53 protein-coding genes and 1 pseudogene (1 of these 54 running past the window's edge) are annotated in these 57671 nt (G+C 51.8%); 27 read left to right on the forward strand and 27 right to left on the reverse strand.

The annotated features are described in order from the left end of the window. Positions 1–24: 24 nt before the first annotated feature. A complete protein-coding gene (locus tag AACS80_RS22660; RefSeq protein WP_130205627.1) occupies positions 25–1557 on the reverse strand; it encodes a SpoVR family protein in 1533 nt (510 codons plus the stop codon). A gap of 329 nt (positions 1558–1886) precedes the next feature. Here AACS80_RS22660 and dadA point away from each other — a divergent pair, with 329 nt between their 5' ends. The 3 genes from dadA to AACS80_RS24045 are packed head-to-tail and all read left to right on the forward strand — an operon-like array spanning position 1887 to position 4449. Continuing rightward, entirely contained in the window at positions 1887–3185 is a 1299-nt protein-coding gene (gene dadA / locus AACS80_RS22665) for a D-amino acid dehydrogenase (protein WP_135409847.1), read from the forward strand. A gap of 9 nt (positions 3186–3194) precedes the next feature. Next, entirely contained in the window at positions 3195–4265 is a 1071-nt protein-coding gene (dadX, locus tag AACS80_RS22670) for a catabolic alanine racemase DadX (protein ID WP_135409848.1), read from the forward strand. Positions 4266–4278: 13 nt separating this feature from the next. After that, positions 4279–4449, forward strand: a complete 171-nt coding sequence (locus tag AACS80_RS24045) for a hypothetical protein (RefSeq protein ID WP_445236454.1) — start codon at positions 4279–4281, stop codon at positions 4447–4449. Here the strand turns inward: AACS80_RS24045 and AACS80_RS22675 are convergent. Both AACS80_RS22675 and ldcA read right to left on the reverse strand, forming a co-directional pair. Then, a pseudogene (locus AACS80_RS22675) lies at positions 4387–6105 on the reverse strand (potassium/proton antiporter); the annotation flags it as partial. The gene AACS80_RS24045 and the pseudogene AACS80_RS22675 sit on opposite strands and share 63 nt — an antisense overlap. 47 nt (positions 6106–6152) lie before the next feature. Then, entirely contained in the window at positions 6153–7067 is a 915-nt protein-coding gene (gene ldcA / locus AACS80_RS22680; protein WP_135409850.1) for a muramoyltetrapeptide carboxypeptidase, read from the reverse strand. A gap of 99 nt (positions 7068–7166) precedes the next feature. On the opposite strand from ldcA, the gene emtA reads away from it, so the two are divergent. Continuing rightward, on the forward strand, positions 7167–7778 hold the full coding sequence (gene emtA, locus AACS80_RS22685) for a membrane-bound lytic murein transglycosylase EmtA (RefSeq protein ID WP_130205637.1): 612 nt from the start codon (positions 7167–7169) through the stop codon (positions 7776–7778). A 1-nt stretch (position 7779) separates the two neighbouring features. Here emtA and ycgR read toward each other — a convergent pair whose 3' ends face one another. Beyond that, positions 7780–8514 carry a flagellar brake protein YcgR gene (ycgR, locus tag AACS80_RS22690; protein ID WP_138184007.1) on the reverse strand — a complete coding sequence of 245 codons (735 nt, stop codon included), beginning with the start codon at positions 8512–8514 and terminating at the stop codon, positions 7780–7782. Positions 8515–8712: 198 nt separating this feature from the next. Here ycgR and AACS80_RS22695 point away from each other — a divergent pair, with 198 nt between their 5' ends. Beyond that, positions 8713–8967 carry a GlsB/YeaQ/YmgE family stress response membrane protein gene (locus AACS80_RS22695; protein WP_000511315.1) on the forward strand — a complete coding sequence of 85 codons (255 nt, stop codon included), beginning with the start codon at positions 8713–8715 and terminating at the stop codon, positions 8965–8967. 49 nt (positions 8968–9016) lie between these two features. Here the strand turns inward: AACS80_RS22695 and AACS80_RS22700 are convergent, their stop codons facing one another. The 10 genes from AACS80_RS22700 to dhaK all read right to left on the reverse strand — a co-directional run bounded on the left by AACS80_RS22700 (position 9017) and on the right by dhaK (position 20742). Next, positions 9017–10987, reverse strand: a complete 1971-nt coding sequence (locus tag AACS80_RS22700; protein ID WP_138184008.1) for a TonB-dependent receptor plug domain-containing protein — start codon at positions 10985–10987, stop codon at positions 9017–9019. Positions 10988–11012: 25 nt separating this feature from the next. Further along, the gene (gene modD, locus AACS80_RS22705) at positions 11013–11867 is read right to left on the reverse strand and encodes a ModD protein (RefSeq protein WP_135409852.1); all 855 of its coding nucleotides are present in this window, start codon (positions 11865–11867) and stop codon (positions 11013–11015) included. Beyond that, positions 11864–12676, reverse strand: a complete 813-nt coding sequence (locus AACS80_RS22710; RefSeq protein WP_138184009.1) for a class I SAM-dependent methyltransferase — start codon at positions 12674–12676, stop codon at positions 11864–11866. Before AACS80_RS22710 ends, modD begins: the two co-directional genes overlap by 4 nt. Positions 12677–12685: 9 nt before the next feature. Beyond that, on the reverse strand, positions 12686–13444 hold the full coding sequence (locus AACS80_RS22715; protein ID WP_135409854.1) for an ABC transporter ATP-binding protein: 759 nt from the start codon (positions 13442–13444) through the stop codon (positions 12686–12688). Then, the gene (locus AACS80_RS22720; RefSeq protein ID WP_130258893.1) at positions 13441–14421 is read right to left on the reverse strand and encodes a FecCD family ABC transporter permease; all 981 of its coding nucleotides are present in this window, start codon (positions 14419–14421) and stop codon (positions 13441–13443) included. The genes AACS80_RS22715 and AACS80_RS22720 overlap by 4 nt, the downstream gene beginning before the upstream one ends. Next, entirely contained in the window at positions 14421–15443 is a 1023-nt protein-coding gene (locus tag AACS80_RS22725) for an iron ABC transporter substrate-binding protein (RefSeq protein ID WP_135409855.1), read from the reverse strand. The genes AACS80_RS22720 and AACS80_RS22725 overlap by 1 nt, the downstream gene beginning before the upstream one ends. A gap of 337 nt (positions 15444–15780) precedes the next feature. Further along, a complete protein-coding gene (locus AACS80_RS22730) occupies positions 15781–17478 on the reverse strand; it encodes an alpha,alpha-trehalase (protein ID WP_135409856.1) in 1698 nt (565 codons plus the stop codon). 121 nt (positions 17479–17599) lie between these two features. Then, entirely contained in the window at positions 17600–19018 is a 1419-nt protein-coding gene (gene dhaM, locus AACS80_RS22735) for a dihydroxyacetone kinase phosphoryl donor subunit DhaM (RefSeq protein WP_130205655.1), read from the reverse strand. Between the two features lie 10 nt (positions 19019–19028). Then, on the reverse strand, positions 19029–19661 hold the full coding sequence (gene dhaL / locus AACS80_RS22740; protein ID WP_130205657.1) for a dihydroxyacetone kinase subunit DhaL: 633 nt from the start codon (positions 19659–19661) through the stop codon (positions 19029–19031). A gap of 10 nt (positions 19662–19671) precedes the next feature. Then, positions 19672–20742: a dihydroxyacetone kinase subunit DhaK gene (dhaK, locus tag AACS80_RS22745; RefSeq protein WP_138184010.1), complete on the reverse strand. Its 1071-nt coding sequence runs from the start codon at positions 20740–20742 to the stop codon at positions 19672–19674. A gap of 227 nt (positions 20743–20969) precedes the next feature. Between dhaK and dhaR the strand changes: the two genes are divergently transcribed. After that, complete coding sequence (dhaR, locus tag AACS80_RS22750; RefSeq protein ID WP_130205661.1) at positions 20970–22889, forward strand: dihydroxyacetone kinase operon transcriptional regulator DhaR; 1920 nt, start codon at positions 20970–20972, stop codon at positions 22887–22889. A 37-nt stretch (positions 22890–22926) separates the two neighbouring features. Here the strand turns inward: dhaR and AACS80_RS22755 are convergent, their stop codons facing one another. The 3 genes from AACS80_RS22755 to pth form a co-directional block, all read right to left on the reverse strand. Further along, positions 22927–23103: a hypothetical protein gene (locus tag AACS80_RS22755; RefSeq protein ID WP_165383448.1), complete on the reverse strand. Its 177-nt coding sequence runs from the start codon at positions 23101–23103 to the stop codon at positions 22927–22929. Positions 23104–23292: 189 nt separating this feature from the next. Further along, complete coding sequence (gene ychF / locus AACS80_RS22760; protein WP_135409858.1) at positions 23293–24384, reverse strand: redox-regulated ATPase YchF; 1092 nt, start codon at positions 24382–24384, stop codon at positions 23293–23295. Positions 24385–24500: 116 nt separating this feature from the next. Continuing rightward, a complete protein-coding gene (gene pth / locus AACS80_RS22765; protein WP_000152933.1) occupies positions 24501–25085 on the reverse strand; it encodes an aminoacyl-tRNA hydrolase in 585 nt (194 codons plus the stop codon). A gap of 277 nt (positions 25086–25362) precedes the next feature. Between pth and ychH the strand changes: the two genes are divergently transcribed. Then, positions 25363–25641 (forward strand): stress-induced protein YchH, encoded by a 279-nt coding sequence (ychH, locus tag AACS80_RS22770; RefSeq protein WP_064528711.1) that lies wholly within the window; start codon positions 25363–25365, stop codon positions 25639–25641. A 59-nt stretch (positions 25642–25700) separates the two neighbouring features. Here the strand turns inward: ychH and dauA are convergent, their stop codons facing one another. From dauA to lolB, 4 genes are all read right to left on the reverse strand, one after another. After that, positions 25701–27380, reverse strand: coding sequence for a C4-dicarboxylic acid transporter DauA (gene dauA / locus AACS80_RS22775; protein WP_130205665.1), 1680 nt, complete (start codon positions 27378–27380; stop codon positions 25701–25703). A gap of 124 nt (positions 27381–27504) precedes the next feature. Continuing rightward, the gene (gene prs, locus AACS80_RS22780) at positions 27505–28452 is read right to left on the reverse strand and encodes a ribose-phosphate diphosphokinase (protein WP_001298109.1); all 948 of its coding nucleotides are present in this window, start codon (positions 28450–28452) and stop codon (positions 27505–27507) included. A 150-nt stretch (positions 28453–28602) separates the two neighbouring features. Further along, positions 28603–29454 (reverse strand): 4-(cytidine 5'-diphospho)-2-C-methyl-D-erythritol kinase, encoded by an 852-nt coding sequence (ispE, locus tag AACS80_RS22785; RefSeq protein ID WP_135409859.1) that lies wholly within the window; start codon positions 29452–29454, stop codon positions 28603–28605. Next, positions 29454–30077, reverse strand: a complete 624-nt coding sequence (gene lolB / locus AACS80_RS22790; RefSeq protein WP_130205669.1) for a lipoprotein insertase outer membrane protein LolB — start codon at positions 30075–30077, stop codon at positions 29454–29456. The genes ispE and lolB overlap by 1 nt, the downstream gene beginning before the upstream one ends. Before the next feature lie 213 nt (positions 30078–30290). Between lolB and hemA the strand changes: the two genes are divergently transcribed. Genes hemA through kdsA form a run of 6 tightly spaced genes read left to right on the forward strand, consistent with a single transcriptional unit; the run spans position 30291 to position 35595 of the window. Beyond that, positions 30291–31547 carry a glutamyl-tRNA reductase gene (gene hemA, locus AACS80_RS22795; RefSeq protein WP_135409860.1) on the forward strand — a complete coding sequence of 419 codons (1257 nt, stop codon included), beginning with the start codon at positions 30291–30293 and terminating at the stop codon, positions 31545–31547. 40 nt (positions 31548–31587) lie between these two features. Further along, positions 31588–32670, forward strand: coding sequence for a peptide chain release factor 1 (gene prfA, locus AACS80_RS22800; protein ID WP_130205673.1), 1083 nt, complete (start codon positions 31588–31590; stop codon positions 32668–32670). Beyond that, the gene (gene prmC, locus AACS80_RS22805; RefSeq protein WP_135409861.1) at positions 32670–33503 is read left to right on the forward strand and encodes a peptide chain release factor N(5)-glutamine methyltransferase; all 834 of its coding nucleotides are present in this window, start codon (positions 32670–32672) and stop codon (positions 33501–33503) included. Before prfA ends, prmC begins: the two co-directional genes overlap by 1 nt. After that, positions 33500–33892 (forward strand): invasion regulator SirB2, encoded by a 393-nt coding sequence (sirB2, locus tag AACS80_RS22810; RefSeq protein ID WP_135409862.1) that lies wholly within the window; start codon positions 33500–33502, stop codon positions 33890–33892. The genes prmC and sirB2 overlap by 4 nt, the downstream gene beginning before the upstream one ends. Positions 33893–33895: 3 nt before the next feature. Continuing rightward, a complete protein-coding gene (sirB1, locus tag AACS80_RS22815) occupies positions 33896–34705 on the forward strand; it encodes an invasion regulator SirB1 (RefSeq protein ID WP_001764444.1) in 810 nt (269 codons plus the stop codon). A gap of 35 nt (positions 34706–34740) precedes the next feature. Then, positions 34741–35595, forward strand: coding sequence for a 3-deoxy-8-phosphooctulonate synthase (gene kdsA / locus AACS80_RS22820; RefSeq protein ID WP_000811058.1), 855 nt, complete (start codon positions 34741–34743; stop codon positions 35593–35595). Positions 35596–35744: 149 nt separating this feature from the next. Here kdsA and AACS80_RS22825 read toward each other — a convergent pair whose 3' ends face one another. From AACS80_RS22825 to chaA, 3 genes are all read right to left on the reverse strand, one after another. Continuing rightward, a complete protein-coding gene (locus tag AACS80_RS22825; protein WP_001441942.1) occupies positions 35745–35852 on the reverse strand; it encodes a type I toxin-antitoxin system toxin Ldr family protein in 108 nt (35 codons plus the stop codon). Positions 35853–36278: 426 nt separating this feature from the next. Next, a complete protein-coding gene (locus AACS80_RS22830; protein WP_064528728.1) occupies positions 36279–36386 on the reverse strand; it encodes a type I toxin-antitoxin system toxin Ldr family protein in 108 nt (35 codons plus the stop codon). 408 nt (positions 36387–36794) lie between these two features. Beyond that, entirely contained in the window at positions 36795–37895 is a 1101-nt protein-coding gene (gene chaA, locus AACS80_RS22835) for a sodium-potassium/proton antiporter ChaA (RefSeq protein ID WP_064528732.1), read from the reverse strand. A 268-nt stretch (positions 37896–38163) separates the two neighbouring features. Between chaA and chaB the strand changes: the two genes are divergently transcribed. Both chaB and chaC read left to right on the forward strand, forming a co-directional pair. Beyond that, positions 38164–38394 carry a putative cation transport regulator ChaB gene (gene chaB, locus AACS80_RS22840; protein ID WP_138184011.1) on the forward strand — a complete coding sequence of 77 codons (231 nt, stop codon included), beginning with the start codon at positions 38164–38166 and terminating at the stop codon, positions 38392–38394. Positions 38395–38551: 157 nt separating this feature from the next. Then, the gene (gene chaC / locus AACS80_RS22845; protein WP_135406441.1) at positions 38552–39250 is read left to right on the forward strand and encodes a glutathione-specific gamma-glutamylcyclotransferase; all 699 of its coding nucleotides are present in this window, start codon (positions 38552–38554) and stop codon (positions 39248–39250) included. A gap of 51 nt (positions 39251–39301) precedes the next feature. Here chaC and ychN read toward each other — a convergent pair whose 3' ends face one another. After that, positions 39302–39655, reverse strand: a complete 354-nt coding sequence (gene ychN, locus AACS80_RS22850) for a DsrE/F sulfur relay family protein YchN (protein ID WP_064528737.1) — start codon at positions 39653–39655, stop codon at positions 39302–39304. Between the two features lie 184 nt (positions 39656–39839). Between ychN and AACS80_RS22855 the strand changes: the two genes are divergently transcribed. Then, positions 39840–41234 carry a YchO/YchP family invasin gene (locus AACS80_RS22855; RefSeq protein WP_130222811.1) on the forward strand — a complete coding sequence of 465 codons (1395 nt, stop codon included), beginning with the start codon at positions 39840–39842 and terminating at the stop codon, positions 41232–41234. On the opposite strand, the gene narL is transcribed toward AACS80_RS22855, so the two are convergent. Further along, a complete protein-coding gene (gene narL, locus AACS80_RS22860) occupies positions 41235–41885 on the reverse strand; it encodes a two-component system response regulator NarL (protein ID WP_000070491.1) in 651 nt (216 codons plus the stop codon). Further along, on the reverse strand, positions 41878–43674 hold the full coding sequence (gene narX / locus AACS80_RS22865) for a nitrate/nitrite two-component system sensor histidine kinase NarX (protein WP_135409864.1): 1797 nt from the start codon (positions 43672–43674) through the stop codon (positions 41878–41880). Before narX ends, narL begins: the two co-directional genes overlap by 8 nt. Positions 43675–44012: 338 nt before the next feature. Between narX and narK the strand changes: the two genes are divergently transcribed. The 11 genes from narK to AACS80_RS22920 all read left to right on the forward strand — a co-directional run. Continuing rightward, positions 44013–45404 (forward strand): nitrate transporter NarK, encoded by a 1392-nt coding sequence (narK, locus tag AACS80_RS22870; RefSeq protein WP_135409865.1) that lies wholly within the window; start codon positions 44013–44015, stop codon positions 45402–45404. Positions 45405–45919: 515 nt separating this feature from the next. Next, positions 45920–49663 (forward strand): nitrate reductase subunit alpha, encoded by a 3744-nt coding sequence (locus tag AACS80_RS22875; RefSeq protein WP_135409866.1) that lies wholly within the window; start codon positions 45920–45922, stop codon positions 49661–49663. Further along, the gene (gene narH / locus AACS80_RS22880) at positions 49660–51198 is read left to right on the forward strand and encodes a nitrate reductase subunit beta (protein ID WP_046082940.1); all 1539 of its coding nucleotides are present in this window, start codon (positions 49660–49662) and stop codon (positions 51196–51198) included. Before AACS80_RS22875 ends, narH begins: the two co-directional genes overlap by 4 nt. Then, the gene (narJ, locus tag AACS80_RS22885) at positions 51195–51905 is read left to right on the forward strand and encodes a nitrate reductase molybdenum cofactor assembly chaperone (RefSeq protein ID WP_135406448.1); all 711 of its coding nucleotides are present in this window, start codon (positions 51195–51197) and stop codon (positions 51903–51905) included. Before narH ends, narJ begins: the two co-directional genes overlap by 4 nt. Then, positions 51905–52582: a respiratory nitrate reductase subunit gamma gene (narI, locus tag AACS80_RS22890; RefSeq protein WP_001160110.1), complete on the forward strand. Its 678-nt coding sequence runs from the start codon at positions 51905–51907 to the stop codon at positions 52580–52582. Before narJ ends, narI begins: the two co-directional genes overlap by 1 nt. Before the next feature lie 235 nt (positions 52583–52817). Further along, positions 52818–53825, forward strand: a complete 1008-nt coding sequence (locus tag AACS80_RS22895) for a 3-oxoacyl-[acyl-carrier-protein] synthase III C-terminal domain-containing protein (protein WP_135409867.1) — start codon at positions 52818–52820, stop codon at positions 53823–53825. Beyond that, positions 53822–54853: an NAD-dependent epimerase/dehydratase family protein gene (locus tag AACS80_RS22900; protein WP_135409868.1), complete on the forward strand. Its 1032-nt coding sequence runs from the start codon at positions 53822–53824 to the stop codon at positions 54851–54853. The genes AACS80_RS22895 and AACS80_RS22900 overlap by 4 nt, the downstream gene beginning before the upstream one ends. After that, positions 54831–55637, forward strand: a complete 807-nt coding sequence (locus AACS80_RS22905) for an MBL fold metallo-hydrolase (RefSeq protein ID WP_135409869.1) — start codon at positions 54831–54833, stop codon at positions 55635–55637. Before AACS80_RS22900 ends, AACS80_RS22905 begins: the two co-directional genes overlap by 23 nt. Further along, the gene (locus tag AACS80_RS22910; RefSeq protein ID WP_135409870.1) at positions 55634–56920 is read left to right on the forward strand and encodes a F390 synthetase-related protein; all 1287 of its coding nucleotides are present in this window, start codon (positions 55634–55636) and stop codon (positions 56918–56920) included. The genes AACS80_RS22905 and AACS80_RS22910 overlap by 4 nt, the downstream gene beginning before the upstream one ends. After that, positions 56917–57519 (forward strand): phosphatase PAP2 family protein, encoded by a 603-nt coding sequence (locus tag AACS80_RS22915; RefSeq protein ID WP_138184012.1) that lies wholly within the window; start codon positions 56917–56919, stop codon positions 57517–57519. The genes AACS80_RS22910 and AACS80_RS22915 overlap by 4 nt, the downstream gene beginning before the upstream one ends. Beyond that, positions 57512–57671, forward strand: partial view of a sterol desaturase family protein gene (locus AACS80_RS22920; protein ID WP_138184013.1) — the 5' portion only. It continues 965 nt past the right edge of the window; only the first 160 of its 1125 coding nucleotides appear in the window; its start codon is at positions 57512–57514; its stop codon lies beyond the right edge, outside the window. Before AACS80_RS22915 ends, AACS80_RS22920 begins: the two co-directional genes overlap by 8 nt.

The following is a 57671-nucleotide window of genomic DNA, read 5'->3' on the forward strand; positions in this document are numbered from 1 at the left end:
TCAGGAGGTGGTCTTTTACTGTTTTTACAGATTACCCATTCTTGGCGGGCAACGTTCCAGCAACTCGACGCTGCCGTCTTCGTTTTGCTGTTCGAGCATCACATCAAATCCCCACAGGCGATGCACATGCTTCAGCACCTCTTTACGCCCCCGGTCCAGCGGAGCGCGGTTATGCGGAATGTAGCGCAGCGTCAGTGAACGGTCGCCGCGTAAATCCACGTTCCAGATCTGAATATTCGGCTCCAGATTACTTAAGTTATATTGCGACGATAACCGGTTACGGATCTCCCGATAACCTTCCTCATTATGAATGGCAGAAATTTCCAGATAATTATGGCGATCGTCATCCAGCACGGTGAAGAAGCGGAAATCACGCATCACTTTCGGTGACAGGAACTGGCTAATAAAACTCTCATCTTTGAAATCACGCATCGCAAAATGCAATGTTTCCAGCCAGTCAGAACCGGCGATATCCGGGAACCAGTATTTGTCTTCTTCCGTCGGTGACTGACAAATCCGTTTAATATCCTGGAACATGGCGAAACCAAGCGCATACGGATTTATTCCGCTGTACCACGGGCTGTTATAGGGCGGCTGGAAGACCACATTGGTGTGGCTGTGCAAAAACTCCAGCATAAAACGTTCCGTTACTTTCCCTTCATCATACAGATGGTTAAGGATGGTATAGTGCCAGAAGGTCGCCCAGCCTTCATTCATCACCTGGGTCTGTTTTTGCGGATAAAAATACTGGCTCACCTTTCGCACGATGCGCAGGATTTCACGCTGCCATGATTCCAGCAGTGGGGCATTTTTCTCCATAAAATAAAGCAGGTTTTCTTGCGGCTCGGAAGGATAGCGGCGCGCTTCGGCGACTGTTTTCTCTTCTTCGCGCTTCGGCAGGGTACGCCACAGCATGTTGACCTGACTTTGCAGATACTCCTCGCGACTTTTCTGCCGGGCTTTTTCCTCCTGGAGAGAGATTTTTTGCGGACGTTTGTAACGGTCCACGCCGTAGTTCATCAGGGCATGACAGGAGTCCAGCAGCTTTTCTACTTCATCAACGCCATAACGCTCTTCGCACTCGGTAATATATTTACGGGCAAAAATCAGATAATCGACAATCGAACTGGCGTCGGTCCAGCTGCGAAACAGGTAATTGTTTTTGAAGAAAGAGTTGTGACCATAGCAGGCATGAGCCATCACCAGCGCTTGCATGGTAATGGTGTTCTCTTCCATCAGGTAAGCGATACACGGGTTAGAGTTAATGACGATTTCATAGGCCAGTCCTTGCTGACCGTGCTTATACAACCGTTCAGTCTCGATAAACTTTTTACCGAATGACCAGTGCGGATAGTTAATTGGCATGCCGACGCTGGAGTAGGCATCCATCATCTGTTCTGAGGTTATCACTTCAATCTGGTGCGGGTAGGTATCCAGCCGGTAGAGTTTCGCCACCCGGTCTATCTCTGCCAGATAAACATCCAGCAGGTCGAACGTCCAGTCGGGTCCATCGCTCAAACGTGTGGTGTCCTTATTCATAGAATCGATCGTCGCCATACGCGCACCTCATTGTTGTCGGCGCTCTCTGTGTGGAGCGCCTCATTTCAAGCATAGAACACCTGTTAAAAACCGCGTCGCCGGAGAATTTTTTTCTTTGCGATTTCTTATTATCGGAGTGCCAATAATTAGCTTCTCAACGGAATTTTCTGCTGGATAAAAAGCACGTTCAGCAGGAGATGCCAAAGACAGTATATTCCCGCTGTGTCAGGGAGATGTGAGCTGGCTCACCATAAAAAACCCATATGTTGAATAATATTTTCAACTGAGTTATCAAGATGTAATTAGATTATTATTCTTTTACTGTATCTACCGTTATCGGAGTGGCTATGCGAGTTGTCATACTGGGAAGTGGTGTGGTAGGCGTTGCCAGCGCCTGGTATCTGAATCAGGCAGGACATGAGGTCACCGTCATTGAGCGGGAACCGGGGGCGGCTCTTGAAACCAGCGCAGCGAATGCCGGGCAAATCTCCCCCGGCTATGCCGCGCCGTGGGCAGCACCAGGCGTGCCTTTAAAAGCGATTAAATGGATGTTTCAGCGCCATGCGCCGCTGGCCGTTCGTCTCGACGGTACGCAGTTCCAGTTGAAATGGATGTGGCAAATGTTACGTAACTGCGACACCAGCCACTATATGGAAAATAAAGGGCGGATGGTGCGCCTGGCGGAATACAGCCGTGATTGCCTGAAAGCATTACGCGCAGAGACAAATATCCAGTATGAAGGTCGGCAGGGCGGGACGCTGCAACTGTTCCGTACCGAACAACAATATGAAAACGCCACTCGCGATATCGCCGTGCTGGAAGATGCTGGTGTGCCGTACAAATTACTGGAATCCAGCCGCCTGGCAGAAGTGGAGCCCGCACTGGCAGAAGTGGCGCATAAACTGACCGGCGGTCTGCAATTGCCCAATGATGAAACCGGAGACTGCCAGCTCTTTACCCAGAATCTGGCGCGGATGGCGGAGCAGGCGGGGGTTAAATTCCGCTTTAATACGCCCGTTGATCAACTACTTTGCGACGGCGAGCAAATCTACGGCGTGAAGTGTGGTGATGAAGTGATTAAGGCCGATGCGTATGTGATGGCGTTTGGTTCTTACTCGACGGCGATGCTCAAAGGCATTGTTGATATTCCGGTGTATCCGCTGAAGGGGTATTCCCTGACCATTCCAATTGCGCAGGAAGATGGCGCGCCGGTATCCACCATTCTTGATGAAACCTACAAAATCGCCATTACCCGTTTCGATAACCGTATCCGCGTTGGCGGGATGGCGGAAATTGTTGGCTTTAACACTGAACTGTTACAGCCGCGTCGTGAAACGCTGGAAATGGTCGTTCGCGATCTCTATCCGCGCGGCGGTCATGTCGAGCAGGCGACTTTCTGGACGGGGCTGCGCCCGATGACGCCAGACGGCACGCCGATTGTTGGTCGTTCACGCTTTAAAAATCTGTGGCTGAATACCGGTCACGGTACGCTCGGCTGGACGATGGCTTGCGGTTCCGGTCAGTTGTTAAGCGATCTACTCTCGGGGCGCACGCCCGCTATCCCGTATGAGGATTTAAGCGTAGCGCGCTACAGCCGTGGATTTACGCCATCACGCCCGGGCCATTTACATGGCGCGCACAGCTAAGGAATCGAGATGACCAGACCGATACAGGCCAGCCTCGATCTACAGGCATTAAAACAGAATCTGACCATTGTTCGCCAGGCCGCGCCGCACGCGCGCGTCTGGTCGGTGGTAAAAGCGAACGCGTATGGGCACGGTATTGAGCGTATCTGGAGTGCGCTCGGGGCGACCGATGGCTTTGCCTTACTTAATCTGGAAGAGGCCATTACCCTACGTGAGCGCGGCTGGAAAGGGCCGATCCTCATGTTGGAAGGTTTTTTCCACGCCCAGGATCTGGAGATTTATGACCAGTATCGCCTGACTACCTGCGTTCACAGTAACTGGCAGCTCAAAGCGTTGCAAAACGCGCGACTAAAAGCACCACTGGATATTTATCTTAAAGTGAACAGTGGAATGAATCGGCTGGGCTTCCTGCCCGATCGCGTGTCCACCGTCTGGCAGCAACTGCGGGCGATGGCGAATGTTGGCGAAATGACCCTGATGTCGCATTTTGCCGAGGCCGAACATCCTGATGGGATTACTGAGGCGATGGCGCGTGTTGACCAGGCGGCGGAAGGGCTGGAGTGTCGACGCTCGTTATCTAACTCGGCGGCGACGCTGTGGCATCCGGAAGCGCATTTTGACTGGGTGCGTCCGGGGATTGTTTTGTATGGTGCATCACCGTCCGGTCAGTGGCGCGATATCGCCAATACCGGATTACGTCCAGTAATGACGTTAAGTAGCGAGATTATTGGTGTCCAGACGCTGAAAGCGGGAGAGCGCGTGGGCTATGGCGGTCGCTATACCGCGCGTGATGAACAGCGAATCGGCATTGTCGCCGCCGGATACGCTGACGGTTATCCGCGGCATGCGCCAACCGGTACCCCTGTTTTAGTCGACGGCGTACGCACCATGACGGTAGGGACTGTCTCGATGGATATGCTGGCGGTCGATTTAACGCCTTGCCCGCAGGCGGGTATTGGTACCCCGGTTGAGCTGTGGGGCAAAGAGATCAAAATTGATGATGTCGCCGCCGCTGCCGGAACTGTTGGCTATGAATTGATGTGCGCGCTGGCGTTACGTGTGCCTGTTGTGACGGTGTAACTTGTATCGCCGGATGCGACCAGCGTCGCATCCGGCGATACAAGACGGATCAAACTTAAGATTCGGTTTCTTCCTCCGCGACCCGAACGCCAATCTTCAGCACTTCATTATCTTCTTTCTCGGCCACCGTCCAGATCATCCCGGCAAACTCCACCTGATCACCGACAACAGGAGCCGCGCCTAACAATTGCTGGACAATTTCTCCCAGCGTTTGCTGTTTATCGCGATACTCCCGACCGTCTTCCAGACCATATATCAGCGCCACATCGGCATATTTGGCACTGGCTTCAAGAATGAAGTCACCAAAGAAGCGTTGATCCAGCGCGACTGGCGGTGACTGGCTGAACAGTTTACCGAGCGCCGGGAGATCGCGTTCCCGACCAATCACGCACAAGACGTCGCCTTCACGCAGTCGGGTGCTGCCGGTGGGATGAAGCAACTGGTTATCACGAAACAGTGCCGCAATACGCGTCTCTTTTGGCATATGCAGATCGCGCAGCGCCGCGCCCACGCACCATTTATCGGCACTTAACTGATAAACAAACTGTTCCCACGGGTTTTCCGGATGAATATCAAGGCCAACGCGTGATACCGGGCGTCCAACGGGCGGAACCACCACTTTGGCTTTTTTCGCCGCCCACGAGAGCGACGTTCCCTGCAATAGCAGTGAAACCAGAACCACGAAGAAGGCGACATTAAAGAACAGCCGTGCATTCTCCAGGCCCGCCATCATCGGGAATACCGCCAGGATAATCGGCACCGCGCCGCGCAGCCCGACCCAACTGATAAATACGCGCTCGCGCAAATTGAAGCCACGGAACGGCAGCAATCCGGCAAATACCGAAAGGGGACGAGCGAAGAAAATCATCCATGCGGACAAAATGAGCGCCGGAATGGCAATAGGCAGTAAGTCGCTTGGGTTAACCAACAGCCCAAGCACCAGGAACATGGCGATTTGCGCCAGCCAGGCGAGGCCGTCGAAATTCTGCAGAATGCCGTAGCGGTTGCGAATAGGGCGATTACCCAGCAGAAAACCGCACAGATACACCGCCAGAATACCGCTACCTTCCAGCGCAGTGGTTAATGAGAAAATCAGAATACCGCCGCTTAATGCCAGCAATGGATATAATCCGGCGGGCAGGGCGATGCGGTTGATCATTTGCAGCAGTAAATAACCGCCGCCAAGACCGATTACAATGCCCAGACCAAATTGTTGCAGAATATCGACAATGAACATCCAGCTAATATTGCTCTCATGATGCTGGATCATCGCAATCAGGGTAATGGTCAGAAACACGGCCATCGGATCATTACTGCCGGATTCTATTTCCAGCGTCGAGCCAACACGTTCGTTAAGCCCCTTGCCGCCAAGCAGAGAAAATACCGCAGCGGCATCCGTGGAACCGACAATGGCGCCGATTAATAAGCCTTCAATCAAATTGAGATTAAACAGCCACGCCGCCATCATGCCGGTTAAACCAGAAGTAATCAGCACGCCCACCGTCGCCAGTGACAGCGCCGGGCCTAACGCCACGCGAAATGAACTGGCCTGGGTACGCATCCCGCCGTCGAGCAAAATAATCGCCAGCGCGAGGTTACTTACCATGTAAGCAAAAGGATAATTATCAAACGGGATGCCGCCGACGCCATCAACCCCCGCCAGCATGCCGATCGCCAGAAAAATAACCAGAATGGGAATGCCAAGACGGGAAGAAAATGAACTAAGTAAAATACTGCTGGTGACAAGGATGGATCCTAAGATGAAAAGGCTAATGATTGTTGTGGCATCCAACGGTCGGTTACTCCTGATTACGCTGTCTCGTAATATAAACCCTACCATATTCACGGCAGAAACAGCGTTTTACTTAGCCCTGAAACGTGATTTTTTTACACCTTAAGAACAGGATGACCACTAATCGTCAACTGTGTGCCTTCCTGGGTGTGATTAAGCGTGGCATGTGCGCCCAACGGCAGCGTAACTGTGCGTTGTTCATGACCAAAATCGAGGCCAGTTATGAGTGGAATAGACAGGCGGGAACGCAAGAACGCATACACCGACTCCAGGTTGTAACCCGCGTCATAATCATTGGGCGTGCTACCACTGAAGCTACCGAGGATAATCGCCTTCTGACGCGGTAAAATTCCGGCATGATAGAGCTGCAACAGCATACGTTCGACGCGGAAAGGGTGCTCGTTAATATCTTCCAGCACCAGAATACCGTTCTTAATTTGCGGCATCCACGGCGTACCAATCAGCGAAATCAGCATCGCGAGATTGCCTCCCCACAACGTGCCTTCGGTCCGACACGTCGGGCCTTCCCCTTGCCATTCAATGGTGAATGTTTCATTGCGTAATGCCAGCCAGAAATGGTGCTCGGTAAAGGTGTTCAGCTCTTCCGCGCCAAAATTCGCCACCAGCATCGGGCCGCTAAAGGTGATGACATTACCCTGGGTCAGCAGTCCACACTGGATGGCTGTGAAATCGCTATGCCCGCAGATCAGCAACGGATCATGTTGTTGGCGAGCAACCAGCGCCTGCCAGTCAATATCCGCCAGTAAGCGGCTGGCGCCGTAACCGCCGCGAACCGCCAGTACGATAGTGTTGGGTGATGTCAGCCCTGCAAGAGAATTAATATCCGCCAGACGCTCCGTTTCCGTACCTGCAAACCGCTCACAGCGACGGGCAATGACCTCTACGTTATTGACCTGATGACCCGCATCCATCAGGCGTTGAATACCGCGCTGCGCGGCGTGCTGATTAATGCAGTAACCCGACGGGGCGATTAAGTGAAACTGAGACATGGCAATTCCTTGCTGACAACAGAAACGAATTGTATATCATGCCGCTTAGGTGTGCCGTTGTCACCTCAACGGCGATTCCAGGCTATAAGGATAGATGAAGTGAAATTGAGATGGTTTGCCTTTTTGATTGTGTTATTAGCGGGTTGTTCATCAAAACATGACTATACGAACCCTCCGTGGAACGCGAAAGTTCCGGTACAACGTGCAATGAAGTGGATGCCAATTAGTCAGAAAGCCGGTGCGGCCTGGGGTGTCGATCCACAATTGATCACGGCGATTATCGCTATCGAATCGGGTGGCAATCCGAACGCGGTGAGTAAATCGAATGCCATTGGTCTGATGCAGTTAAAAGCCTCCACGTCCGGACGCGATGTTTACCGTCGCATGGGCTGGAGCGGCGAACCGACGACCAGTGAGCTGAAAAATCCAGAGCGTAATATCTCAATGGGGGCAGCTTACCTGAATATTCTGGAAACCGGCCCGCTGGCAGGTATTGAAGATCCGAAAGTACTGCAATATGCGCTGGTGGTGTCATACGCTAACGGGGCAGGCGCATTGCTACGGACTTTCTCCTCAGATCGGAAAAAGGCGATCAGCAAAATCAACGATCTGGACGCTGACGAGTTCCTCGATCACGTCGCGAGAAATCACCCCGCGCCGCAGGCTCCACGCTATATCTACAAACTCGAGCAGGCTCTGGACGCAATGTAACTCAGTCGCGTACTTTGTCCGCTTTCTCACGGGCTTCCCGCTCGAGTGAGAAAATAATCCGCTGTAATTGCCGCTCCACCGTCGGGCTGACGTTAAGAAAACGAAAGCTCAGACGGGGAGTGGAGACGGTTTCATTTTTACCATCGATCAATTTACGCTCGCTGATCGTCAGTAACTGGGCATCAAAGTGAAAAATGCCCCATTGTCCCATGTTGACTTCAATCTGTGCGAAGCGCATGCCTTCTTGCAATCCGGCAGGCTTTGCCGTTTCCAGTAATGCGCCCATGCCGCCTAACGACAAATCATACAGGCGAAAACGTAACGTGCTGTTATCCGCCAGTTTGGTCTGGCAAAAATAAGGCGGATGGAGCGGGGCGGAGATGCGGAAATATCGGCGTCGTTGTACAAACCATAAGGTGGGAGGCGGTGCGGTAATAAAGGCCGGAAGCTGCAGGTATTCACTTTGCTGTAATTGTTCAACAGTAAACTCGACTTTCGCACCCTGAGTTTCGGCGGTTATGGTAATGTACTGCGCCTTAAGCACTGCATTGTTGTCTTCTGCTTGACTGCCGTAATCCAGCACCAGTTTATCCGGGGTTATTGCCAGTATTTTGCTGATCAGTTGACCGTCAGTCCAACTGATACGCAAGGGAATTGCGGCTTTATGCAAATCGCGTAAAACGCCCAGTACTGCTAAAGGATTTTGTTTCAGGAACTGCTCATGGTAGTGACTCACGCGGAAAAACTCCTGACCGACAAACTGTCTTTGGTTTATCGGTAGCGATTAACAAAACTTTATACAAACGCGAATTTTTTTTACATGTTGACTGCAAATCAACCACCAGACGCCCGACATCAAACTTACCCTTGCCTATACTTAGAGCGTTGACGTAAGCATTTCTTGCGTCCTGTTCATAGAAACGAGGGCCTGAACATGGGAATTATTGCCTGGATTATTTTTGGCCTGATAGCCGGCATTATCGCCAAGCTAATCATGCCGGGGCGTGATGGTGGTGGATTTTTCCTGACCTGTATTCTCGGAATAGTCGGTGCGGTGGTCGGCGGCTGGCTGGCGACCATGTTTGGCATTGGCGGCTCCATCAGCGGTTTTAATTTGCACAGCTTCCTGGTGGCGGTGGTGGGAGCTATTCTCGTTCTGGGCGTATTCCGCCTCCTGCGAAGAGAATAAGATTTTCATAAGGCGGATAGCGATACAGATGCCGCTATCCGCTTTCACATCAGAACGTATACTCGACACCTGCCCAGAAATTGCGACCTTCTTCAATAAACCCTTCACTGTAGGCATATTGGGTATCAAACAGGTTATTGACCGACGCATTGACGCTGAAGCCATGACCTAAGGCGTAATCAGCTCGAATGTGGGTCACCGCAAAACCAGCGGCTTTTTGTGAACCGTCACTGTTGCTGTAGCTGGAGGAACGCGCCTCTTCCGACAGCGTTACGCTTAACGGCTCCCACGGTTTGAGAGTCATCCATGCGGTCATTGTCTGCGTTGGCAGATCGGTTATCTTGCCGATGTCTTTGCGTTTAGCGTCAGCGTGGATCAGGGCGTAGCTCAATCCTACATCCAGTATATTGCTGATTTTCCCCTTAATACCGGCATCCAGACCGCTGTAATCTACCGTGCCGCTGTTCTGGTTTTGAATGGTATCGGCATCGATATTGTGCGAGAGGATGGCATCACTCACCCGGTTATAGTAAACGCTGACCTCAAATCCCCAGTCGCGCGTGAAGGCACCATTCCAGGTTAAATCTACCCCGCGCGCGCGTTCCGGTTTGAGCTGTGGGTTAACAATCGCTATCTGGTTATACGCTGGTTTGGACGTGGTATAGCGTTCTTTCAGCGTCGGAAAGCGAGTGCGGTCATAGTACGAAAGTGCCAGCGTGTCTTCATTGGCAAAGTGGTATTTCCCCATTACCTGCCAGTTAAAAGCTGACTGATTGTTGTCGTCATAATGGGTGATGCTGCCATCGTTCTCATGTTTTTTCGCTTCTACGCTATCGCGCCAGTCATAGCTGATTCCCGCCACGACATCGACATTATCGGCGGCAGCCCATTGATATTCACTGGCGAGCGACCAGGTGCGATCTTCATAGCGATCGTAAGCGGCGTGCGGCGCACCTTTTTCCCGGTGTACGTCATCTTTCCAGTTAACGGCAAACGACAGCAGATCGTTTTCACGCACATCGGCTGCCAGTTGTAACCCGGCACCGTCGCTGTAATCGGAATAATGGCTGTAGCTGCCTTTTTTATTTTTCAAATCAGCCAGCGAGTTGTACATCATCAGCGTATTTTCAAAGGTGTCGCGATACAGCCGACTTTTCAAAGTAAAACGCTCGTTTAGCTGGGTCGTTCCCTGATAGTAAAAACTTTCTTTGTCATACTCCGGCCACTGCCAGTAGCGTGATTTCTGACCACTGTTTCCGCTGTATGGCGGGTTATCTTTTTCACCATCCTGCTTAATGTAAGTCAGTGTGTATTCATCGTTTTCACGCGGTGTAAAACCGAGCTTCACAATGCCGCGTTTATCATCAGCCGATGAGTTAATCATCTTGCCGTGTTTGCCTGCAATATCGTTATTCACACCATGCGGCAGGCCGAGAAAATCCTGCTTTAGCTGGCTACCGCTGACTTGCAAATACCCCAGATCGTTGCTGGCGGCAAATGAAGCATGCATATCGTAGGCATTGTCCTGGCTACGGCTCCATCCCTGGCGATATCCCAGACTTGCTTCCAGAGGTTTCGTTGGCTTCTGGGTGGTGATATTAATGGCGCCGCCCATCTGATTAGGCCCCTGAAGCAGCGACGAGTACCCTTTGGAAACTTCGACCGCGCCCAGATTGTTGGTCAGAATCCGCGCCAGATCGAGGTTGCCGTCATAGGGAACATAAATCGGCACGCCGTCGAAATAGACCGGTACCTGACGGCTATCAAAACCACGAACTTTGACCTGTTCTTCGTTGCGGCTGCCTGACTTTTGCAGCACTACGCCAGGGACGACGCTTAATGCCTGAGCGACATTCTGCTTATCCAGGGCCTTCATGGTGGGTTGATCGAGAACGGTGGTCGTCGTCGATGATACCGGACTGGACCATACGGTCAGCGTGTCGCTCTCCTGAGCCGCTACGGCCTGCTGGGTAAAGGCAAGTGATAATGCTGTGCAGAGATAACGTTTTTTGAGTCTCATAGAATAAATTCCGTTTAACAAAGAATTAAAAAGAGGCTGCGGGTTGCAGACTGACTTTGATGTCAGCCGGTGCCGCGTAATAAGGCGCGGAGGTAATAAAAAGGCGAATGCCGCAGTCGAGGTAATTTTTGAGTGTCGTCAGATTAATTCCGCCGGTCAGAGCCAGCGTGCAGTGGGGAGCCAGCGACGGCGCTATTTGCGCAATTTCAGTTGCCTGCTGCGGACTAAATTTGTCGAGCTGAAGTACGTCTGGTTGCGCGCGTAACGCGGCGATAGCCTCTTCAGGCGTGTCGGCTTCAACAACAATTTTCTTCTCGGGGGCGTGGCGACGTAACTGGGCGATTGCGCCCGACCAGTCCTGATTGTCAGCAAGAAAATGACGGTGGTTGGCGAACAATAATATGGTTTCCGCACATCCGGCACGATGAATCAGCCCGCCAGCGGCAATGACAGCTTGTGTTGCCAGCAACCGGGTTCCAGGGATAGCTTTTCGGGTGCAGGCGATATTGCTGTCAGGATAACGTTCACGAAGCAACGCCAGCATTTGAGCGAGATAATCTGAGACGCCGCAACTCCACTCCAGTACATTCTGGACCGCTTTCCATCCCTGATGAAGTGCAGCAGCGTCGCCGTGGGCATGGATCAGCCGCTGACCTGCATCCGCTTGTGAACCGTCGCTGACCGCGTCATCAATGGTTAACCCCAGCGTGGTTAACATCTTACACGCGACAGAAACGCCGCTGACGCAGCCGCCCTGGCGGTGAAAAAACGCAATATAGCCAGGCTGGTGTCCAATATTTAATGCCCGCGTGGTCAGGTCACCGCCCTGGATATCTTCCAGAAGTAACGCATCGATTTGTGCCTGAGAAATGAAGATCATCGCAGTGCCTCCGGCGGCACGCTATCCCACCAGATGAGCGCCCAGTCGCGGCTGGCAGGGGCGAGGGTACGAGCATCTTGTTGTTGATACCAGCGATATAACCGCTCACGCTCATCGTCGTTAAGCGCGCCAAGACTCCAGCTGACATTCTGCTCAAAACGTTCCCAGGTGCTGTTATCCTGTTGGCAATTTTGTCCACGGATAAAATCGACGTGAGCATAAATTCCCATTTGATACAGGACGTTGAGCGCAAAGATATAGTTGGGTAATTCGATCACTTCCCGACCTGCCGCCCGCTGAATGGCCGGGGAGACGAACGAGGTGCTGACCAGATGAGTGGTGTAGACGCGCAGCCGTGCCTGATTATTCAGTTTACTCATTGCCTGGCGCATATCAGCCACCAGTGTGGATCGGGAAGCCACGGCAATATCGCAGCGTGGCAGGTCACTCCAGTCCTCTTCCCAGGCGCGCTGGATCCAGTGGACATTGTCAGCCTTCAGTGCGGCGGCGCGGCGGGCGGCAACGTTCAGCATCCCCTGACTGTAATCAACGCCATAAACCGTCGTGAGTTTGTCAGCCAGCGCCAGCGATACGGTGCCAGGTCCGCAGCCCATATCGAATAAGGTCTGCGCGCCTTGCAGGTCAATTTTAGCGATCAGTTGTTGCAGGTAGCTGTCCGTTGGCGAGGCGCAATTTTCAGCCATTTTCTCCGCCCGTTGATCCCAGTGATCGGGCGTTTTTTCTGTGCGGTGAGCCAGTTTGAGTTGCTGCAGATAAAGGTCTGCAAAATCAATATCATCAATGAGCATGATTGTTCCTTAGCGGCTAATTGCAGAGAGGTGATGATGAATTTGGTCGGCAGAAACCCGATACAGGGCCGCCAGTTTGTTCGTTGTTAACTGTTCGGTCGGTAAGCCTTGTGTTACTCGTCCATCTGGCTCTACCTGGATAATGCTGTCGGCAATGGCGTTGGCATGGAGCGGATGGTGAGTCGACATTAACATTGTCATGCCGTTATTTTTTAGCTGCGCCAGCGTGTCCAGAAGTTGGATCTGATGACCGAAATCGAGGCTGGAGGCGGGCTCATCCAGTAACAACAAGCGCGGTTGTTGGACGAGTGCACGGGCGATTAAAGCCAGCTGGCGTTCACCGCCGCTAAGGGTATTCCAGCATCTTGTCGCCAGATGCAAAATACCCAGCTTTTCCAGTTGTTCCGTTGCTTTCAGGCGTTCTTGCTTACCGGGAACGGAAAAAGCGCCTATGGTGGGGGCCAGGCCCATCAACACCATATCCAGCACACTGAAAGCAAAAATACCGTCGTGCGCCTGCGGTACCCAGGCAATTGCTTGCGCGCGCTGGCGATGGTTAAGTGTCTGAACGGGGATGCTATCCAGTAATATCTCGCCCTTTAATAACGGTATAACGCCAAGAATGGAGCGCATGAGCGTGGTTTTGCCGCAACCATTGGCGCCAAGCAGACAACAAATTGTTCCTTGTGACAGGGCGAAGGAAACGTCACTTAGCACCGGATGGCGGGAGTAACCCAGAGACGCATGACGGACGGCAAGCAAAGTCACTGGCGACCTCCGCGTAACAACAAAAGCAGGAAAAACGGTGCGCCAACAAAAGCGGTCAGAATGCCGAGCGGGATTTCTGTTGTCCCAATGCTGCGCGCCAGCGTATCGGTGAGCAGGAGCAGAATCGCGCCAGTACACATTGCCATGGGCAACTGTTGCTGATGGTTATGACCGGTCAACAAGCGGGCAATGTGCGGAACGACCAGACCAACCCAACCAATAATGCCCGCTATTGCTACCGTGCTGGCGGTGATTAGGGTGGCGCAGACAATCAATCCTAATCGCAGACGCGCAACATTCAGCCCCAGCGAGCGGGCTTCGTCATCAGAAAGCGTGAGTAAATTCATGCGCCAGCGGAGGAATAGCAAAGGAACGGAGCCAGCCAGAATGAGCGGTGCCGCGTAGTAAAGGTCGCGTAAGGTCACCGTAGAAAGGCCACCGAGTAGCCAGAAGGTAATCGAGGGCAACTGGGTATAGGGATCGGCCAGCGTTTTAATTAGCGATATCCCCGCTCCACACAGCGTTCCTAACGCAATGCCGACCAGCACCAGCGTGAGCACCGGATCGTGACGAGTCACCCGACATGTAATCAGCCAGACGCCTGCGACCACCAGCAGACCGCCGCAAAATGCATAGAGTTGGATGTAAGCTATCGATAATCCCCACAGGATTGCAGCGCAGGCACCAAGTCCGGCACCGGCGGAGACGCCTAAAATATCCGGTGAAACTAAGGGATTACGGAACATACCCTGATAGGTGGTTCCGGCGCCTGCCAGCGCAGCGCCCAGTAACAACGCCGCCAGAATGCGCGGCACGCGGATTTGCCAGAAGACAATTTGTTCCTGCACAGGAACATCTTCTTGACGAAGAATTAGCGCCAGCAGTTGCTGTATATCGAGATGATAAGCCCCATTTACGGCGGCAAAAGTGATACTGATAGCTGCCAGCAGCAGAATACATCCGTTCGCGGTTCTCATTAGCTCGCCACCATTTTTTGATAGTCGGCGTCACTTAATGGGCAATGCCAGAACAGTTGAGCGTAACGTTGCATATCGTTTTTAAACTGGCTGTTGACTGCGGGATCCAGCCAGGCGTGGAGTCTGCGCAATCCCAGAAGACGGTTGATTCCCGGCGGGGCATCCAGCCAGCCGAAAGGCAAGCCACTCAAAAACAGGATGCGATGTTCCGCAACGGCTTTTACGCCCTGCCAGAGAGGATCGTTACGGATAAAGTTTGCAGTCACAGCATCCTGAACCAGAATAATATCCGGCTGCCAGCGCAGTAGATTTTCCATGGAAACCTGTGCCAGGCCGTGGCGATCGGCTATTTGCGCGACGTTGTGCAAACCTAATAATTCCGCCGCCTCGGTATGCAACGAACCCTGTAAGCCCGTTTCCAGCCCTCGGGGACCGCGCGCAGCATAAAAGCGGAGGTTAGCGGCGGGTGAGGTGGCGAATGCCTGAGCTTCACCAACGAAGCGGCTGGCGAGATTGGCTTGTTCTGCGGCGCGGTGCTCTTCGCCTAACGTTTTGCCCAGCGTTGTTAACTGTTCTGCCGATTGCTCCAGTTTTCCGTTAAGCAATAACCAGGGGATTTGTGTCTGTTCGCTAACCTGCCGTGCCTGGGAGAGCCAGGTTTCATCCGTATTGCCGCAATCAACGACCAAATCGGGCTGCAATGCCATAAGCCCTTCCATTGAAAGCGAACTGGCGCGTCCGGCGAGTCGTCCAAGTTTAGGTAAATGACGTATTGCCGGAGTTAATGGAATTGCCGCCTCGCGAGCAAAGTCAAAAGAAGAAAAACCGACCAGTTTTTCTGGCGCGACAGCCAGCAAAAGCAGATCGGCAGGCGCACCGGCACTGACAATACGCGTAATTTTTTTGGCTTCAGGAAGCGTCAATGAGGCCCAGAATTTAACTGATTGTGCAAAGGACGGCAGATGATGCAGGAACAAGGTAGACGCAAGAGCCTGCGTAAACATCCGTCTGGTTAGTGACATAAGTAATATCCTGACAATTAAAACCGATATATATTTACATATATATCGATAAAGATCATGTTTGATATCAAGATTTGTCTAAAGAAACAGAATGATCTGCTTATTTGCTAAACAACGCTTTGTTCAACAAGAAAATTGTCAGGGAGAATGCGTGAGTGGCGGAAAAATATAAATAGAAGAGTAATGATTAATAAATTGATAATGTAAAATTAATATCTTCTCTGATATAAGAAAATTAAGACATAGATCGTATAATAATCGATGTTTGGTTTTTCGTGGAAAAAAAGAGCAATGCCAATTTTATGCGCGCAATGGCATTGCCCGATATACAGTAAAGTTAAGACGTAGGTACCGCCTCTTTTTGTTTAACCGGCTGTGTGGTTGATTTACCGGTCGGACGCGTTGCCGGAACATTGTCACACGGTTGTTCTTTCGGGCAGATCAAATCGAGCATTTTCAGCGTGACGCCATTGGTCCAGCCAAAGCCATCCTGCAACGGGTATTCGCCACCGCCGCCACCTGTTCCGGTGGTACTGACATCATATTTCTCGACCAGCTTCTTCTCCCGGTCATAAGTGTGCTGAACATTGGTCAGGAAGTGCCAGCTAATGTCCATCGCCACCTCGTTCTGCCCGTAGTTTTGCAACCCTTCAGTCGCGACCCATTGCAGGGGAGCCCAGCCATTTGGCGCATCCCATTGCTGTCCACTTTTAACCGATGTGGTGTTCAGTCCGCCTGGTTGCAACAGATGTGTTTTAGTGGCAGCAGCCATTTTGGTCGCGCGATCTTTTGCCGCTGCATTGACATAAAGCGGGAACAGGGCGGCGGCAGTTAACTGATTGCGTACTTTATCGCTCTTCAGATCGTAGTCGGCATACCAGCCATGTTGATCGTTCCACAGGTATTTTTCGATCCCTTTCTGACGGGCATCGGCGAGCGTTTCATATTGGCTGGCCATCGCGTTATCCCCGGCGACTTTACTGGCGCGGGAGAGAATTTTCTCCATCTTATACATCAGACTATTGAGATCGACCGGTACGATGCTGGTGGTGCGTAACGTATTTAACTGCTGCGGGTTGTCCATCCAGCGTGAACTGAAATCCCAGCCAGACGCGGCGGCAGAACGCAGATCGCGGTAAATTTCAGTGGCAGGGCGGTTCGGATTACTTTTGGCGGTGGCAATATCTTCTACCCACGACTCCGGGCGTGGCGTATCGTGGTCATCCCAATAGCGGTTAAGAATAGTGCCATCCTTGAGTTTAACAACGCGTTTTTCCTGTTGCCCAGCCTGCAGGTTTTCAATACCGTCCATCCAGTACGCGTACTCTTTTTGCAGTTGCGGCAGATATTGTTTCAACGCGTCGTCACCTTCATGTTGCGCGAGTAACTCTACCATCAAGGCAAAAAAGGGCGGCTGCGATCGGCTCAAATAATAGCTGCGGTTACCGTTTGGAATATGCCCATAAGTATCTATTTCATGACCAAAGTTTGCCACCATGTCCGCCACTTTATCCCAGTGACCGCTTTCGGCAAGCCCCAGCATGGTGAAGTAACTGTCCCAGTAATACACTTCGCGAAAACGACCTCCCGGCACGACATAGGGTTTCGGCAACGGCAACAGAGAATCCCATTGTTCGGTACTTTCGGTAGAACGGGTTAACACCGGCCAAAGTCCGTCAATGTGTTCGCGCAGTGACTGCCCCTTTGGAGGCACATATTTTTCTCCCTCTTTCGGCAGGGTGAAATTAACGTTAACGAAATGGCGCAGATCGAACCCGCTCTGATTCTGCTGCATCCGGTAGTCTGCGAGGATCATTAATGGATCGCTGTTAGGAATGGCATCGGCAAAAGTTTTTTGATCAGGAAAAAGTTTGGCGTTTTGCACATCGTTAAACAGAGGGCCTAACAAAATATCAGGCGATTGTGGCGTCACCGGTGTTTCTTCTGCCTGTGCAGATAGCGCGGTGGCACACAATAATACGGCAGCAGGTATTAACGCCACTTTCTGCGAGCGACGAGGGACAAGTGGTTTCATCAATCATTCTCCTTTGGCGATACCGAACAAAACGGTATTCAAGTATCAGAAAACCTTAGTTCAGGATCGCCGTAAGAGCATGATTGAAATCTTTTTCTGCGAACTGACAGACAAATCTAATTTAACTCTGATGCCTGAAGCATTGTGCTTTTACATCCAGCGTTAGCGTCTCTTCAGGTTGAATCGAATACAGCTTCTCTCCCTGCTGACAAATCCAGCCAATACCCAGTTCACGGGCAATTAGAGCGCTGTGGGATACCGGACTTCCGGCACTAAGGCAGATGCCCTTAACGACTGTCGGATCCAGTTGAAGTACCGTGGAGGGATAAATGTTCTCCGCCAGTAAAATGGTCGGCGCGCTAAACTGAGGGAGTTCTTCTTTTGTCTGTGTCAGGTGGAGCAGGGTGCGATGCAGAAGATCGTCCACATCAATATAGCGAGCCTGCAAATATTCATCATCAATCTGCTGGTATTGCTGGCTAAGTTCTTTAAGAACCTGCTGCCAGGCATACTCCGCCGTGCAATGTTCATGCTGAAGGAGTTCGCTTGCCGCTACCCGCAGTTCAGGATCGTCTAATAGTGTATGGTGACCGGAAAAAATTGCTGCGATATCGTCGAGCCCGCTTGCTTCTGCCTTTGCCGTTAACGTCATCAGATCTAACAACGTGAAGTCAATTGCCTGGCGTAACCGTTCCTGTTCTTCTTCCACGCTCAGTGATGATTTCGCCTGTACTGTGCATAAAACCGGTTGATAATAAAAGGCTTTGCCTGTGACAGGCGGAACTGGACGCAGAGTTGGCGGTGCTATCTCTTCCATTTCACCAAAGTTATCTTCAGCCAACTGGCGAAAAGCGGCTAACGCCTCTTCAGCCTCTGGCCCTTTTGCAATCAGGCGCAGCGTATCGTTACAGCGGACTTGTAACAGTGCAATCTGGTTAATACTTTCCGGTGTTACGCACTTACCGTTTTTCTCCAACAACATGTCTGCATTAAATGTCGATAAGGTATAGACCAGTCGGGAGGCTGGACGGACGTGGAGTCCGTTACGGTTTTTAATCACCACTGCCAGAGAACGGGCTTCTTCATCGTGCGAGGGGCATATGTCGGAGATTTCAGTAGCGGATGATGGTAAACCCAGTTGTTCTCGTTTGGCTTCCAGCGCATGCATGGCGTCATGGATGACTTTGTCGATATCCGCTCCCGAGGCTGCGCTGACGGCGGCGGCTAACGTTCCTTCGACCAACGGTGCAGCGCACAAACGTACTCTCGCGGCGATCTCTGGCGCCAGCAATTCCAGTGCGGTTTCTGCACTCAATAACGCACTACCCATATCCATCATGACCAACACATGGTCGGCATCGGCAACGGATTCGATGGCTTCCATCACTTTGACGGCATCTGTACCGATGGGATTCTGCGGATCGTCAATTCCTGCGGCAATGGCGATTTTACAACTATCGCCCATTAACATCTGGCGAGCTAATTCACCGACACCTTCTCCCAGTCGGGCGCTATGTGAAACTATGACCAGGTTTACCATCACCAATTCCTTACTCTTTTGCGGCTAACGCCAACATTTGCATCATAAACATCACGGAGGTTGCACCAGGATCCTGGTGACCAATACTGCGTTCACCGAGATAACTGGCGCGGCCTTTGCGGGCTTGCATCGTAATCGTGCTTTGTGCGGCGGATTCCGCGACGCTACTGGCGGCTTCGAGCGCCGCCGGAACAGAAAGGTTTTGCTCACTGGACTGGCGTAACGACTCAACCACCGGCCCCCAGACATCGCACATGGTTTTATCGCCGGGTTCTGCTTTCCCCCGACTGATTACGCCGTCTGCGCCATCACGGAACATCTGATAAAGCTCTATCAACGTCAGGCTTTGACGTGCCTGAGTGGCCTGTGCCGCACGGATAAAGAACGTACCGAACAGTGGGCCGCTGGCACCGCCGACGCTGGAAAGCAACGTCATGCCGGTATTCTTGAGAATGAAACCGATGTCTTTATCCGCGATGGCAGGGAGTTTTTCCACCACTTTGCTAAAGCCACGATTCATATTTAGCCCGTGGTCAGCATCGCCGATTTCACGATCCAGCCCGGTAAGATAATCGCTCTCTTTGCTGAAAATTTCTCCACAGCGAGTGAGCCAGGTAACAATTTGAGTTCTGCTCAGTGACATGGTTATCTCCTTATTTACCCCAGTTAAGCGCCGGGGTGTGGACCGGGGCGTCCCATAACGCCAGCGTTTCGTCATCAACTTTCAGTAAGGTGATGGAAAAACCGGTCATGTCCAGTGAGGTGCAGTACGCGCCGATTAAATTGCGCTCGATAGTCAAGCCAGCTTGCTGGCAACGCGTGGTCAGGCGGTTATAGATGCCATACAGTTCAGAAAGCGGTGTCGCGCCAAGATTGTTGACCAGCGCAATCACTCGATCGCCAGACTGAAGCGGTTGTTTAGTTTGCGTCTCTTCCTGCCAGCTACCTTGTCGATAATCCCAGAAGCGCAGCGTGCGGTGGTATGTGCCATTTTCCAGCAGCGTGTCGAACATTTCATCGACAGTTTGATCAAGAGAGGAGAAGGGGCGGCGGTCAATACCCGGCTCACCATGAATGCCGACACCAAATTCCATTTCATTATCTGCCAGCGTAAAAGAAGGTTTGCCTGCAGCAGGAACGGTACAGGCACCGAGGGCGATACCAATAGAGTGGCCCTGATTGTTCAACTTACGCCCCAGTTGTGCACAAGCCTCCAGTGAGTCGCCGCGTTCTGCCGCTGCGCCAACAATTTTTTCAATTAATACTGTATTGGCAACGCCGCGCCGCCCGGCGGTATAAAGACTGTCTTTTACTGCGACGTCGTCATCAATGACCACGGTGGTCACTTTTACGCCACTATCGTGCAGTAATTCGGTCGCTGTCTCGAAGTTAAGAATATCGCCGGTATAATTTTTGATAATCAGCAGTACACCTTCGCCACCATCGATTTGCATGGCACATTCAAAAATTTTATCGGGCGTCGGTGAGGTGAAAATTTCGCCCGGACACGCCCCCGAGAGCATACCCTGGCCAATATAACCACAGTGCATGGGTTCGTGTCCGCTGCCGCCGCCCGACAATAACGCCACTTTCCCTGCAATTGGCGCATCGGCTCGGGTGACATACACCGGATCCTGATGCAGCGCCAGCGAAGGATACGCTTTCGCCAGTCCCGCCAGTTGTTCGTTCAGTACGTCTTGCACATCATTGATCAATTTTTTCATTATTTTGCTCCAGCAATTAGGGTAGGGCATGGATGATGTTCAACGACACGGCGACCACTGACTGCCGATAAATCCATTGTGCATCAGGGAGGGGAAAAGAAAATTAACCCAAATTATGTTTCATAATGAAACATATGCTTTAATAAATGTTCCATAACGGAACAATGCCGAATCTGGATAAGTAAATTTGCGATGCGGAACACCTTTTTGTCATAAGGGCAGCAAATATGAATGACGGTTTTAACAACCAGCAACAGAGCGTATCTCCCTTGATAGCAGCATCCTGGGAGCGATGCCGCAAGCTGATGAAACGGGAGTCATGGAGCGTACCGCATCAGGCTCGGGGCGTGACATTTGCTTCTATCTATCGGCGTAAGGAAGCGATGCTGGCACTCGGGCAAGCGGCACTGGAAGATGCCTGGGAATATATGGAATCGCGGGCGTGCGGACTGTTCATCCTTGATGAAACCGCCTGCATCCTTAGTCGTTATGGCGATCCGCAAACGTTGCACCAGCTTAGTGTCCTGGGATTCAATGACGGCACGTATTGCGCAGAGGGAATTATTGGTACTTGTGCGCTATCGTTAGCGGCTATCTCCGGTCAGGCAGTGAAAACGATGGCCGATCAACATTTCAAGCAGGCGCTATGGGATTGGGCATTTTGTGCAACGCCACTGTTTGACAGCAAGGGCCGATTAACGGGAACGATAGCGCTGGCGTGTCCGGTTGAGCAAACCACCGCAGCCGATTTGCCGTTGACGCTGGCAATTGCGCGCGAGGTAGGAAATTTACTGCTGACAGACAGTTTACTGGCTGAAACAAACCGGCATTTAAATCAGCTTAACGCCTTGCTAGAAAGTATGGACGATGGCGTGATTAGCTGGGACGAGCAGGGTAATTTGCAATTTATCAATGCCCAGGCGGCGCGTGTTTTGTGTCTGGACGCGACGGCAAGTCAGGGAAGGGCGATCACTGAGCTATTAACGCTACCAACCGTATTGCAACAGGCAATAAAGCAAGCTCATCCCCTCAAACATGTGGAAGCGACTTTTGAAAGTCAGCACCAGTTTATTGATGCGGTCATTACCCTTAAACCGATAATTGAAACGCAAGGGACCAGCTTTATTCTGTTGCTCCATCCGGTAGAACAGATGCGGCAGTTGATGACCAGTCAATTAGGAAAAGTCAGCCATACCTTCGCTCATATGCCACAGGACGATCCGCAAACCCGCCGGTTGATCCATTTTGGCCGCCAGGCGGCGCGCAGCAGTTTCCCGGTGCTACTCTGTGGAGAAGAAGGCGTTGGCAAGGCACTGTTAAGCCAGGCCATTCACAATGAAAGCGAGCGTGCGGCGGGTCCCTATATCGCGGTTAATTGCGAGTTATATGGCGATGCGGCGCTGGCGGAAGAATTTATTGGTGGCGATCGAACGGAGAATGAAAATGGTCGTCTGAGTCGGCTGGAACTGGCACATGGAGGCACGTTGTTCCTTGAAAAGATTGAATATCTGGCGGCAGAGTTACAGTCTGCGTTGCTCCAGGTCATCAAACAAGGCGTCATCACAAGACTGGATGCGCGGCGTTTAATACCCATTGATGTCAAAGTGATTGCCACTACAACAGCGGATCTGGCGATGCTGGTGGAGCAGAATCGCTTTAGTCGCCAGCTTTATTACGCGCTTCATGCATTTGAAATTACCATCCCTCCTTTGCGGATGCGGCGCGACAGTATTCCGGCGCTGGTGAATAACAAATTACGCAGTCTTGAAAAACGCTTCTCTACGCGTCTGAAAATTGATGACGATGCGCTTACTCGCCTGGTTTCTTGCGCATGGCCTGGCAATGATTTTGAACTTTACAGCGTCATCGAGAATCTTGCGCTGAGTAGCGAAAACGGACGCATTCGTGTCAGTGATTTGCCGGAACACCTGTTTACTGAACAGGCGACAGATGATGCCAGCGCTACACGCCTTTCTACCAGTCTGTCATTCGCGGAAGTTGAAAAAGAAGCGATTATTAACGCGGCCCAGGTTACTGGCGGACGTATTCAGGAAATGTCGGTTTTACTCGGGATTGGTCGCACTACGCTGTGGCGAAAAATGAAGCAATACGGCATTGATGCGAGTCAGTTTAAGCGCCGTGGATAGCGGGAAAGTAGGCACTCCCCCGCGTATGACTTGCTAATTAATAGCGACCATGACTGCCATGATTTGGCCCACCATTTGAAGGTGGCATTGGCTTACCGGAAGCCGCAGGACCTCGCGGGCCATCGTTGTGGCGGTGATGATGGTGAGGAACACAAGCACTTAACAGGCTCGCAAAGACAATTGCTAACAGACTGAAGGTAAATGTTTTTTTCATGACAAACTCTTGAACGGTTAATGCACTGTGATTGTTATCACATAAAAGCCGCATTGTTAATATTGCCAGGAGTCTGATTATGAGTTTCGGTAACACAGAATTGAAAGAAGCAGCGTAGCAGGCGTAAAAAAGCCATTATGTGCGACTCACATAATGGCTCGTTATTAACCGCCAGGATATTACGTGGAATTAGACGTTGAACAGGAAGTTCATCACATCGCCATCTTTAACGATGTAGTCTTTACCTTCTGCACGCATTTTGCCCGCTTCTTTCGCACCTTGTTCACCTTTGTAAGTGATGAAGTCTTCAAACGAGATGGTTTGTGCGCGGATAAAGCCTTTTTCAAAATCGGTGTGGATTTTACCAGCTGCCTGCGGCGCGGTTGCACCAACCGGAATGGTCCATGCGCGTACTTCTTTCACCCCAGCGGTGAAGTAAGTTTGCAGGTTCAGCAGTTTATAACCGGCACGGATCACACGGTTCAGGCCTGGTTCTTCCAGTCCCAGTTCCTGCATAAACTCGTCACGTTCTTCGTCGTCCAGTTCGGCAATGTCAGCTTCAACAGCAGCACAAACCGGAACCACAACAGAACCTTCTTTCGCCGCGATTTCACGCACCTGGTCAAGATACGGGTTGTTTTCAAAACCGTCTTCGTTGACGTTGGCGATGTACATCGTTGGTTTCAGCGTCAGGAAGCTCAGGTAACGAATCGCCGCTTTCTCTTCTGCACTTAAATCCAGCGCGCGCAGCATGCCTGCGTTTTCCAGCTGTGGCAGGCATTTTTCCAGTACCGCCAGCTCAGCTTTCGCGTCTTTATCGCCACCTTTGGCTTTCTTCTGTACGCGGTGAATCGCACGTTCGCAGGTGTCGAGATCCGCCAGCGCCAGTTCGGTGTTGATAACGTCAATATCGTCCGCCGGGTTAACTTTGCCGGAAACGTGAATGATATTGTCATTCTCAAAGCAGCGAACAACGTGGCCGATCGCTTCGGTTTCACGAATGTTGGTCAGGAACTGGTTACCCAGACCTTCACCTTTCGACGCGCCTTTTACCAGACCGGCGATATCGACAAATTCCATGGTCGTGGGAAGCGTACGCTGCGGTTTTACGATTTCAGCCAGTTGATCCAGGCGAGGGTCAGGCATTGGTACGACGCCCGTGTTCGGCTCGATGGTACAGAATGGAAAGTTGGCCGCTTCAATACCGGCTTTGGTCAGCGCGTTGAACAGGGTAGATTTCCCGACGTTGGGCAAACCGACGATACCGCATTTGAATCCCATGATTTAAATCACCTTAATATCTTAATAATCAACCTGTTATCACAAACAGATTGCAGAAATGGAAATAACTTTGCCTATTATACACGGCACTCGGCAAAAATGCCGCAGACAACGACTTATTGCGCTTTAAAGGCGTGCAATCGGTTCGTTGCTTTGGTCAAACCATCTGTAAACCACATTTCAGTACAACGCGCCGCTTCGTCGATGGCTTCATCAATTAACTTCTGTTCACTAACAGGTGGTTTGCCTAACACAAACCCGACAACTTTGTTTTTATCGCCCGGATGACCGATTCCGATGCGTAAACGGTGAAAGTTAGGGTTATTACCCAATTTACTGATGATGTCTTTCAGTCCATTGTGACCACCGTGGCCACCGCCCAATTTAAATTTGGCGACGCCCGGAGGCAGATCCAGTTCGTCGTGAGCGACCAGAATTTCGTCCGGATTAATGCGGAAAAAACTGGCCATCGCGGCGACGGCTTTGCCGCTGAGATTCATAAATGTAGTCGGGACTAACAGGCGGACATCTTCGCCTCCGAGGGTAACTCGCGAGGTATAACCAAAGAATTTAGCCTCTTCGCGCAGGGGAGCGCGTAAACGCTCCGCCAGTAAGTCAACGAACCAGGCGCCAGCATTATGTCGCGTTGCGGCGTATTCAGCGCCGGGGTTCGCCAGGCCGACAATCAATTTAATCGTCACGTTTTTTTGTCCTGAGTGAGTACATAACTGGCGCGTAGTTTACTGGTTGCGGCCCCGCTTGACAAAAAACAGCGTGTTAAACGCAGATAACATAATAATTGCCAGTATCGACTATTAGAAAGTCAAGGTGTTTAGACGGTTATTTGTAAAGTTTTGTTGAAATAAGGGTTGTAATTGTGATCACGCCCGCACATAAGCCACAGGGTGTTGTCTATACTTTACACATAAGGAAGAGGGGTATTCCCTGTTACAACCCAGAAAGTTCCGGAGGTGACACATGAAACGCAAAAACGCTTCGTTACTCGGTAACGTGCTTATGGGGTTGGGTCTGGTGGTGATGGTGGTCGGCGTGGGGTATTCAATCCTCAACCAATTACCACAGTTTGATATGCCCCAGTATTTCGCACACGGTGCAGTGCTGAGTATTTTCGTCGGTGCCATTCTCTGGTTGGCGGGAGCCCGTGTTGGCGGGCATGAACAGGTGTGCGACCGTTACTGGTGGGTTCGCCACTATGACAAACGTTGCCGCCGTAGCGATAATCGCCGTCATAGCTAACAACTAAAGTAGTTTGCTGACCAGTCAGTTTGCGCTGACTGGTCAATTTAATGCCTTTCTTACAGATCAGCCATCGCTGCGCTGCGATTCGGGAAGAACGCCAGACGTCCCGGAATCGGTTGAATACCGGATCGGGCCATTGTACGCAGAGGCTGGAATTCCACGTTACACACGCGCAGTTCACACCCTTCAGGCAGGCGCTTCACAAAACGCTGGAACGCATCAAGACCACCGGCATCAAGCACCGGAACGGCATCCCACTTCAGAATAACAATCCGTTTTCCTTCCAGACGTGATTCCAGGTCGGTGAACAGACCTTCAGCCGCCGCGAAAAACAGCGGGCCAATAACACGCAAGACCAGCACATCATCAGGAACGTCTACTGCCACCGGCGCCAGACGAGTCATACGGGCGATACGGCGCATAAACAGCAACGATGCCAGAACAATCCCCACGCTGATGGCAATAACCATATCAAACAGCACGGTCAGTGACATACACAGCAGCATGACGATGATGTCATCTTTCGGCGCATGACGCAGCAAGTCGACCACTTTGTGCGCTTCACTCATGTTCCACGCCACCATCAACAGCAAGGCCGCCATGGCGGAAAGCGGCAGCCAGGAGAGCAGTGGTGCCAGTACCAGCAGGGCGAGAATAACCAGAATAGAGTGGATCACCGCCGAGATAGGGGAAGTTGCCCCAGCACGGACGTTAGCGGCAGAACGCGCGATGGCAGCAGTAGCGGTAATACCACCAAAGAATGGAGCGATGATATTCCCCAGCCCCTGACCGACCAGTTCACTATTCGCCTTGTGCTTAGTCCCGGTCATACCATCCAGTACGACGGCGCAGAGCAGAGATTCGATTGCCCCGAGCATTGCCATTGAGAATGCCGCAGGCAGCAGAGTGCGAATAGAATCCCAGGTTAGTGTGAATTCTGAATTAGGCAGGTCCCACGGCAGCACCAGTTGCGGCAGCAGTTGCGGAATACCGTTACCCTGAGAACCATCGGCCAGAACGTAGTGGAATTGCGACCCGATGGTAGCAACATGTCCGCCAAGCAGGTTAACAATCCCCATCACCGCGCAACCAGCCAGCAAGGCCGGAAGGTGACCAGGTAAACGAATACCCAAACGTGGCCAGAAAATCAGAATGCCAAGCGTCACGATACCAATAGCAGCATCACCCACATTAATGGTCGGCAGCGCCATAAATAATGCGCCGACTTTTTGTAGATAATGTTCCGGGACATGAGCCATTTGCAGACCGAGAAAATCTTTAATCTGCATGGTACCGATGGTGATCCCGATACCCGAGGTAAAACCTAAGGTGACGGAAACCGGAATATATTCAATCAGACGACCAAAGCGCGCCAGACCCATCAGGATCAAAAAGATCCCCGACAACAACGTCGCAACCAGCAGGCCTGCCAGTCCAAACTGTTGCGAAACGGGATAGAGAATTACTACAAATGCTGCAGTCGGACCGGAAACGCTAAAGCGCGACCCACCCGTCAGAGCTATGACAATCCCCGCAACGGCAGCGGTATATAAACCGTATTGAGGAGCCACACCACTGCCAATTGCCAACGCCATCGCCAGAGGAATAGCAATAATCCCAACGGTTATCCCGGCAATCAGGTCACGGGTAAACCGTGCGGCAGTGTATTTTTCTTTCCAGCAAGCGTCGATCAGAGCGCGGAAAGGCATCACATGTGAGGAAAATATTTTGTTCACAATAATGTTTCATCCGTGAGCGCATCATCTGTCAACTAAATGGCAGGTGAAGGAGGCATAGGTCATACAAATGGATATTACAGACAAAAAAACCCGCCGCAGCGGGTCTTTGAGCCGGGTTCGATTAATGTTCGAACATGGCAGAGATCGATTCTTCGTTGCTGATACGACGAATCGCTTCGGCCAGCATACCTGACAGGGTCAGAGTACGCACGTTCGGCAGTGATTTGATTTCATCGCTCAGCGGAATGGTATCGCAGACAACGACTTCATCAATTACAGAGTTACGCAGGTTGTTCGCCGCGTTGCCAGAGAAGATCGGGTGAGTCGCGTACGCAAATACACGCTTAGCACCACGTTCTTTCAGAGCTTCAGCAGCTTTACACAGCGTACCGCCAGTGTCGATCATATCATCGACCAGTACGCAGTCACGACCTGCAACGTCACCGATGATATGCATCACCTGGGAAACGTTCGCACGCGGACGACGTTTGTCGATGATTGCCATATCGGTATCGTTCAGCAGCTTAGCGATAGCGCGGGCACGCACAACGCCGCCGATGTCCGGGGAAACCACAATCGGGTTATCCAGATTCAGCTGCAGCATGTCTTCCAGCAGGATCGGGCTACCAAATACGTTATCAACCGGAACGTCGAAGAAACCCTGAATCTGTTCAGCGTGCAGATCCACTGTCAGCACACGGTCAACACCGACGCTGGAGAGGAAGTCTGCAACCACTTTCGCAGTGATTGGTACACGAGCGGAACGGACGCGACGGTCCTGGCGCGCATAGCCAAAGTAGGGGATAACAGCGGTGATACGACCTGCGGAAGCACGACGCAGGGCATCAACCATCACGACTAATTCCATCAGGTTGTCGTTAGTAGGGGCACAAGTGGACTGGATGATGAAAATATCACCACCGCGTACATTTTCGTTAATTTGTACGCTGACTTCGCCGTCGCTAAAGCGACCTACAGCGGCGTCGCCGAGTGAAGTGTACAGGCGGTTGGCAATACGTTGTGCTAGTTCCGGGGTGGCGTTACCAGCAAAAAGCTTCATATCAGGCACGAGAAGAACCTCAGGCATGCGTCCATTGGTGGAAAGAATCTGCCGAAAACTGTGCGGGCCAGGCAATATTCTTTCCAGGCGGTGTATTAAAGAGCGCGATGCAACGTCTGGAACAAGGTGACGTTGTCACCGAAACTCAGCTTGCCCGGCTTAAAGCATGGCTCTGTGCAATGGGGAAAGATTGACACCTTTCGCCACAAAGCCATTGAGCCATTCCGGGGCTTGCTCTAGCACCTGGCGGGCTTCAGACTCTGTATCAAATTCAGCAAAGACACAGGCCCCTGTCCCAGTCAGGCGCGACGGGGCGTATTCTAACAGCCAGGAAAGCACCGCATCAACCTCGCGAAAACGTTTTCTTGCGATAACCTCGCAATCATTGCTGAATTCACATTTTAGCAACGTTTCTATTGACCTTTTCGCCGTGTTGCGCGGGAGTTCGGGATCTTTAAAAATCATTGGTGTAGGAATATTCACGCCAGGGTGCGCAACCAGATACCATCTCTCTGGTGGATTCACCGGCGTTAATATTTCGCCGACCCCTTCGGCAAAAGCAGCATGACCACGGACAAAAACCGGAACATCTGCGCCCAGCGTCAGCCCGATTTCTGCCAACTCATCAACACTCAGTCCGCATTGCCACAGATGATTTAAAGCTACCAGAACTGTTGCGGCATTGGATGAACCACCGCCCAGACCACCACCCATAGGCAAACGCTTGTCAATGCTGATATCTGCACCACTTCCTTTCGGAAGACGCCCACTGGCGGCAGCTGCTTTCATCAACAACCGTGCCGCGCGAACAATCAGATTATCTTCGTGTTCCACACCTTCAACTGGCGTTAACAGGCGGATTTCCCCATCGTTGCGAAGTCCAATGCTGATAGTGTCGCCGTAATCCAGAAACTGAAACAGCGTTTGCAGCGTGTGGTAGCCGTCCGCACGCTGACCGGTAATGTATAAAAACAGATTAAGCTTTGCCGGAGAAGGCCACTGAGTCCGCATTATTTCACTATCCAGTTATCCATTTTTAACTTGATGCGCTGACCGCCTTCGGTGAGTTCCATATTGGCAGGCATCGCAGGTTGCGTTTTAGTGTCATAACCGCCGTATACCACTTTCCATTTTTTACCGTTCTGACTATAGGTAATTTCGCTCAGGCGGTACTGGTCGTCCAGTTTGTAGTCGGTTGCATCACCTGGCAAACCTAAAATCCACTGGCGCAAACTGTTGAGCGGAATCGGCATTCCGGTCAATTTGCCAATCATCTCTTCGGCGTCATCGGCGGTGTAACGCTGGCCTTTATTGTCCACTAACTGCACATTACCCGGCTGGGCATTCAACTCCAGCTCAGTGCTGCCCAATGGGTTAGTCAGCAGCAGACGGTAGCGATCCTGGCCAGTTTGCTGCCAGAAGAAACGGGCATACACTTTTTGTTGGTCAGAAATATAGGCAAACGCACCGCGTGTCTGGTACTGATTCAGGTTGCGCACGTCTTGCTGATGCTGACGCCACTGTGGCGAATCCGGGCTTTTGCCCGGACCTTTCGGCGTCGTAACGGAACAGGCCGTGAGCACGAGAGCAGCCAGCGGTAGCAGGCGGATAAAGCGAAAATCGGGCAGGGGCATAATAATGACAAGTCCTTGAGATACGTTGCAGTTATAACCCTTAATGCTAGCGTTACCGTCAGCCATCGTCTATGTTCAAGTTGTCTTAATTGCCAGAATCTAACGGGTTTAGGCAATTACTCCAAAAGGGGGCGCTCTCTTTTATTGATCCCGCGCATCCTGTATGATGCGAGCAGACTAACCATATCAACGTTGGTATTATTTCCCGCAGACATGACCCTTTTAGCACTCGGTATCAACCATAAAACGGCACCTGTATCGCTGCGAGAACGTGTATCGTTTTCGCCGGATAAGCTCGATCAGGCGCTGGACAGTCTGCTCGCGCAGCCGATGGTGCAGGGCGGCGTGGTGCTGTCGACGTGTAACCGCACAGAACTTTATCTTAGCGTTGAAGAGCAGGATAACCTGCAAGAGGCGCTCATTCGCTGGTTGTGCGATTACCATAATCTCAACGAAGAAGATCTGCGTAATAGCCTCTATTGGCATCAGGATAACGACGCGGTCAGCCATTTAATGCGTGTTGCCAGTGGCCTGGACTCATTGGTATTGGGCGAGCCGCAAATCCTCGGCCAGGTAAAAAAAGCCTTTGCCGATTCGCAAAAAGGCCATATGAAGGCCAGCGAACTGGAGCGTATGTTCCAGAAATCTTTCTCCGTGGCGAAACGCGTTCGCACTGAAACGGATATTGGCGCCAGTGCGGTATCTGTTGCATTTGCGGCTTGTACGCTGGCGCGGCAGATCTTTGAATCGCTCTCTACGGTGACCGTATTGCTGGTTGGCGCGGGCGAAACCATCGAGCTGGTGGCGCGTCATCTGCGCGAACACAAAGTACAGAAGATGATTATCGCCAACCGTACTCGCGAACGCGCCCAAATTCTGGCAGATGAAGTCGGCGCGGAAGTGATTGCCCTGAGCGATATCGACGAGCGTCTGAGTGAAGCCGATATCATCATCAGTTCCACCGCTAGCCCGCTGCCGATTATCGGTAAAGGCATGGTGGAGCGCGCATTAAAAAGTCGTCGCAACCAACCGATGCTGCTGGTCGATATTGCCGTTCCACGCGATGTTGAGCCAGAAGTTGGCAAACTGGCGAATGCCTACCTTTACAGCGTTGATGATCTGCAAACCATTATTTCGCACAACCTGGCGCAACGTAAAGCCGCCGCAGTTGAGGCGGAAACTATCGTCGCCCAGGAAACCAGCGAATTTATGGCGTGGCTACGCGCACAAAGCGCCAGCGAAACCATTCGCGATTATCGCAGCCAGGCTGAACAAGTTCGCGATGAGTTAACCGCCAAAGCGTTAGCGGCCCTGGAACAGGGCGGCGACGCGCAAGCCATAATGCAGGATCTGGCATGGAAACTGACTAACCGCCTGATCCATGCGCCAACGAAATCACTTCAACAGGCCGCCCGTGACGGGGATAACGAACGCCTGAATATTCTGCGCGACAGCCTCGGGCTGGAGTAGCAGTACATCATTTTCTTTTTTACAGGGTGCATTTACGCCTATGAAGCCTTCTATCGTTGCCAAACTGGAAGCCCTGCATGAACGCCATGAAGAAGTTCAGGCACTGCTGGGTGATGCGCAAACCATCGCCGACCAGGAACGTTTTCGCGCATTATCACGTGAATATGCGCAGTTAAGTGATGTTTCGCGCTGTTTCACCGACTGGCAACAGGTTCAGGAAGATATTGAAACCGCGCAGATGATGCTCGACGATCCGGAAATGCGCGAGATGGCGCAGGATGAGCTGCGTGAAGCTAAAGAAAAAAGCGAGCAACTGGAGCAACAGTTACAGGTTCTTTTGCTGCCAAAAGATCCCGATGACGAACGTAACGCCTTCCTTGAAGTGCGTGCCGGAACTGGTGGTGATGAAGCGGCGCTGTTCGCTGGCGATCTGTTCCGTATGTACAGCCGCTACGCCGAAGCCCGCCGCTGGCGTGTAGAAATCATGAGCGCCAGCGAGGGTGAACATGGCGGTTATAAAGAGATCATCGCCAAAATTAGCGGTGATGGTGTGTATGGACGTTTGAAATTCGAATCTGGCGGCCATCGCGTGCAGCGTGTTCCTGCGACGGAATCGCAAGGGCGTATTCATACTTCTGCTTGTACCGTAGCGGTAATGCCGGAGCTGCCGGAAGCGGAACTACCGGATATCAACCCGGCAGATTTGCGCATCGATACTTTCCGTTCCTCAGGCGCAGGTGGTCAGCACGTCAACACCACCGATTCGGCAATTCGTATTACCCACTTGCCGACCGGTATTGTTGTTGAATGTCAGGACGAACGTTCGCAGCATAAAAACAAAGCGAAGGCGCTTTCAGTGCTCGGTGCTCGTATCCATGCGGCGGAAATGGCAAAACGCCAGCAGGCAGAGGCTTCCACCCGTCGCAACTTGCTGGGTAGCGGCGATCGCAGCGATCGTAACCGTACCTATAACTTCCCGCAGGGGCGTGTTACCGATCACCGCATCAACCTGACGCTCTACCGTCTGGATGAAGTGATGGAGGGTAAACTGGATATGCTGATAGAACCGATCGTCCAGGAACATCAGGCCGACCAACTGGCGGCGTTGTCCGAGCAGGAATAATGGAATATCAACACTGGTTACGTGAAGCAATAAGCCAACTTCAGGCGAGCGAAAGCCCGCGGCGCGATGCTGAAATCCTGCTTGAGCATGTTACCGGCAAGGGGCGCACTTATATTCTCGCCTTTGGTGAAACGCAGTTGACTGAAGAGCAATGTGAGCAACTCGACGCGCTTTTAGCCCGTCGCCGTGCCGGTGAACCTATTGCTCATTTAACCGGTGTGCGTGAGTTCTGGTCGTTGCCGTTATTTGTTTCGCCAGCGACCTTAATTCCGCGCCCGGATACGGAATGTCTGGTGGAACAGGCACTGGCGCGATTGCCTGAACAACCTTGCCGCATTCTCGATCTTGGAACTGGCACAGGGGCAATTGCACTGGCATTGGCCAGCGAACGCCCGGATTGCGAAATTACCGCTGTAGATCGTATGCCCGATGCTGTCGCCCTGGCACAACGTAATGCCCAGCATCTGGCGATCAAAAATATCCACATCCTGCAAAGCGACTGGTTTAGCGCGCTAACCGGGCAGCAGTTTACGATGATTGTCAGCAATCCGCCGTATATCGACGAGCAGGATCCACATCTTCAACAAGGCGATGTTCGCTTTGAGCCACTCACTGCGCTGGTTGCGGCAGACAGCGGAATGGCAGACATCGTGCATATCATCGAACAGTCGCGTAACGCGCTGGTATCCGGCGGTTTTCTGCTTCTGGAACATGGCTGGCAGCAGGGCGAAGCTGTGCGACAGGCATTTATCCACGCGGGATATCATGAAGTCAAAACCTGTCGGGACTATGGTGATAACGAGCGTGTAACGCTCGGTCGCTATTACCGATGATAAGTTTTAGTACGCTGCTTAGCGTTCATCTCATTAGCATCGCGCTTTCTGTTGGGCTCTTAACCCTACGATTCTGGCTACGTTACCAGGAGCATCCACTGGCATTCGCTCGTTGGACGCGCATTGTACCGCCGGTTGTCGATACGGTGTTATTGCTTAGCGGCATCGCGCTGATGGCTAAAACGCACATCCTGCCATTTTCCGGGCAGGCTGAATGGCTGACTGAAAAGCTGTTTGGAGTTATCATTTATATCGTTTTGGGTTTTATTGCACTCGATTATCGTCGGATGCACAGTCAGCAGGCGCGCATTATTGCCTTCCCGCTGGCGCTGGTGGTGCTGTACATCATCATTAAACTCGCCACCACAAAAGTACCGTTACTGGGGTAAGTCATGAGATCGTTAGCTGATTTCGAATTTAATAAAGCACCATTGTGCGAAGGCATGATCCTGGCTTGCGAAGCAATCCGCCGCGATTTTCCCTCGCAAGATGTCTACGACGAACTGGAGCGTCTCGTTAGTCTGGCGAAGGAAGAAATTAGCCAGCTTCTGCCATTAGAAGAGCAGCTGGAAAAATTAATCGCGCTGTTTTACGGCGAATGGGGGTTTAAAGCCTCACGTGGTGTTTATCGTCTTTCCGATGCATTATGGCTTGATCAAGTGCTAAAAAATCGGCAGGGCAGTGCGGTATCGTTAGGCGCCGTTTTATTGTGGGTTGCTAATCGTCTCGATTTGCCACTATTGCCGGTGATATTCCCAACGCAGCTTATATTGCGCATAGAATGCCCGGACGGAGAAATCTGGCTGATTAACCCTTTTAACGGTGAATCATTAAGCGAACATATGCTGGATGTGTGGTTAAAGGGAAATATCAGCCCGTCTGCGGAACTGTTTTATGAAGACCTGGATGAAGCCGATAACATTGAGGTTATCCGTAAACTGTTGGATACGCTGAAAGCGTCGCTGATGGAAGAAAATCAGATGGAACTGGCATTACGCACCAGCGAGGCCTTATTACAATTTAACCCGGAAGATCCGTATGAAATTCGCGATCGTGGGTTGATTTACGCGCAACTGGATTGCGAACACGTTGCGTTGAATGATTTAAATTATTTCGTTGAACAGTGTCCGGAAGACCCGATCAGCGAAATGATACGTGCGCAAATTAACAACATCGCGCATAAACATATTGTGCTGCATTAATTAATCGACACTTTACTTAAGATTAAGGCGATCCTATGAAACAAAAAGTGGTTAGCATTGGCGACATCAACGTAGCAAATGACCTGCCGTTCGTGCTGTTTGGTGGTATGAACGTGCTGGAATCTCGCGATCTGGCGATGCGCATTTGCGAACACTACGTAACCGTAACCCAGAAACTGGGTATCCCTTACGTGTTCAAAGCCTCTTTTGACAAAGCCAACCGTTCCTCCATCCACTCTTATCGTGGACCAGGACTGGAAGAAGGGATGAAAATCTTCCAGGAACTGAAACAGACATTTGGCGTAAAAATTATTACTGACGTTCACGAGCCAAGCCAGGCACAGCCTGTTGCTGATGTGGTAGATGTTATTCAGTTGCCAGCGTTTCTTGCTCGCCAGACTGACCTGGTGGAAGCAATGGCGAAGACTGGCGCGGTAATTAACGTCAAGAAACCACAGTTCGTGAGCCCAGGCCAAATGGGTAATATCGTTGATAAATTCAAAGAAGGCGGCAACGATAAAGTGATTCTTTGTGACCGTGGCGCTAACTTTGGTTACGACAACCTGGTCGTTGATATGCTGGGCTTCAGCATAATGAAGAAAGTCTCTGGCAACTCCCCGGTAATTTTCGACGTTACCCACGCACTGCAATGCCGCGATCCGTTTGGTGCAGCTTCTGGTGGTCGCCGCGCCCAGGTTGCCGAACTGGCACGTGCCGGTATGGCTGTAGGTCTGGCGGGGCTGTTTATTGAAGCGCATCCGGATCCGGAACATGCTAAATGCGACGGTCCATCCGCGCTGCCGCTGGCTAAACTGGAGCCGTTCCTCAAGCAGATGAAAGCGATTGATGATCTGGTTAAAGGTTTCGAAGAACTGGATACCAGCAAGTAATCTTTTCTGCTTTGAAAACAAAAGCCTTATCGTTCTACGGTAGGGCTTTTTTCATGGTCAAAGAAGACAAAAAAGGCCGCAGGCTGTTACCCCAGCGACCGGTTTCGGGCGCACATTGCCATCACGGCAGCCTGACGCCCGTTTTCACCTTACTTCCGGTTACGCCACCAGCCAACAATCGCTGCGGTAATAATTCCCGCCAGGATCGGTGCTGCCAGGTCGTGCCAGAAAATCACGGCAAACTGCGCGAGCGTCATATAGCCGCCTTGTTGTAATGACAACATTTTGCGGCTATTCTTGAAGTGTCTGGTTTCAAGATTAGCCCCCGTTCTGTTGTCAGGTTTGACCTCTCAACGTGCGGGGGTTTTCTCTTTCCAGCAACCAATGCCACCAGGGATAAAGCCCCCGCAACATTGCGCCTCACCGGATAACTCCGGCTTGGTGTCGATACTACGTCTCAATTCATCTTCACTTCATCCCTGAAATGTGCGCAATGCTGTTCGCGTTCCGGCTTTTCATCAGTTGTTGCAGTCGTTTCATGAGTGCACTGGATGAGCTTCCAGATCTGGTTGCCAGTGTCTACTTGTGGAAGAGATAAATACAAAAAAGGCCGCAGGCTGTTAACCCTGCGGCCGGTTTCGGGCGCATATTGCCATTACGGCAGCCTGACGCCCGTTTTCACCTTACTTCCGGCTACGCCACCAGCTGACAATCGCTGCGGTAATAATTCCCGCAAGGATCGGTGCTGCCAGGTCGTGCCAGAAAATCACGGCAAACTGCGCGAGCGTCATATAACCGCCTTTTTGTTGTAATGACAACATTTCGCGGCTATTCTTGAATTGTTCTGGTTCAAGATTAGCCCCCGTTCTGTTGTCAGGTTTGACCTCTCAACGTGCGGGGGTTTTCTCTTTCCAGCAACCAATGCCGCCAGGGATAAAGCCCCCACAACATTGCGCCTCACCGGATAACTCCGGCTTGGTGTGGATACTACGGCTCAATTTATATTCACTTCATCCCTGAAATGTGCGCAATGCTGTACGCGTTCCGGCTTTTCATCAGCTGTTGCAGTGGTTTCGTGCAGGTTGTGGTACAGGCTCGCAAATCTGATTAACGATCTGTTCAGGTAGTATGAAGAAATACTATAAGCAGATAATTTTTATTATCTCCTCCGATTTCCGCCATCGGAGGAGATATAAATGTCAGGCAAATATTGTCATTAAATAAGCTGCAAACAGTGCCAGATGCGCCGCGCCGTTGAGTACGTTAGTACGGCCAGTCGAAAATGAAATATGGCACAGTACTAAAGAGGCTACCATTACCACCATCTCTGGTGCGCCCAGAGCAAACTGCAATTCATTACCCGTCATAAAGGCGATAAGCGTTACAACAGGTACGGTAAGCGAAATAGTTGCTAATACCGAGCCAAAGAACAGATTCATCGCGCGCTGGACCTGGTTGCTTAAAACTGCTTTTAACGCGCCTAAACCTTCCGGCGACAGAATCAATAGCGCTACCAGGAAACCGGTAAAGGCCACCGGCGCATTCATGCTGGTGAGCAATGTTTCTAACGGGCTGGCGTTCATTTTGGTGACCGCAATAACGGCAATTAGATGGATAATTAACCAGATGGCATGCCACAGGCTGCTATGAGCAGACGGTTTGCCATGATGCGGGTCGTCATCATCGCTGTCATCTTCATGTTCATAAACAAACAGGCTTTGATGCGTTTTGGTCTGAATCAGCAAAAATACGCCGTACATCGCTGCGGAAATTAATGCCACAAGTAACGCCTGACCGGTCGAAAAATTCGCCGCAGGCAGCGCCATCGGAAATACCAGCACGATTATGGCTAATGGGAACAGGGCAATTAAATACTGTTTAATACCAAACAGATTCATATATTGGGTAGCAAATTTACGGCCGCCCAGCAGTAATGAAAAACCAACCAGTCCGCCGGTAACAATCATAATGATTGAATAGAGCGTATCTCGCATTAACGTCGGCGCTGCATCGCCGGTCGCCATTAAGGCTGAAATCAAACTGACTTCAAGAATAACGACGGAAAGGCTAAGAATAAGCGAACCGTAAGGTTCACCCAGACGATGGGCTAGTACGTCCGCATGACGGACAACACTAAAAGCACTGCTTAAAATACCAATAAGAGCAAGAAGATTGATGCCAATAACCACTGGTAGTGTTTGACTGCTTCCCCACAGGGACAGCACTACCAGCGCCAGAACCGGGAAAATAAGCGAAGTCTCCTTGTGGCGGGTTTTTACCGCCTCGTGAGCATTTGTCATTATGGTTATCCTTTGCAGATGAATTTGTCGGAAATGTAATAAATAGGCAGGAAAAATAACAGAAAGTGTCAGGATGTCGGTAACATTTTACGAAATTTTACCCCGTAGTCGTTTTTTTACTCTTCGGAGCATAAAAATAAGCTACGTGTTTAGACAATGTTTGTATTCGCGTCTCTTAAGAAGAGTCTGACCTGAGAATTCTTATGTTTTGGCAAGAGGGGATATTGTTGACCACACTTAATGTTCAATTTTAATAAAGGAGTCAACAATGCCGTATAAAACGAAAAGCGACCTGCCGGAAAGCGTAAAACACGTTTTACCCACTCATGCCCAGGATATCTATAAAGAAGCATTCAACAGCGCCTGGGAGCAATATAAAGATAAAGAAGACCGGCGTGATGATGCCAGTCGCGAAGAGACAGCGCATAAAGTGGCCTGGGCTGCGGTGAAACATGAATATGCCAAAGGCGAAGATGATAAATGGCATAAAAAATCGTAAAACTCAGCGGCGAGTTAAAGCTATTCGTGCGGTGTTGCCTTGCAAGCGGTCTGTGGATTGCATATTGTCCCAATAGTGGTTTCAAAATGAGCAGTAAAAATGTCCGGAAGACACCAAAAAGTTGTCGCAGGGAAGTATGCAGTGGCGGAGGTGTAAGGTGATAACGCGTGATTTCTTGATGAATGCCGATTGTAAAACGGCATTTGGTGCCATTGAAGAATCACTCTTATGGTCGGCAGAACAACGGGCGGCCTCGCTGGCGGCGACGCTGGCTTGTCGACCTGATGAGGGACCGGTGTGGATCTTCGGCTATGGATCATTAATGTGGAATCCGGCGCTGGAGTTTACCGAGTCGTGCACCGGTACGCTGGTTGGGTGGCATCGCGCTTTCTGTTTGCGGCTTACTGCCGGGCGGGGAACTGCGCACCAGCCGGGGAGGATGCTTGCACTGAAAGAGGGCGGGCGTACCACGGGCGTTGCGTATCGTCTGCCGGATGAGTCTCTGGAGCAGGAGCTGACCTTACTGTGGAAGCGTGAGATGATTACTGGCTGCTATCTGCCGTCCTGGTGTCAGCTTCATCTTGACGATGGCCGCACCGTCAATGCGCTGGTGTTCATTATGGACCCGCGTCATCCTGAGTATGAATCCGATACCCGCGCTCAGGTGATTGCCCCGTTGATTGCTGCGGCGAGTGGGCCGTTAGGAACCAACGCACAGTACTTGTTTTCCCTGGAACAAGCGCTTAACAAACTGGGGATGCAGGATGACGGGCTGAGTGATTTACTGGTGTCGGTGAAAAAACTTCTGGCGGAAAATTTCCCGGATGGTGTGTTACGGCCCGGGTTTGCCCGATAAAACATTTTAGCAGTGGGGCATCTCTATTATCTTGAGCGCCCCATACTGAAGTTAAAATGTGAGCACTTTATCGGCAAGCAGCGTCCATTGCGCCAGTTCTACCAGAGTACCAATTTCCACTCCATCAATCAGTGGAAGTGTGCTGATGCCACGACCATCGGTGCAGGTTTTGCACAATTTCACTGGCACATTTTGCGCCGTGAGGATCTCCAGCATTTGCTGAATGTTATAGCCTTCCCCAGGTTTTTGTCCGCGCAATCCGGCAGTGACCGCATCAGACATCAGGAATAGACGCAGATCCAGGTAGCTTTCCTGCTCTCGTAGCGCAATGGCCAGCCGCAGGCTGTTAAATAAGGATTCGCTCCCGTAGGGGGCGCCATTGGCAACGATCACGATTCTTTGCATTATTTACTCCTGTATTCAGGGAATTAGATGTTCAGTTTCTATCTTACAGCTTGTGTGCTGTCTGACCAATCCGACACATTTTTTAGGATTTGTCATAAAGCATGCAAAAGTACAAGAAAAATTACCAGTAATCGTTATTCTATAAAGCTGTAGCTGTTCATTTTTATTGGAAATTACTGACGTTTTGAGCCGTTTCGTCCCCCGCATTATCGCAATTTGTTTACTCTTGCTGCTGGCAGGCGGTATAGCTAGCGCACAGTCCTCTTTTAAACAGCAAGCGGCAAATCCTTTTGATAACGACAGTGACGGTCTTCCTGACTTAGGAATGGCTGCGGAAAATCATGACGGTGAAAAACATTTTGCTGAAATTGTGAAAGATTTTGGTGAAACCAGTATGACTGATAAAGGTCAGGACACTGGCGAGCAGGCGAGAGCTTTTGCGTTGGGAAAAGTCCGCGATGCGCTTAGCCAGCAGGTCAATCAGCACGTGGAATCCTGGCTATCGCCGTGGGGGAACGCCAGTGTCGACGTCAAAGTGGATAACGAAGGACATTTTACAGGTAGCCGGGGGAGCTGGTTTGTACCGCTACAGGATAACGACCGTTATCTTACATGGAGCCAGATTGGGCTCACTCAGCAGGATGATGGTCTGGTCAGTAACCTTGGCGCAGGCCAACGCTGGGCGCGTGGCAACTGGCTGGTGGGATATAACACTTTTTATGACAACTTGCTGGATCAAAATCTCCAGCGAGCAGGTTTCGGTGCCGAAGCGTGGGGGGAATATTTGCGGTTGTCAGCAAACTATTACCAGCCTTTTGCCTCCTGGCGTGAACAGACCGCCACGCTCGAGCAACGAATGGCGCGTGGTTACGACTTGACGGCCCGGATGCGGATGCCGTTTTACCAGCATATCAACACCAGCGTTAGCCTCGAACAATATTTTGGTCAGAGTGTTGATTTGTTTAACACCGGCACGGGTTATCACAATCCCGTCGCCTTGAGTCTTGGACTAAACTACACACCTGTCCCACTCGTTACAGTAACCGCCCTGCATAAACAGGGGGAAAGTGGAGAAAGGCAAAATAACCTCGGACTGAATATTAACTACCGTTTTGGCGTGCCGCTCAACAAACAGCTTTCTGCTGGCGAAGTTGCTGAAAGCCAGTCGCTACGCGGCAGTCGCTATGACAATCCGCAGCGAAATAATCTGCCGACTATTGAGTATCGGCAACGTAAAACCTTAACGGTGTTTCTGGCAACGCCGCCCTGGGATCTTAAACCTGGTGAAACCGTGCCACTGAAATTACAAATTCGCAGTCATTACGGTATTCGGCAATTGATCTGGCAGGGAGATACGCAGATGTTAAGTCTGACATCGGGAGCGACAGCCAATAGTGCGGATGGCTGGACGTTGATCATGCCGGACTGGCAAAGTGGGGAAGGGGCGAGCAATCAATGGCGATTGTCGGTAGTGGTGGAGGATAACCAGGGGCAGCGTGTCTCTTCCAATGAGATCACGCTAACGCTTGCCGAACCTTTCGACGCAATGTCGAACGACGAACCGATCTGGGAACCGTAATCAGAAAATACGTTCTTGATGCACCCATACCGCAGCTTCTACACGAGATTTGAGCTTCATTTTTTTCAGCATGTGTTTCACATGCACTTTAACCGTGCTTTCAGTGATGTCCAGGCGACGGGCAATCATCTTATTCGGTAAGCCCTGGGCTATTAGTTTTAGAATGTCGCGTTCACGTGGTGTTAACTGGTTAACATCACGCTCAGTCGTAGCGCGGTTAGCGCGCAGGCTGGCGGCCAGAACAGGGGTCAACGCTTCGCTTAAGACCATTTCGCCAGCGGCAGCCTGATGCAATGCTTTCAGTAAATCTTCTGGCTCCATATCTTTTAACAGATAGCCATCTGCACCGCGTTTCAATGCGGTTACCACGTCCTCTTCATGGTTAGAGACGCTGAACACCACAATACGGCCAGAGAGGGACTTTTCGCGCAGTTTATCCAGCGTTTCCAGACCGTTCATGCCGGGCATATTGAGATCTAACAGGATCAGATCGGGATCAAGAGACTCCGCCAGTTCAATACCCTGTTCGCCATTACTCGCTTCGCCAACCACGGTGATATCTGGTGCCATACTAATAAGCTGTTTTACGCCAGTTCGCAGCATCGGGTGATCGTCAATCAGCAGGATAGTAGCCGGTTCCTGATTACTCATGGGTATCTCCTTGGACGTCTGTGAAAGTTTTTTCGGGAATAAAGGTGACCACCACTTCGGTGCCACCTGATTCACGACGGCGGACGCGGCAATCGCCTCGTAAACTTTGCGCACGGTCGCGCATTATTATCATGCCGTAGTGATTGCTGCGGATGGCATTTTCAGGCACGCCGCAGCCATTATCCTGAACGGTCAGTTTTACCTGATTATCGTTTTGCGCCACCGTAACCACCACCTCACTTGCTTGCGAATGTTTGAGGGCGTTACTTAATGCCTCACGGGCAATTTGCAACAGATGGATTGCCTGATGTGAAGGCACCAGACGTGGCGGCAATTGGTAATTCAGCTTCACCGGGAAGCCAAATTTGGCGCTGTACTCTTCGCAGCTCGCCTCCAGTGCGGGACGTAATCCTGGTTCGGTGAGCTGTAAACGAAATGTGGTGAGTAACTCACGCAACTGCGCCCAGGACGCATTCAGTTCGTTACGGATCTGGCTTAACAGTTCGCGGCTGCTTTCTGGCAGCGCGTCGCCTTGCATCTGTAAACAACTTACCTGCATTTTCATGCAAGAGAGCGATTGAGCAATAGAATCATGCAGTTCGCGCGCAATGGTGGCACGCTCTTCCATCACGATCAACTGCTGCTGGCGCTCCTGATGGCGATCCAACGCCAGCGTGGCGGTGAGCTGTTCAACCAGGGTATCCACCAGTTGTTGTTGATCATGGCTAAGATGACGCCCCTGCGGCAGGGTAGCCAGCAAAATACCATACTGCATATGAGAATCCGCTAACCGCCATTTCAACGTAGTGCCGCGATCGCCAACGGGTAAAACGCCGCGTGGGCAGAGATGGCAGCCTTTATCATCGCAAGTCATATCTGGCTGACAGGTGAACTCCTGATGGTTCTCTTCATCTTCCGTGTCATATACCCGTAGTTCGATATCACGCAACAGGGTTAAATTTTGTAGACCGTTAAGCACAGGCGACAGGCGTTCACACAGCGGAGCGCGGGAATGCAAACGGCGGTTGGCCTGCCACAAAAAAGAGAGAATCTGATTTTTATGCTCCAGTCCGGCAGTTTTCTCCTGTACCCGCTGCTCAAGCACGGCATAACTTTCCGCCAGTTCAGCAGACATATTGTTCAGTGCAGTCCCCAACATCGCCATCTCGTTTCGTCCGCTGATATTCGCTCTCTTACTAAAATCGCGATGACTGACAGCGCTGGCCATTGCCAGTAATTGTCGCCACGGTTGAAGCAAACGCGCTCGCAGCCAGATAATGGTAAACACCAGTAAAAGCGCCATAAAGACCGCCATTACCCGGTGGACCAGCACAACTGTCTCAATACGCGCTTCGGTGGTGCGGTCAAAACCAGAAACCAGCTTATCAAGCCCGGCAACAAACTGGCTGACGTCTGCCGACACCGTTTCGCGGTTTTGTGCACGCAACAGCGCAGGAATCAATTCATTGCGCCAGTAATCCTGTAGCCCCTGTAATTGCGCCAGTTGCCCGTCTCGTTCTGCCGCACGAGTTAACTCGGTGCTAAATGCCGTTTGTTCCATCTCTTTGATTAAGGGCTTGTCATTCTCGCTTAATGGCACAGCCGCCAGCAGACGGTAACTTTGCATGCGCAGCGATCCCGCTTTGTTGATCGCATGGGCGCTGCCCTGAACGCCTTGCACCAGCCAGCCAGAAACTGCCATCCCCGCCAGTCCAATGGCGGTAGAAAGCAAAACAATCAGCGCAACCTGATTAACCAGGGTGAGCGGAGAGAGACAACGTTTAAGCATATAAACCTCTTCCTTCAGGCTTTGAATGAGCAATAACCTTAATGAATGTGACGATACATTCTGGAATGGCAGTATTCTCGGCTATTGGCTGAAGTATACCCATACCCGGAAAGAGTTACTCCTTATTTGCCGTGTGGTTAGTCGCTTTACGTCAGTAAGGGTAGGGATTTTACAGTGTCGTGAAAAATCTCAAAATTTTTATGAAATCTCTGTACTCACTATGGGTAATGATAAATATCAATGATAGATAAAGTTATATTGTCGTTTGATTTACATCAAATTGCCTTTGGCTACAGACACTAAGGTGGCAGACATCGAAACGAGTATCAGAGGTGTCTATGAGTCACTCATCCGCCCCCGAAAGGGCTACTGGAGCAGTCATTACAGATTGGCGACCGGAAGATCCTGCGTTCTGGCAACAACGCGGTCAACGCATCGCCAGCCGTAACCTGTGGATTTCCGTTCCCTGCCTGCTTCTGGCGTTTTGCGTATGGATGTTATTCAGTGCCGTTGCGGTGAACCTACCGAAAGTCGGCTTTAATTTTACGACCGATCAGCTATTTATGCTGACTGCGCTACCTTCAGTTTCTGGCGCATTATTACGTGTTCCATACTCCTTTATGGTTCCAATCTTCGGTGGTCGTCGCTGGACGGCATTCAGCACCGGTATTCTGATTATTCCTTGCGTCTGGCTGGGTTTTGCCGTTCAGGATACCTCCACGCCTTATAGCGTCTTCATCATCATCTCTCTGCTGTGCGGCTTTGCTGGCGCGAACTTCGCCTCCAGTATGGCAAACATCAGCTTCTTCTTTCCGAAGCAGAAGCAGGGTGGCGCGCTGGGCCTGAATGGTGGTCTGGGCAACATGGGTGTCAGCGTCATGCAGCTGATTGCTCCGCTGGTGGTATCACTGTCAATTTTTGCTGCATTTGGTAGCCAGGGTGTAACACAGCCTGATGGCACCGAGCTGTATCTGGCGAACGCGTCCTGGGTATGGGTGCCGTTCCTCGCCATCTTCACCATCGCGGCGTGGTTTGGCATGAACGACCTTGCTACCTCGAAAGCCTCCATCAAGGAGCAGTTACCGGTACTCAAACGTGGGCATCTGTGGATTATGAGCCTGCTGTATCTGGCAACCTTCGGCTCCTTCATCGGTTTCTCTGCGGGCTTTGCCATGTTGTCAAAAACGCAGTTCCCGGACGTGCAGATTCTGCACTATGCCTTCTTTGGACCGTTTATTGGCGCACTGGCGCGTTCTGCTGGTGGTGCATTGTCTGACCGTCTTGGCGGTACCCGTGTCACGCTGGTGAACTTCGTGCTGATGGCGATTTTCAGTGGCTTGCTGTTCCTCACCTTACCGACTGACGGGCAGGGCGGAAGCTTCATGGCGTTCTTCGCGGTCTTCCTGGCGCTGTTCCTGACCGCAGGGCTGGGTAGCGGTTCTACCTTCCAGATGATCTCCGTGATCTTCCGTAAACTGACGATGGATCGTGTGAAAGCAGAAGGCGGTTCTGACGAACGTGCTATGCGTGAAGCGGCAACCGACACAGCGGCGGCGCTGGGTTTCATCTCTGCGATTGGCGCTATCGGTGGCTTCTTTATCCCGAAAGCGTTTGGTAGCTCACTGGCATTAACGGGTTCGCCAGTCGGTGCAATGAAAGTATTTTTGATTTTCTATATCGCCTGCGTGGTGATTACCTGGGCGGTATACGGTCGGCATTCTAAAAAATAAATCGTTACTCGTCATACTTCGGGTTACATGTGCTGCGGCTGCGTTCATTCACTCCAGTCACTTACTTTAGTAAGTTCCTGGGATTCATTCACTTGCCGCCTTCCTGTAACTCGAATTATATAGAGTAAAATATTTGATTATCCTTTGCGCGGCGTAATGTCGCGCTTTTTTTATTTGTCATTTAGTTACAACATACTATGAGGCGATAATTATTTTCAATTGCGTCAATTAAGCACCATTAATATGTCATCCATGGGGGATACTCCTTAATACCCACCTGTATAAAAATCCGAAGTGTATAAATGTGAGATAGCATAAAAACCATTAATTTACAGTCTGTTAGATATAAATTATTAATTACCCTTAAGGAGTATCTTAGGAATTTACTTTATTTTTCATCCCCACCACTCTTGATCGTTATCAATTCCCACGTTGTTTCAGAGCGTTACCTTGCCTTTAAACATTAGCAATGTCGATTTATCAGAGAGCCGACAGGCTCCCACAGGAGAAAACCGATGAGTAAATTCCTGGACCGGTTTCGCTACTTCAAGCAGAAGGGCGAAACCTTTGCCGATGGGCATGGCCAGCTTCTCAATACCAACCGTGACTGGGAGGATGGATATCGCCAGCGTTGGCAGCATGACAAAATCGTCCGCTCTACCCACGGGGTAAACTGCACCGGCTCCTGTAGCTGGAAAATCTACGTTAAAAATGGTCTGGTGACCTGGGAAACCCAGCAGACTGACTATCCGCGTACCCGTCCGGACCTGCCAAACCATGAACCTCGCGGCTGCCCGCGCGGCGCCAGCTACTCCTGGTATCTCTATAGCGCCAACCGCCTGAAATACCCAATGATGCGCAAACGCCTGATGAAAATGTGGCGTGAAGCGAAGGCGCTGCATAGCGATCCGGTTGAGGCATGGGCTTCTATCATTGAAGACGCCGATAAAGCGAAAAGCTTTAAGCAGGCGCGTGGACGCGGTGGTTTTGTTCGTTCCTCCTGGCAGGAAGTGAACGAACTGATCGCCGCATCTAACGTTTACACCATCAAAAACTACGGCCCGGACCGTGTCGCTGGCTTCTCGCCAATTCCGGCAATGTCGATGGTTTCTTACGCATCGGGTGCGCGCTATCTCTCGCTGATTGGCGGTACTTGCTTGAGCTTCTACGACTGGTACTGCGACCTGCCTCCTGCGTCTCCGCAAACCTGGGGCGAGCAAACTGACGTTCCGGAATCCGCTGACTGGTACAACTCCAGCTACATCATCGCCTGGGGTTCAAACGTGCCGCAGACGCGTACCCCGGATGCTCACTTCTTTACTGAAGTGCGTTACAAAGGCACCAAAACTGTTGCCGTAACGCCGGACTACGCTGAAATCGCCAAATTGTGCGATCTTTGGCTGGCACCGAAACAAGGCACCGATGCGGCAATGGCGCTGGCGATGGGCCACGTAATGCTGCGTGAATTCCACCTCGACAATCCAAGCCAGTATTTCACCGACTATGTGCGTCGCTACACCGACATGCCGATGCTGGTGATGCTGGAAGAGCGCGACGGTTACTACGCTGCGGGTCGTATGCTGCGTGCTGCCGATCTGGTGGATGCGCTGGGCCAGGAAAACAATCCGGAATGGAAAACGGTCGCCTTTAATACCAATGGCGAAATGGTTGCGCCGAACGGTTCTATTGGCTTCCGCTGGGGCGAGAAGGGCAAATGGAATCTTGAACAGCGCGACGGTAAAACCGGCGAAGAAACCGAGCTGCAACTGAGCCTGCTGGGTAGCCAGGATGAGATCGCTGAAGTGGGCTTCCCGTATTTTGGCGGCGACGGCACGGAACACTTCAACAAAGTGGAGCTGGAAAACATTCTGCTGCACAAACTGCCGGTAAAACGCCTGCAATTGGCCGACGGTAGCACCGCTCTGGTGACCACCGTTTATGATCTGACGCTGGCAAACTACGGTCTGGAACGCGGCCTGAACGACGTTAACTGCGCAACCAGCTACGACGATGTGAAAGCTTACACTCCGGCGTGGGCCGAGCAGATCACTGGCGTTTCTCGCAGCCAGATTATCCGTATTGCCCGTGAATTTGCTGATAACGCTGACAAGACGCACGGTCGTTCGATGATTATCGTCGGTGCGGGTCTGAACCACTGGTATCACCTCGATATGAACTACCGTGGTCTGATCAACATGCTGATTTTCTGCGGCTGTATTGGTCAGAGCGGCGGCGGCTGGGCGCACTACGTAGGTCAGGAAAAACTGCGTCCGCAAACTGGCTGGCAGCCGCTGGCGTTTGCCCTTGACTGGCAGCGTCCGGCGCGTCACATGAACAGCACCTCTTACTTCTATAACCACTCCAGCCAGTGGCGTTATGAAACCGTGACTGCGGAAGAGCTGCTGTCGCCGATGGCGGATAAATCCCGCTACACCGGACATCTGATCGACTTCAACGTTCGTGCGGAACGCATGGGCTGGCTGCCGTCTGCACCGCAGTTAGGCACTAACCCGCTGACTATCGCTGGCGAAGCAGAAAAAGCCGGGATGAATCCGGTGGATTACACCGTGAAATCCCTGAAAGACGGTTCCATCCGTTTTGCGGCTGAACAACCAGAAAACGGTAAAAACCACCCGCGTAACCTGTTCATCTGGCGTTCTAACCTGCTCGGTTCTTCCGGTAAAGGTCATGAGTTTATGCTCAAGTACCTGCTGGGGACAGAACACGGTATCCAGGGCAAAGATCTGGGGCAGCAGGGCGGCGTGAAGCCGGAAGAAGTGGACTGGCAGGACAACGGTCTGGAAGGCAAGCTGGATCTGGTGGTGACGCTGGACTTCCGTCTGTCGAGCACCTGTCTCTATTCCGACATCATTTTGCCGACGGCGACCTGGTACGAAAAAGACGACATGAATACTTCGGATATGCATCCGTTTATTCACCCGCTGTCTGCGGCGGTCGATCCGGCCTGGGAAGCGAAAAGCGACTGGGAAATCTACAAAGCTATCGCCAAGAAATTCTCCGAAGTGTGCGTCGGTCATCTGGGTAAAGAAACCGACATCGTCACGCTGCCGATCCAGCACGACTCTGCCGCTGAACTGGCACAGCCGCTGGATGTGAAAGACTGGAAAAAAGGCGAATGCGACCTGATTCCCGGTAAAACTGCACCGCACATTATGGTCGTAGAGCGCGATTATCCGGCAACTTACGAACGCTTTACCTCTATCGGTCCGTTGATGGAGAAAATCGGTAACGGTGGTAAAGGGATTGCCTGGAACACCCAGAGCGAGATGGATCTGCTGCGTAAGCTCAACTACACCAAAGCGGAAGGTCCGGCGAAAGGCCAGCCGATGCTGAACACCGCCATTGATGCGGCAGAGATGATTCTGACGCTGGCACCGGAAACCAACGGTCAGGTAGCCGTGAAAGCCTGGGCTGCCCTGAGCGAATTTACCGGTCGTGACCATACGCATCTGGCGCTGAATAAAGAAGACGAGAAGATCCGCTTCCGCGATATTCAGGCACAACCGCGCAAAATTATCTCCAGCCCGACCTGGTCTGGTCTGGAAGATGAACACGTTTCTTACAACGCCGGTTACACCAACGTTCACGAGCTGATCCCGTGGCGCACGCTCTCTGGTCGTCAGCAGCTTTATCAGGATCATCAGTGGATGCGTGATTTCGGTGAAAGCCTGCTGGTTTATCGTCCGCCGATTGACACCCGTTCGGTGAAAGAAGTGATGGGCCAGAAATCCAACGGTAATCCGGAAAAAGCGCTCAACTTCCTGACGCCGCACCAGAAGTGGGGGATCCACTCCACCTATAGCGACAACCTGCTGATGCTGACTTTAGGTCGCGGTGGTCCGGTGGTCTGGCTGAGTGAAGCCGATGCCAAAGATCTGGGTATCGCCGATAACGACTGGATTGAAGTCTTCAACAGCAACGGTGCACTGACTGCCCGTGCGGTTGTCAGCCAGCGTGTTCCGGCAGGGATGACCATGATGTACCACGCGCAGGAACGTATCGTTAACCTGCCTGGTTCGGAAATTACCCAACAGCGTGGTGGTATCCATAACTCGGTCACCCGTATCACGCCGAAACCGACGCATATGATCGGCGGCTATGCCCATCTGGCATACGGCTTTAACTACTACGGCACTGTAGGTTCTAACCGCGATGAGTTTGTTGTAGTGCGTAAGATGAAGAACATTGACTGGTTAGATGGCGAAGGCAATGACCAGGTACAGGAGAGCGTAAAATGAAAATTCGTTCACAAGTCGGCATGGTGCTGAATCTCGATAAGTGCATCGGCTGCCACACCTGTTCAGTTACCTGTAAAAACGTCTGGACCAGCCGCGAAGGCGTGGAATACGCGTGGTTCAACAACGTTGAAACCAAGCCGGGCCAGGGCTTCCCGACTGACTGGGAAAACCAGGAAAAATACAAAGGCGGCTGGATCCGTAAAATCAACGGCAAACTGCAACCGCGCATGGGTAACCGCGCCATGCTGCTGGGTAAAATCTTCGCTAACCCGCATCTGCCGGGGATCGACGATTATTACGAGCCGTTTGATTTTGACTATCAGAACCTGCATACCGCGCCGGAAGGCAGCAAATCGCAGCCGATTGCCCGTCCGCGTTCGCTGATTACCGGCGAACGGATGGCGAAAATCGAAAAAGGGCCGAACTGGGAAGATGACCTGGGCGGCGAGTTTGACAAACTGGCGAAAGACAAGAACTTCGACAACATCCAGAAGGCGATGTATAGCCAGTTCGAAAACACCTTCATGATGTATTTGCCGCGCCTGTGCGAACACTGCCTGAACCCGGCATGTGTGGCGACCTGCCCGAGCGGTGCGATTTACAAGCGTGAAGAAGATGGCATCGTCCTGATCGATCAGGACAAATGCCGTGGTTGGCGTATGTGCATCACCGGATGCCCATACAAAAAAATCTACTTCAACTGGAAGAGCGGTAAGTCTGAGAAGTGCATCTTCTGCTATCCGCGTATTGAAGCCGGTCAGCCGACGGTGTGTTCAGAAACCTGTGTCGGTCGTATCCGTTATCTCGGCGTGCTGCTGTACGATGCGGACGCCATTGAACGTGCGGCCAGCACCGAGAACGAAAAAGATCTCTACCAGCGTCAGCTGGACGTGTTCCTCGATCCGAACGATCCGAAGGTCATCGAGCAGGCGATTAAAGATGGTATCCCGCTGAGCGTTATTGAAGCTGCGCAGCAGTCGCCGGTTTATAAAATGGCGATGGAATGGAAACTGGCGCTGCCGCTGCATCCGGAATATCGCACCTTGCCGATGGTCTGGTACGTGCCGCCTCTGTCTCCGATTCAGTCTGCGGCAGACGCTGGCGAGTTGGGCAGCAACGGCATTTTGCCAGACGTCGAAAGCCTGCGTATCCCGGTACAGTATCTGGCGAACCTGCTGACCGCAGGCGACACCCAACCGGTACTGCGTGCGCTGAAACGCATGCTGGCGATGCGTCATTACAAACGTGCTGAAACCGTTGACGGTAAAGTTGATACCCGTGCGCTGGAAGAGGTCGGTCTGACCGAAGCCCAGGCGCAGGAAATGTATCGTTATCTGGCGATTGCTAACTACGAAGATCGCTTTGTGGTACCAAGCAGCCATCGTGAACTGGCACGGGAAGCCTTCCCGGAGAAAAATGGCTGCGGCTTTACCTTTGGTGACGGCTGCCACGGTTCAGATACCAAATTCAATCTGTTCAACAGCCGTCGTATCGATGCCATCGATGTGACCAGCAAAACGGAGCCGCATCCATGATCGAACTCGTGATTGTATCGCGTCTCCTTGAATATCCGGATGCTGCCTTATGGCAGCATCAACAGGAGATGTTCGAGGCGATTGCCGCGTCGGAAAATTTGTCGAAAGAAGATGCCCATGCGCTGGGCATTTTCCTGCGCGATTTAACGGCGCTGGATCTGCTGGATGCCCAGGCGCAGTACAGCGAACTGTTCGACCGTGGTCGCGCCACGTCACTGTTGCTATTCGAACATGTTCACGGTGAATCCCGCGATCGTGGTCAGGCAATGGTTGACCTGTTGGCGCAGTACGAGCAGCACGGCTTGCAGTTAAACAGCCGCGAATTGCCGGACCATCTGCCGCTGTATCTGGAATATCTGGCGCAGCTGCCGCAAAGCGAAGCCGTGGAAGGTTTGAAAGATATCGCGCCGATTCTGGCATTGCTGAGCGCGCGTCTGCAACAGCGTGAAAGCCGTTATGCCGTGCTGTTTGATCTGCTGCTGAAACTGGCGAATACCGCTATCGACAGTGACAAAGTGGCGGAAAAAATTGCCGATGAAGCGCGCGACGATACGCCGCAGGCGCTGGATGCCGTCTGGGAAGAAGAGCAGGTTAAGTTCTTTGCAGACAAAGGCTGCGGTGATTCGGCAATCACTGCCCATCAGCGTCGCTTTGCCGGTGCCGTCGCGCCGCAATATCTGAATATCACCACCGGAGGACAGCACTAATGCAATTCCTGAATATGTTCTTCTTTGACATCTACCCGTACATTGCCGGGGCGGTCTTCCTGATTGGTAGTTGGCTGCGCTATGACTACGGGCAGTACACCTGGCGCGCGGCATCCAGCCAGATGCTGGACCGTAAAGGAATGAACCTGGCGTCGAACCTGTTCCATATCGGCATTCTGGGGATTTTCGTCGGCCACTTCTTCGGTATGCTGACGCCGCACTGGATGTATGAAGCGTGGTTGCCGATCGAAGTGAAACAAAAAATGGCGATGTTTGCTGGTGGTGCCAGCGGCGTGCTGTGTCTGATTGGCGGCGTGCTGTTGCTGAAGCGCCGCCTGTTCAGCCCACGCGTGCGTGCAACCACTACCGGAGCGGATATCCTGATCCTGTCGCTGCTCGTTATCCAGTGCGCGCTGGGTCTGCTGACCATTCCATTCTCTGCCCAGCATATGGACGGTAGCGAGATGATGAAACTGGTTGGCTGGGCGCAGTCGGTAGTGACCTTCCACGGTGGCGCTTCTCAACATCTTGATGGTGTCGCGTTTATCTTCCGTCTGCACCTGGTGCTGGGGATGACGTTGTTCCTGCTGTTCCCGTTCTCGCGTCTGGTGCACATCTGGAGCGTACCGGTGGAGTATCTGACACGTAAGTATCAGCTGGTGCGCGCTCGCCACTAAGCACGACAAAGTGCCTGATGCGCTGCGCTTATCAGGTCTACAGAGTCGTACAATTCATTGATATTACGTGATATGTATGCCGGATAAGGCGTTCACGCCGCATCCGGCATAACGTAACGCACGTTGTCAGCCTGCTGAAATCATCAGTTACACATTGTCGATATTTCAGATTGTAGAGAAACGAACCTCATCTATATGATTGGCCCACCTATGGAGCAGTGAAGGAGCACTGACCGTGGATCAACCTAATCAATCGACGATTTCTGCGGCATTAAAAATAATCGCCACGGGGATCGCCTTACCACCTGAAAAAATTACCTCTCAACAACTGGATGTTCAGTTAAATAAACCTGCGGGCTACGTTGAGCGACGTTCCGGCATTTGCTGGCGCTATTTTGCCAGCAACGACGCCAGCCAGGCCGAACTGGCGGCAGAAGCGTTGCATAATGCGTTAGCATCGGCTGCCTTAAAACCTTCTGATATTGATCTGTTAATTTGTGCGTCAGCCATTGCCGTACAGGCATTACCCTGTAGCGCAATTCATATTCTTAAAGCCGCTGCTATGCCCGCAGGCGTTGCCGGATTTGATATCAACTGTAGCTGTGTCAGCTTTATTTCCGCTCTGGAAGTTGCTGCCGGATTATTAAACTGTGGAGCATATCGGCGCATTGCTATCGTCTCGGCAGATATTGCTTCACGCGGCATCGACTGGAATCATGAAGAGTCGTCACTCATTTTTGGTGATGGTGCGGCGTGCGCGGTTGTTGAGCGGGGCGATGGTCGCAGCGGGATTATCGCCAGCCTGATCGAAATGTATCCCGAAGGCAGCGAGCTGTGTGAAATTCGTGCGGGCGGCACGCGGCGTAATCCTCGTTCTGGTGTGAGTGACAGCGACTTTCTTTTTCATATGCAGGGGAAACCGCTGTTTCGTTTTGCCTCTTCACTTATTGAAGATTATTTTTCGCGCTTACTGCAAAAAAGCGGCCTGCAACTGGCTGATATCGTTACGGTCGTTCCGCATCAGGCTAGTCATCTTTCCCTTGAACATATGCGTAAACGGCTGCGAGTGCCGGAATCTGCGCTTATTGATGTCTACCGCTTCTACGGCAATCAGGTTGCTGCGTCTATACCCACAGCGCTGCATGAAGCGGTAATTAGCGGTCGTTTTACTGCGGATAAACCTGCGCTGTTGATTGGCACGGCGGCGGGGTTAACGCTGGCTGGCATGGTGCTTTTACCGTGAAGATCCTCGTAACAGGGGCGACCAGCGGCCTCGGGCGAAATGCCGTGCAATATTTGTTGCAATCGGGTGTGTCGGTTGTAGCAACAGGGCGAAATCGTGAGATTGGCAAAGTTCTCGCAAGCGCAGGTGCACAGTTTGTGGCTCTCGATTTAACCGAGGCAACTGAGGATGACTGCGCCCGCTTGATGGAAGGCTGCGATGCCGTCTGGCACTGTGCTGCAAAGTCTTCGCCCTGGGGCGACAAAACGGCGTTCTGGCTTGCCAATGTCAAAGCGACCTACACTTTGGCACAGGCGGCAGGCAGGCTGAACATTCCCCGGTTTATCCATATCTCCACGCCTGCTGTTTACTTTGATTTTCAACATCACTATGACCTGCCAGAAAATTATCTTGCGCGAACATTTTCCAGCCATTATGCCAGCAGTAAATATGCCGCTGAGCAGGCTATTGCCGGGGCAGTAGCGCAATATCCTGCCACGAGGTTTATCCTTTTGCGTCCCCGTGGTTTGTTTGGCCCTCATGACCAGGTGATTGTTCCCCGCCTGATGCAGCAGTTGCAGCAGGGCGGCGGTTGCTTACGTTTGCCGCGCGGGGGTGAAGCGTTATTGGATCTCACTTTCGTGCAAAACGTGGTGTATGCCATGCAGCTGGCAATGCAAGTTGAAGGATTACGCTCAGGCAGTATTTACAACATCAGCAATCATCAGCCGCAGAAATTATCTGTAATGCTTGACGCCTTGCTGCGCCAGCAACTGGGATTGAGCTACCAAATTACTACCGTTCCCTGGCCATTGCTTTCTCTGGTCGCGCGCGGCCTGGAGCTGTACGGGAAATGCGTTAATCAGGAACCTGTTATCACACGTTACAGCGCCGGAACACTCTGTTTTGATATGACGCTGAGTGCGCAAAAGGCCATTACAGAGTTGGGATATCACCCGCGCTTTTCGATGGAGCAAGGTATTGCAATCACGGGACAATGGTTGCGGGAACATGGGCTGAGGGAACATGGCAAAAATAACCGCATTTGAAACGGGCTGGTGTACCCATATTGGCTGTATTGCGCTAAAAGGGGCTGGGCTTAAAGTGTGTAAATTCCCCGCCCGCGCCTGGCTGCTGGAAGTGGGGGAGAAACGCTGGCTGTGGGACACCGGCTATTCATCGTGGTTCGAACACTACACGCAATCCGGCGTATTTCGTCTTTATCGCCAGGTCACGCCGGTTTATTTCGATCCACAACAGGCGCTGGTGCGGCAACTTTCCGCACACGGACTGGCGGCAAAAGATGTTGATGCGATTATTCTGTCGCATTTTCACGCCGATCATATTGCTGGTCTGCGCGATTTTCCTGATGTCGCCTGCATCTGTTCCGGTGAAGGTTGGCAGCAGGTAAGAACGCTGCGTGGCATAGCCGCACTGCGTCAGGCCTTTGTACCAGGGTTGATCCCGGAGAATTTTGAATCCTCACTGCGTTTTATTGAAAGTTTCGCATCGGTGAATATGCCTCCTGAACTGGCACCGTTTGAGAGTGGCTATTTGCTGCCAGAAAGCAATGGCGAAATTATCCTCGTGCCGCTTCCCGGACATGCTGGCGGACATATCGGTGCGTTTGTGCAAACAGACGATGGCTGGACTTTACTGGCTGGGGATGCCGCTTGGGCTCCTGCAAACTACCGCGAATTGCGCGGGCCTTCACCACTGGCGCATCTGGTTATGTCCGACAGCCGCGCCTACTACCGCACTCTTGGGCAATTACATCAGCTTTGGCAAAACGGCGCAGTGGACATTCGGTTGTGCCACGAGGGGGATTTATGATCCCGTTGGCTTTACTCTGGCGCTACTTTCGTACCCGCAGGCTGTATTTCACCGATCGCCAGGCGCTGGAATACTGGCAGGCAAAAAGGCTGCATTCGTTCCGGCAAAATGTCTTATCTAAAAGCCCGTGGTTTCAGCGTTATCTGGCGTTGCCGTTTAACCAGTGGCCGTTGATGGACAAAGCATTAATGATGACGCATTTCGATGAGATGAATACCGCGGGTTTAAAGCGCGACGAGTTTCTCGCCTGTGCAATGCGCAGTGAGCAGAGTCGTGATTTCAAACCCAGCGTGGGCAAGTTTAGCGTCGGGCTTTCATCAGGTACATCGGGGCGTCGTGGACTTTTCGTGGTTAGCCCGCACGAGCAACAGATTTGGGCCGCCGGTGTGCTGGCAAAAGTGTTGCCCGACGGTTTATTTGCCAGAGAGCGGGTGGCACTGTTTTTGCGCGCGGACAACAACCTCTATCAAAGCGTGAATAACCGCTGGTTAAGTCTCGACTTTTACGATCTGCTGGCGCCATTTCAGGCGCAACTCAAACAACTGGAACAGCGAGCGCCCACGATTATTGTCGCGCCAGCCCAGGTATTACGCGCACTGGCGCTGGCGGTGATTGCCGGAGAGCTAACGCTAAAGGTCAAAAAAGTGATTTCGGTGGCGGAAGTTCTGGAGCCGCAGGATCGGGAATTACTGCGAAGCGTGTTCAACAATGTGGGCGAAATCTATCAGGCGACAGAAGGCTTTCTCGCCTCTACCTGCCGGTGTGGCACGTTACATCTCAACGAAGAATTTGTTCACATTGAACCGCAATGGCTGGATGAGCACCGTTTCATGCCGATCGTCACAGACTTTACCCGCACCACGCAGCCGGTGGTGCGTTATCGACTTGATGATGTGCTGGTGGCAAGTGAACAGCCATGCCCTTGTGGCAGTGCGACAAGGGCGATTGCGCGTATCGAAGGGCGGCAGGACGATCAACTGCAACTGCCGGCAAGATCCGGCGATATTCAGACCGTTTTTGCCGATGCCTGTAGTCGGGTGCTGGCAATGACACTGCCGCTAACGGCCGATTATCGCCTGCTACAAACCGGGGCAGCACAGCTAACGCTAATAGCAGATTGCGAACCGGGGATGCTGGAGCGGTGCCGGGAAGCGTTGAGTGCCTTGTTTATGCGCCAGAATGTCGCGGTAGAGCAATTGATATGGTCGCTGGAATCGCAAACTGTGCCAGTCTCTTTTACAGCCAAGCGGCGGCGAATTGTGCGTGAGTGGGGGCGGGCATGAGCAATCTACTGCTACGCCTGAAACAGATGCTGCTTGGCTGGGGAACCGTTGGGGTTATCTACAACTTTAGCGATTGCCTGCAAGGTGAGGGATATCAATTAACGCCGTCAGTAATTGATAATCTGATTGCGTTTTCGCCCTCAGCCGTGTGGCTATATCTCTCGTTTTTTTTAATTGTGCCGTTAGGTTATTTATCCACACCACTTTGCCACCTGCGCTGGCTGGCCCGTGCAATGCAACTTTCGGCACTGGTGGCAGGCGTGTTTTATCTACTCTGGCCCACAACCATGCAATATCCCGCGTTTGCTCAGTCGGGGATATCTGCGGGGGCTCTAAATGGGCTGATCGCCATTGACTCAAGTCAGAACTGTTTTCCCTCCTTACACGCCGCGCTCACGCTGTTGGCAGTATGGGCGATTGCCAAAAAGGGGAACCGTTGGCTGACGCTGATGAGCGTGGTCTGGGCGATAGCGATCGCCTTTTCGATTCTGCAATTACGCAGACATTTATTTATCGATTTAGTAGGCGGCGCGTTGCTGGCGTCGATTTGCGGTTGGATATGCGCAACATGCGAGAAAAGGAAGACGCAATATGAGTGATTTACTGTTTCCCATCATATCGATGGTGCTGTTGGTGTTAGCCGAAGCGGGCGTGTTGCAATTCACCGGGCGGCAAAAAGTGGACTGGCTGGATGTGATTTTTAATATCAACTCCGGTCATATGATGCTGTGGTTATTTCGCTGCCTGGAAG

The organism is Escherichia sp. E4385 (genome assembly GCF_963883145.1).
In the GTDB taxonomy this organism is placed as follows: Bacteria; Pseudomonadota; Gammaproteobacteria; order Enterobacterales; family Enterobacteriaceae; genus Escherichia.

What these genes read in the sequence shown, in the direction of transcription:
- AACS80_RS22660 (WP_130205627.1), bottom strand. Translation starts at nt 1,557, where the DNA reads ATGGCGACGATCGATTCTATGAATAAGGACACCACACGTTTGAGCGAT.
- dadA (WP_135409847.1), top strand. Translation starts at nt 1,887, where the DNA reads ATGCGAGTTGTCATACTGGGAAGTGGTGTGGTAGGCGTTGCCAGCGCC.
- dadX (WP_135409848.1), top strand. Translation starts at nt 3,195, where the DNA reads ATGACCAGACCGATACAGGCCAGCCTCGATCTACAGGCATTAAAACAG.
- AACS80_RS24045 (WP_445236454.1), top strand. Translation starts at nt 4,279, where the DNA reads ATGCGACCAGCGTCGCATCCGGCGATACAAGACGGATCAAACTTAAGA.
- ldcA (WP_135409850.1), bottom strand. Translation starts at nt 7,067, where the DNA reads ATGTCTCAGTTTCACTTAATCGCCCCGTCGGGTTACTGCATTAATCAG.
- AACS80_RS22695 (WP_000511315.1), top strand. Translation starts at nt 8,713, where the DNA reads ATGGGAATTATTGCCTGGATTATTTTTGGCCTGATAGCCGGCATTATC.
- AACS80_RS22700 (WP_138184008.1), bottom strand. Translation starts at nt 10,987, where the DNA reads ATGAGACTCAAAAAACGTTATCTCTGCACAGCATTATCACTTGCCTTT.
- modD (WP_135409852.1), bottom strand. Translation starts at nt 11,867, where the DNA reads ATGATCTTCATTTCTCAGGCACAAATCGATGCGTTACTTCTGGAAGAT.
- AACS80_RS22710 (WP_138184009.1), bottom strand. Translation starts at nt 12,676, where the DNA reads ATGCTCATTGATGATATTGATTTTGCAGACCTTTATCTGCAGCAACTC.
- AACS80_RS22720 (WP_130258893.1), bottom strand. Translation starts at nt 14,421, where the DNA reads ATGAGAACCGCGAACGGATGTATTCTGCTGCTGGCAGCTATCAGTATC.
- AACS80_RS22725 (WP_135409855.1), bottom strand. Translation starts at nt 15,443, where the DNA reads ATGTCACTAACCAGACGGATGTTTACGCAGGCTCTTGCGTCTACCTTG.
- AACS80_RS22730 (WP_135409856.1), bottom strand. Translation starts at nt 17,478, where the DNA reads ATGAAACCACTTGTCCCTCGTCGCTCGCAGAAAGTGGCGTTAATACCT.
- dhaM (WP_130205655.1), bottom strand. Translation starts at nt 19,018, where the DNA reads ATGGTAAACCTGGTCATAGTTTCACATAGCGCCCGACTGGGAGAAGGT.
- dhaL (WP_130205657.1), bottom strand. Translation starts at nt 19,661, where the DNA reads ATGTCACTGAGCAGAACTCAAATTGTTACCTGGCTCACTCGCTGTGGA.
- dhaK (WP_138184010.1), bottom strand. Translation starts at nt 20,742, where the DNA reads ATGAAAAAATTGATCAATGATGTGCAAGACGTACTGAACGAACAACTG.
- dhaR (WP_130205661.1), top strand. Translation starts at nt 20,970, where the DNA reads ATGAATGACGGTTTTAACAACCAGCAACAGAGCGTATCTCCCTTGATA.
- AACS80_RS22755 (WP_165383448.1), bottom strand. Translation starts at nt 23,103, where the DNA reads ATGAAAAAAACATTTACCTTCAGTCTGTTAGCAATTGTCTTTGCGAGC.
- ychF (WP_135409858.1), bottom strand. Translation starts at nt 24,384, where the DNA reads ATGGGATTCAAATGCGGTATCGTCGGTTTGCCCAACGTCGGGAAATCT.
- ychH (WP_064528711.1), top strand. Translation starts at nt 25,363, where the DNA reads ATGAAACGCAAAAACGCTTCGTTACTCGGTAACGTGCTTATGGGGTTG.
- ispE (WP_135409859.1), bottom strand. Translation starts at nt 29,454, where the DNA reads ATGCGGACTCAGTGGCCTTCTCCGGCAAAGCTTAATCTGTTTTTATAC.
- lolB (WP_130205669.1), bottom strand. Translation starts at nt 30,077, where the DNA reads ATGCCCCTGCCCGATTTTCGCTTTATCCGCCTGCTACCGCTGGCTGCT.
- hemA (WP_135409860.1), top strand. Translation starts at nt 30,291, where the DNA reads ATGACCCTTTTAGCACTCGGTATCAACCATAAAACGGCACCTGTATCG.
- prfA (WP_130205673.1), top strand. Translation starts at nt 31,588, where the DNA reads ATGAAGCCTTCTATCGTTGCCAAACTGGAAGCCCTGCATGAACGCCAT.
- prmC (WP_135409861.1), top strand. Translation starts at nt 32,670, where the DNA reads ATGGAATATCAACACTGGTTACGTGAAGCAATAAGCCAACTTCAGGCG.
- sirB2 (WP_135409862.1), top strand. Translation starts at nt 33,500, where the DNA reads ATGATAAGTTTTAGTACGCTGCTTAGCGTTCATCTCATTAGCATCGCG.
- sirB1 (WP_001764444.1), top strand. Translation starts at nt 33,896, where the DNA reads ATGAGATCGTTAGCTGATTTCGAATTTAATAAAGCACCATTGTGCGAA.
- kdsA (WP_000811058.1), top strand. Translation starts at nt 34,741, where the DNA reads ATGAAACAAAAAGTGGTTAGCATTGGCGACATCAACGTAGCAAATGAC.
- AACS80_RS22825 (WP_001441942.1), bottom strand. Translation starts at nt 35,852, where the DNA reads ATGACGCTCGCGCAGTTTGCCGTGATTTTCTGGCACGACCTGGCAGCA.
- AACS80_RS22830 (WP_064528728.1), bottom strand. Translation starts at nt 36,386, where the DNA reads ATGACGCTCGCGCAGTTTGCCGTGATTTTCTGGCACGACCTGGCAGCA.
- chaA (WP_064528732.1), bottom strand. Translation starts at nt 37,895, where the DNA reads ATGACAAATGCTCACGAGGCGGTAAAAACCCGCCACAAGGAGACTTCG.
- chaB (WP_138184011.1), top strand. Translation starts at nt 38,164, where the DNA reads ATGCCGTATAAAACGAAAAGCGACCTGCCGGAAAGCGTAAAACACGTT.
- ychN (WP_064528737.1), bottom strand. Translation starts at nt 39,655, where the DNA reads ATGCAAAGAATCGTGATCGTTGCCAATGGCGCCCCCTACGGGAGCGAA.
- narL (WP_000070491.1), bottom strand. Translation starts at nt 41,885, where the DNA reads ATGAGTAATCAGGAACCGGCTACTATCCTGCTGATTGACGATCACCCG.
- narX (WP_135409864.1), bottom strand. Translation starts at nt 43,674, where the DNA reads ATGCTTAAACGTTGTCTCTCTCCGCTCACCCTGGTTAATCAGGTTGCG.
- narK (WP_135409865.1), top strand. Translation starts at nt 44,013, where the DNA reads ATGAGTCACTCATCCGCCCCCGAAAGGGCTACTGGAGCAGTCATTACA.
- AACS80_RS22875 (WP_135409866.1), top strand. Translation starts at nt 45,920, where the DNA reads ATGAGTAAATTCCTGGACCGGTTTCGCTACTTCAAGCAGAAGGGCGAA.
- narH (WP_046082940.1), top strand. Translation starts at nt 49,660, where the DNA reads ATGAAAATTCGTTCACAAGTCGGCATGGTGCTGAATCTCGATAAGTGC.
- narJ (WP_135406448.1), top strand. Translation starts at nt 51,195, where the DNA reads ATGATCGAACTCGTGATTGTATCGCGTCTCCTTGAATATCCGGATGCT.
- narI (WP_001160110.1), top strand. Translation starts at nt 51,905, where the DNA reads ATGCAATTCCTGAATATGTTCTTCTTTGACATCTACCCGTACATTGCC.
- AACS80_RS22905 (WP_135409869.1), top strand. Translation starts at nt 54,831, where the DNA reads ATGGCAAAAATAACCGCATTTGAAACGGGCTGGTGTACCCATATTGGC.
- AACS80_RS22910 (WP_135409870.1), top strand. Translation starts at nt 55,634, where the DNA reads ATGATCCCGTTGGCTTTACTCTGGCGCTACTTTCGTACCCGCAGGCTG.
- AACS80_RS22915 (WP_138184012.1), top strand. Translation starts at nt 56,917, where the DNA reads ATGAGCAATCTACTGCTACGCCTGAAACAGATGCTGCTTGGCTGGGGA.